Below are 57,671 nucleotides of genomic sequence, written 5' to 3' on the forward strand. Positions count from 1 at the left end.
CGATCCCATCCCGAACTCGGAAGTGAAACGCAGCTGCGCCGATGGTAGTGTGGCTCAAGCCATGCGAGAGTAGGTCATCGCCAGGGTTTATACCCAAAAACCCCGCTGCTCACGCAGCGGGGTTTTTCTTTTGTCTGAAAAAAGGTTGACGGATCAGTCGCTCAGGCACAGAACCGCATGATGAGCTCGGCAACCTCGGCTGGCCGTTCCATATGCACGTGGTGCGTGCCTGGCAGCACGGCCAACCGGCCATCGCGCAGGTGCTTGAGCCGCTCGCTGCGCTGCGGTTCGGGGTAATAGGCCTGGGCGGGGCTGGCATAGATCACCTGCACGGGACAGGCGATGGCCTGCAGCAGGTTGTCGATCTGGCCCTCGGTGAGCCGGACCGCGGTTGGCAGCATCAGCCGCTGATCGGTGCGCCAGCTGTAACCCCCCGGCACGTCGCATACCCCGCGCTCCACCAGCAGGCGCGCGTTGGCTTCGCTCAGCTGATTGGCCATCATCCTGGCGCGGATTGGTGCAGCCAGCGTAGGGAACACCCTCAGCGGTCGGCCGTTGGTCGTGCGGCTGGCGGTCACGTGGTCGCGCAGGCGCTGCGCGGTCTCCGATTCCGGGCCTCGCAACCCGCCGAGCGCCTCGATCGCCACCAGCCGCTCCACGCGATCAGAAACGGCGGCCGTCAGGCTGGCGATGCCGGCCCCCATGGAGTGGCCCAGCAGAGTGAAGCGTTCCCATCCCAGCGCGTCGGCCACATCCAGGACATGGCAGATGGCTGCCGGCGTGGTGTAGCTGGCACCTGCCGGCAGGTGGCTGCTGAAGCCATGTCCGGGCAGGTCCAGCATCACGATGTCCAGCTCCGGCAGATGCGCAAGCAGCGGCATGAAGCTGGCGGCGTTATCCAGCCAGCCATGCAGCGCCAGTATCCGACGCCCCGTCCCTGGCCGCCGCAGTCCACTGACGGTCTGGCCGCCCAGTTGCAGCGAAAACGCCTGCAACGTCACTTCAGCGCGTCCTCCGCCAACTGCGCCAAGGCGCCTGCGTGCGCAGGATCATCATTCAGACAAGGGATGTAGCGCATCTGCGCGCCGCGCTCGGCCAAGGTGTGGGTGAAGCCCAACGCGACCTCTTCCAGGGTTTCCAGGCAGTCGGTTGCAAACCCGGGGCAGACCACGTCGATCTGCTTGACGCCGCCCTCGGCCAGCGCCCACAGGCTGGGTTCGGCATAGGGCTGCAGCCACTTCTCGCGGCCGAACCGCGACTGATACCCCATCTGCCATTGGTCAGCGGACAGGCCCAGCGCCGCAGCGATGGCCGCCGCACTCGCTTCGCACTGCCGCGGGTAGGGGTCACCGGCATCGGCAACCCGCTGCGGTATCCCATGGAAGGAGAACATCAGTTTCTCCCCCCGGCCATGCTGTTCCCACCACCGACGGATCGACCCGGCAACCGCGTCGACCCACGCAGGGTGCACCGGGTAGTCGCGGATCAGCTCCACCTGCACATCGGGATTCCTGCGCCGCCAGCGCTCCACCAGGTCCTCGACCGACGCCGTGGTGGTGGTTGAATACTGCGGATACAGCGGCAGCACCGCGATGCGGCGGATGCCGGCGGCCTTGGCGTCATCGAGCTCCCTGCCCAGCGCGGGTACCCCATAGCGCATCGCATGGCGGACCCGACGGCTGGGCATCAAACGCTGCATGGCCTCGGCCAGGTTGCGTGTGTGCACCATCAGCGGTGAGCCGCCCGGCAGCCACACCTGCGCGTACTTTTCCGCGGAGCGCCCGCTGCGCAGCGGCAGGATGACGCCGTACAGCAACGGCTTCCAGAACAACGCCGGAATCGCCACCACACGCGGATCGGAAAGAAATTCAGCCAGATAGCGCCGCACTGCCGGGGCAGTTGGCGCTTCGGGCGTGCCTAGGTTCACCGCCAGCACGGCGGAATCGGGTGCGTTGAGCATGCACCATTGTCGCTGATCGCGTCCGAAGGAGGGATGAGATCGATCAATGAGATGGATCGAAAGAGTGAATGAATAGCCGGAAAACTCATTGCTGATTCATCTAAACGGCCCTACTTTCAGCTGCTTGCTATATCTTCTTGGTGAACTGATACGGAGTCCGTCATGCGTCGCCTTCGCCTTACCCTGTTGATCACTGCTGGCTTGATGTTGTCCAGCCAGGCCGCGCTGGCCGGCCCCCAGGAAGACCAGCGTGCGCGCAACGCGGTACGCGTGCTGGCCGAAATCCAGGAAATTCCCGAGCAGGGGATCCCGGACAAGCTGCTCGATGAAGGCCATGCCGTCGTCGTCATTCCCGACACCATCAAGGCCGGGCTGGTCATCGGCGGCCGCCGCGGGCATGGCCTGATGTCGGTGAAGATGCCCGATGGCAGCTGGTCCAATCCGGTATTCATGAAGCTCACCGGTGGCAGCATCGGCTTCCAGGCCGGTGTGCAGTCCTCCGACGTGGTGCTGGTGTTCCGCAACGAACGCAGCCTGGACAACCTGGTCAATGGCAAGTTCACCCTTGGCGCGGATGCCGGCGTGGCGGCAGGTCCGGTCGGACGCAATGCGGCCGCCGCGACCGATGGCCAGCTGAAGGCGGAAATCTGGTCGTGGTCGCGTGCACGCGGCCTGTTTGCCGGTGTCGCCCTGGACGGTGCCGTGCTGCAGATCGATGATGCCGCCAATCTGGATGCGTACGGCAGCGGCACCACGCCGCGGATGATCTTCGAAGGGCGTGCCGCAGGTGCCCCGTCGATGGACGTGGTGGCCTTCCGTGACCGCCTTGAAGAGGCCACCTACGCCGCCCGCAACAACCGTGGCTCCAGTGGCCAGGCGCCCGCACCGCGTGCGGCGGCTGTCGCTCCGGCCCCGCAGGTGGCTCCGCCGCCGGCCGCCGAAGCGACCACCGTGCCACTGCAGAACGTACCTGCCGCGCCGCCGTCGCAACAGGGCTTCCAGCCAGTAACCGAAGGTGAGATCCGTACCGAGTCACTGGACGGCAACTGACTTCCAGCATGCGCGCCGGCCCCCTGCCGGTGCGCTATGCTCGGGATCCTGATCCCTGAAAATATTTGCGAGCGTCTTTATGGGCAGTTTCAGCATCTGGCATTGGTTGATCGTGCTGGCCGTGGTTCTGCTGGTGTTCGGCACCAAGCGGCTCACCAGCGGCGCCAAGGACCTCGGCTCGGCCGTGAAGGAATTCAAGAAAGGCATGCGTGACGAAGACAAGCCGGGTGCACAGCTCGGTGATGAATCGCGCAACGATGCCTCGCGCAGCAGCACGGTGCAGGACGAGCGCGACCGCGACCCGCGTTGATCCGGAGGGGTAGCGGTGTTTGATATCGGCTTCAGTGAGCTGCTGGTCGTTGCGATCGTGGCACTGGTGGTACTTGGCCCGGAACGACTGCCGAAGGCGGCGCGCTTTGCCGGCCTGTGGGTGCGCCGTGCGCGCAACCAGTGGGATTCGGTGAAGCAGGAGCTGGAGCGTGAGCTGCAGGCCGAGGACATCAAGCGGCAGATGCAGGACGTGCGTCAGTCGATGCAGGACACCGAGAGCGAACTGCGTGCCAGCGGCGAAGCCGCGCGCCGGCAGATGCAGGATGTGGATGACCAGGGCCGGGTGATCGCCGATGAAGTGCGCGGCACGCCACGCGCCACCGCGTCGATGGGCGAGGTGCGCCCCACGCCTGAAACCATCGCGCTGGATCAGCCATCGTCCGCACCGGCCGTGCTGCCCGATTCCCGTCCGGCACCTGCGACGGCGGAGCCGCCGGCCGATGCGCCTGCGCCTGCCAATGCGAAGGAGAACATCCCATGAGCGAGCACGAGTTCGGTGAAAGTTCGCTGGTGGAGCATCTGGTCGAACTCCGCGCACGGCTGGTACGCGCGCTGCTGGGCCTGGGTGTCGTACTGCTGGGCCTGCTCCCCTTTTCGCGCACCCTCTACACCGTCGTCGCCGAGCCGCTGATCTCGCAGCTGCCCAATGGGCAGTCGATGATCGCGATCAACCCGGCCGGTGCCTTCTTCGCGCCCCTGAAGCTGACCTTCTTCCTCGCCCTGTTCGTGGCCATGCCGTGGTTGCTGTACCAGCTGTGGGCCTTCGTCGCGCCTGGCCTGTACGCACGCGAAAAACGACTGGCGGTGCCGATCCTCGGCTCGTCGGTACTGCTGTTCTACACCGGCTGCGCGTTCGCGTATTTCCTGGTGCTGCCGGCGGTTTTCCACTTCCTGACCACCTTCCGGCCGGACGTGATTGCGATCACGCCGGATGCGAATGCCTACCTGGATTTCGTGCTGGCGATCTTCTTCGCCTTCGGCGGCAGCTTCGAGCTGCCGGTGGCGATGGTCATCTTGACGCTGCTCGGTTGGGTCACGCCGCAGCAGTTCAAGGAAGGACGCGGCTATGCGGTGGTCGGCATCTTCGTGCTGGCGGCGGTGCTGACGCCGCCGGACGTGGTGTCACAGCTGATGCTGGCCATCCCGATGTGCCTGCTCTACGAACTGGGCATCCACGCCTCGAAGTGGCTGGTGCCCTCCAGCGCCCGCCAGACCGAGCCCTGACCCGGAAGCGCCGAGCCACGCTCGACGAGCGCAGCGGCACCCAAAGCTTCAGGCGTGGAACACGTTCGACGGTCCGCTGTCCGGCAGTGCCGGCGGTTCACCTGCCTCGCCGAACATCTGCTTCCAGGCGCTGTACACCGCGCCGGCGAACACCGGCATGATCACGCCCATCAGCAACAGCTGCGCGGCGAACAGGGCCAGCATCGCCCCGCCCACCAGCTGGGCGACCATCGCCACGATCATCACCAGGAAGTAGACGGCGAACACCGCCACGAAGGCGAGCAGGAAGAACACCGCCATCGGCAGCAGGTTGTGCACGCAGGCGCGCAGGCTCAGGCGCAGCGCCTGCAGCCCGTTGCGCTGTTCGAACATGACCTGCGGCGACAGCGTGAACAGTGCCAGCGCCACCGCGATGAACACCACCAGCACACACAGCAGCCACAGCAGGATGCGGCCAGCGGGCAGGCTGGCGGCCAGCGCTTCCATCTCCGCCGGGCTCGGCTGCGCACCGGACTGGCTCAGTTCGTTGAGCTTGGTCATCACCTCGCTGAGCTGGCCCAGGCCAGAGCTGCCGATCAGCAGCAGCAACAGGATGCCCAGCACCAGGCCGGCTACCAGCTGCGGCAGCAGCGAGACCAGAAGGTGCGGCGCGCGGCCGTCGTGCAGGCCCTGCAACAGGTGCGCCGGCTGCGCCGGGCGACCGTGGTCGACCTCGCGCACGGCCCATACCAGGCCGCCGAAGATCAGCGGGCCGGCCAGGGCCATCACCAACTGCGCGGGCAGCGCGAGCACGGGCACCATCGTCGCCAATGCCGTCACCAGCAGCGCGGCCAACGCCCAGATCATGCCAAGGATGCCCAGGCCCAGCGGCGCCTTGCGCAGCAGGGTGAACCCGGACACCAGCCATTCCGCACCAGCCGAAGCCGGTAGCTTGCGCATCTCGCTCATACCAATCCGAAGAACAGGGGAGGGGCAGGGCGCGTGCCCTGCATCCGGTGATTATCCCTGTTTTACGGCACCGTGACCTGAAGCGTGGCGGGCCTGGCGCACGAAACGGCGCAGCAGTTGCCGCGCCAGCGGGGCGGCGGTGATGGCACGCTCGATGCTGCGTGCGCAGCCGCCGTGCTGGCGGATGCACTGGGCACGCGCGCGCACGTACCCGCGCATGTGGTGGGTGGCGAATTCCGGATGGAACTGCACCCCCCAGGCGCGGTCACCCCAGCGGAAGGCATGGCAGCCATCCAGCGTGGAACGGGCCAGCACCGAGGCACCTTCCGGTGCGCGCAGCACCGTCTGCATGTGCGTGGCGTGGGCCGGGAAACGCGATGGCAAACCGCTGAACAGTGGGTCTTGATGGGCAGCGGGATCCAGCGACAACTCGATGGTGCCCGATTCGCGGCCGGCAGGGTTGTAATCCACCTGCCCGCCCAGCGCGTGCGCCAGCAGCTGGTGGCCGTAGCAGATGCCGAACACCGGGCTGCCGCCGTGCACCGCCTCGCGCAGCCAGACGGCGCTGCGTTCGCTCCAGTCGGCCCGGTCGGTGACATAGGCGGCCGAGCCGGTCACCAGCACGCCCGCATAACCGCGCACGTCCGGCAGGGGGTCGCCGTGTTCGGCATCGACCACCACGGTTTCCTGTTCTTCCAGCCCCGCCGCCACCCGGATCCAATGCGGAAAACGGCCGTAGCGCCGCAACGAGGCGAGCGGTCGGCCGGTTTCAACGATCAGGAAGGGAAGGCGGTTCATCGGCAGGCGGCACGACTGACAGGACTTCCTCGATTGTAGTCAGCCCAAGGGCCACCTTTTCAAGCCCTGCCTGGCGCAGGGTGCGCAGTCCTGCACCGCGTGCTTCACGCGAAAACGCGCCCAGATCCATGTCTGCGCGGATCCGCCCGCGCAGCCGCGAGCCCAATGGCAGCAGCTCATACAGCCCGATCCGCCCCATGAATCCGGTGCGCCGGCACTCCAGGCAGCCGACCGGCCGGTACGGCGTGGCGGCATCTGGATATGCCATCTGGCCATCAGCCAGCACCGCCCAGTCGGCTGCTTCCAGCACGTGCGGCACCTTGCAGTGCGTGCACAGGGTGCGCACCAGGCGCTGGGCCAGGATGCCGTTCAGGGTGGAGGCCAACAGGTAATGCGGCACGCCGAGGTCGAGCAGGCGGGTGATCGCCGAGGGCGCATCGTTGGTGTGCAGGGTGGACAACACCAGATGGCCGGTAAGCGAAGCCTGCACCGCCATCTGCGCGGTTTCCAGGTCGCGGATTTCACCGATCATGATGATGTCCGGATCCTGCCGCAGCAGGGTGCGCACGCCGCTGGCGAAATCCAGGTCGATGTTGGTCTGCACCTGCATCTGGTTGAATTCCGGCGCGATCATTTCGATCGGGTCTTCCACCGTGCACACATTCACATCCGGCGTGGCCAGCCGTTTCAGCGTGGAATACAGCGTGGTGGTCTTGCCCGAACCGGTTGGCCCGGTGACCAGCACGATCCCGTGTGGCTGTTCGACCAGCGTGGTCCAGCCGGCCGCTTCCTGCGCGCTGAAGCCCAGCTGGTCGATGCTCTTGAACGCCGCGTCGGGGTCGAAGATGCGCATCACGCACTTCTCGCCGAACGCGGTGGGCATGGTGGAAATACGCATTTCCACTTCGCGGCCCCCCGGCGAGCGGGTCTTGATCCGGCCGTCCTGCGGGCGCCGGCGTTCGCCCAGGTCCATCCGGCCGAGCACCTTGATCCGGCTGACCACGGCGGTCATCACCGCCGGCGGCACTTCGAACACCTTGTGCAGTACGCCATCGATGCGGAAACGCATGCGGCCCATGTCGCGCCGCGGCTCCAGGTGGATGTCCGAGGCACGCTGCTCGTAGGCGTACTGCAGCAGCCAGTCGACGATGTGCACGATGTGCTGGTCGTCGGCATTGACGTCGCCGGCGCGGCCCAGCTCCACCAGCTGCTCGAAGCTGGGCAGGGTACTGCTGGTTTCCGAACGGGCATCGCCGCGGGCGCCACGCACCGAACGGGTAACCCCGTAGAACTCCATGGTGTAGCGGTGCAGGTCCAGCGGGTTGACCAGGGCCAGTTCGATGGGGCGGCGGGTCAGGTGCTGCAGGTCGCGCCGCCACTCCTGCGCCAGCGGCTCGCTGGTAGCCACCAGCACCCGTTCGCTGTCCACCGCCAGGGGCAGGAAACGATGCCGGCGCGCATAGGCGTGGGACACCAGCGCGGTCACGCTGGCCACGTCCACCCGGGTCGGGTCGATGCGCAGGTAGCGGGTGCCGGTGCGCTTGGCCAGCCAGTCGGTGAGCCGCTCCAGCCCCAGCTCGCCGCCGCCGCTGGCGGCCAGTTTCAGGTTGGCCAGCAGCACCAGCGGATGCACTTCGCTGGCGTTCTTCGCGCCGTGGGCAGAAAACCGCACACGCTCCAGGTCGCTGTCGGCGACCAGCCCGTCGGCCACCAGCGCGGTGGCGACCTGTTCGAACAGCAGCCGGCCGGGCGGCAGGATCGCTGCTGGATGCGGGGACGACGCCATCGGGTGCTGCTCCATCGTCCTGTTTCCTTGGTTGCCACGTGGTGCGTTGAACGCCGCCGCAGCGTGGTCTGGATCACGTCCAGCGCCCGGCGGTGGTCGCTCGTTATACTAGCGCACCCCTCTGCCCGGCCAAGAAACGACCGCATGTCCGCGACCCCGACCGTTCCGATCACCTTCCAGGGCCTGATCCAGACCCTGAACCAGTTCTGGGCGCAGCAGGGCTGCGTGCTGATCCAGCCGCTCGACCTGGAAGTGGGCGCCGGCACGTTCCACCCGGCGACCTTCCTGCGCGCGATCGGCCCGGAGACCTGGAATGCCGCCTACGTGCAGCCTTCGCGGCGCCCCACCGATGGCCGCTATGGCGAGAACCCGAACCGCCTGCAGCGCTACTACCAGTACCAGGTAGCGATGAAGCCGGCGCCGGACAACATCCAGCAGCTGTACCTGGATTCGCTGAAGGCGCTGGGCATCGATCCGCTGGTGCATGACCTGCGTTTTGTCGAAGACAACTGGGAATCGCCGACCCTGGGCGCGTGGGGCCTGGGCTGGGAAGTCTGGCTCAACGGCATGGAAGTGACCCAGTTCACCTACTTCCAGCAGGCCGGTGGCCTGGAGTGCCGGCCGGTGCTGGGCGAGATCACCTACGGTCTCGAGCGCCTGTGCATGTACCTGCAGAACTGCGACAACGTCTACGACCTGGTGTGGACCTATGGCCCGGACGGCACTCCGGTGACCTATGGCGATGTCTACCACCAGAACGAAGTGGAGCAGAGCACCTACAACTTCGAACACGCCGACGTGGAGGAAATGTTCCACCGTTTCGACGCCTGCGAACGCGAAGCGAAGAAGCTGGTCGAACTGGGCCTGCCGCTGCCGGCGTACGAGCAGGTGACCAAGGCCAGCCATGCCTTCAACCTGCTCGATGCGCGCCGTGCGATCAGCGTGACCGAGCGCCAGCGTTACATCCTGCGCGTGCGCGCGCTGGCCCAGGGCGTGGCCCAGGCGTACTACGAACAGCGCGAGAAGCTGGGCTTCCCCGGCGCCAGAACGCAGGCCTGAGTCCCGCACCTTCCCGAACCACCGGGCGCCGGCCGCGTCGCGCGCTGCGCCCCCAACTGGATTGAACCGATGAGCCACCTGTCTCCCCTGCTGATCGAACTGGGCACCGAAGAGCTGCCGGTCAAGGCGCTGCCGGGCCTGTCCCAGGCGTTCTTCGACGGCATCGTCGAGGGCCTGCGCAAGCGCGGCGTCGAACTGGACCTGGGCGATGCGCGCCCGCTGTCCACGCCACGCCGCCTCGCTGTGCTGCTGCCGGGCGTGGGCACCGAACAGCCCGAGCAGCACAGCGAAGTGCTGGGCCCGTACCTGAACATCGCACTGGATGCCGACGGCCAGCCGACCAAGGCGCTGCAGGGCTTCGCGGCCAAGGCCGGGATCGACTGGAGCGCGCTGGAGAAGACCCGCGACGCCAAGGGCGAGCGCTTCGTGCACCGCGCCGTGAAGCCGGGTGCGCGCACCGCCGACCTGTTGCCGGAGGTACTGCGCGAGGCGATCGCGGCGATGCCGATCCCCAAGCCGATGCGCTGGGGTGACCATGCATGGGGCTTCGCGCGGCCGGTGCATTGGCTGGTGCTGCTGCACGGCCCGGACATCGTCGATGCCGAACTGTTCGGCCTGAAGGCCGACCGCATGACCCGCGGCCATCGCTTCCACCATGATAAGACCGTGTGGCTGACCCAACCGCAGGATTACGTCGAATCGCTGCGTTCGGCCTTCGTGCTGGTCGATCCGCAGGAACGCCGCGAACGCATCGCCGCGCAGGTGCAGGCCGCCGCTGCGGAAGCGGGCGGCAGTGCACGCATCACCGAAGACAATCTGGGGCAGGTGGTCAACCTGGTCGAATGGCCGTCGGCGGTGCTGTGCAGCTTCGAGCGCGCGTTCCTGGCGGTGCCGCAGGAAGCGCTGATCGAGACGATGGAGATCAACCAGAAATTCTTCCCGGTGCTGGATGAGGGCGGCAGGCTGACCGAGAAGTTCATCGGCATCGCCAACATCGAATCCAGGGAGGTGGCGGAAGTCGCCAAGGGCTACGAGCGGGTGATCCGTCCGCGCTTCGCCGATGCCAAGTTCTTCTTCGACGAAGATCTCAAGCAGGGGCTGGAGTCGATGGGCGATGGCCTGAAGACCGTGACCTACCAGGCCAAGCTGGGCAGTGTGGCCGACAAGGTCGCACGCGTGGTCGCGCTGGCCGATGCCATCGCCCCGCAGGTCGGTGCCGACCCCGTGCTGGCGCGGCGTGCCGCGCAACTGGCCAAGAACGACCTGCAGTCCCGCATGGTCAATGAATTCCCCGAACTGCAGGGTATCGCCGGCCGCCATTACGCGCTGACCGGGGGCGAGTCGCCGGAGGTCGCGCTGGCCATCGACGAGTCCTACCAGCCGCGTTTTGGCGGTGACGACATCGCGCTGTCGCCGCTGGGCAAGGTGCTGGCGATCGCCGAGCGCCTGGACACCCTCGCCGGTGGCTTTGCCGCAGGCCTCAAGCCGACCGGCAACAAGGATCCCTTCGCGCTGCGCCGCAACGCGCTGGGCCTGGCGCGCACGGTCATCGAAAGCGGCTTCGAACTGGATCTGGGCGCTCTGCTGGCGCAGGCCAACACGGCGCTCGCACCGCGCAACGTGCAGGCCGACGTGGCCGAACTGTACGACTTCATCATCGAACGCCTGCGCGGCTATTACGCCGACAAGGGCGTTCCGGCGTCGCAGTTCAACGCGGTGGCCGAACTGAAGCCCGCGTCGCTGTATGACTTCGACCGACGTATTGACGCAATCGGTACATTTGCAGCCTTGCCGGAAGCGCCGGCACTGGCGGCGGCGAACAAGCGCATCGGTAACATCCTGCGCAAGGCCGACATCGACATCCCGGGCCAGATCGACCCGTCGCTGCTGCGCGAAGAGGCCGAGCGCGCGCTCGCCGAAGCGGTTGCCGCGGCCATCGACGATACCGGTGCCAGCCTGCAGAAGAAGGACTACGTCAGCGTGCTGGAACGGCTGGCGCGCCTGCGGCCGCAGGTGGACGCGTTCTTCGACCAGGTGATGGTCAACGACGAGGATCCGGCCGTGCGCGCAAATCGTCTTGCGCTGCTGAAGCGGCTGTCCGACCGCTTCGACGCAGTGGCCTCGCTGGCCCAGCTGTAACCGCTGCAGAACCCGGGGCCGGCGCCTGCCGCCCCGCTGATCGACCCGCAGGCAAAAGCGCAACTCGGCTCATAGCCCTGTGCGGCATGACGCAACACCATGTGCGTCATGTCGTACATCCCTCTTCCCCAGACGCCGACGGCGCATCCGACCACCCTGTCGTGCGTGATACCCCGCGCGGAATCGGTGTTGCTGGTCGCCGACCACCACGTGGCGGACGTCGACCTCGGCGCGGCACGCGACTACGACGGCAACTCCCGCTTCACGATCGAGCCCGGTGGCGTCCGCCTGCTGGCAAGCGGTGAGCGCCAGCTGAAACTGCTGGGGCGCCATGTCCGGGTGCTGGCGGTGCCGGACAGCGTGCCGCGCCTGCTTGCGTTCCACGATCACGCCAAAGGCCTGCAGCGCAGCGTGGAAGGCGATCGCCGCACGGCGGCGCTGCTGCCTGCCACGGGCGCGCTCGAGCACCCGAGCGCACCGCAGAACTGGCTGATGAACGAACTGCTGGATGACACACCGGCCTTCCAGGCCGTGGCCGCGCGCTGGGCCCGGCGCGAGGTCTACCAGCTGGTTCGGTTCGTGCTGGAAAGTCCGGACCAGGGCGTCCAGAAGCTTGCTGATCGCTACGGCCTGTCCGTCGCCCAGTTCCGCCGCATCGGCCGGCGCGCCTTCGGCCGCTCGCTGAAGGAGCAGCTGCGCCTGCTGCGCGCAGGTCGGGTGCTGCATCGCTATGCCGATACCGGAGCCACCTTCACCCGGCTGTCGTCGGATTTCGGCTTTTCCTCGCCTTCGCACTTCTGCAGTGAAATCAAATCGCTGCTCGGCAGGTCGCCCAGCTCCATCTATCAATCAGTCCATTCATTGTGAAAATCGTGCGCTACACCGTCTGTCTGTTCGCCGTGCTGCTGGCCGGCACCGTCCCCGCGCCGTTGCTTGCCCAACAGACAGGCGGCGACGACGTGCCGCTTGAAAACACCGCGATCCGCCATCGCGGCGAACTGTCCGCCGGCGCCACCTTCGTATCCCGTGGCGACGGCGTATCGCTGCTGCTGCAGTCAGTGGCCGCACAGATGAAGCTGCCGGTCATCGTCAGCACCAGAGCGCAGAAAAAGCGTGTCCAGGGCAGCTTCTCGCTGCGTGAACCGCAGGCGGTGCTCGACCAGGTCGCCCGCGACGTCGGCCTGATCTGGTACAGCGATGGGCAGACCCTGTATGTGCATGACGCCAGTGAAACCCGCAACGCCATCGGCCGGATGCAGCACGCCTCGGTTGCGGTGCTGGAAGATTTCCTGCGCCGTACACGCCTTGCCGACCCGCGCCATGCGCTGCGTGGCGCCAGCAGCGACGGCACGTTCTATGTGTCCGGATCGCCCGTCTATGTCGACATCGTGCTCAGCGCGGCCCGCTACCTGGATGAGCTTTACCGCGGCGCCGACGCGCGTGCCGAACACGTGGAGGTCATACCGCTGCGCAACAGTTTTGCCCAGGGCCGACGCTACGGCATGCGAAGCTGGGAAACCACGCTGCCCGGCATGGCTGAGACGCTGGCGAACGTACTGGCGGATTCAGGTGTCAGTGGCATCATCGTGCGTCGGCCGGACGCCGTGGAAGCGGCCGAGGATCCCAGCGCGGAAAGCGCGGTGGCGGCGCGGCAGGGCAGGCCGCTGCAACGCAGGGAGGACGGCCCCCCCGTACGCCCCTCTGCGGACAGACAGGCGCCCACCATCGTGGTGGCCTACCCGGAAACCAACAGCCTGATCGTGCGCGGCACGCTGTCCGGCATCCAGAAAGTGAAGCAGCTGGTGGCCGAGCTCGATCTGCCGCGCAAACAGGTCGAGCTGTCGCTGTGGATCATCGACGTACAGAAGAACGAGCTGGATGCACTCGGGGTGAAGTGGAGCGGCCAGGTTGGCGTTGCCGGCCGCCTCGGGTTGGGGTTCAACGGCGCCACGTCCACACTCGATGGTGAGCGCTTTCTTGCTTCGGTCACCGCACTTTCCGAGCGCGGGCATGCAAGCGTGGTGTCACGCCCGGTACTGCTGACGCAGGAAAACGTGCTTGCGCATTTCGACAGCAACAGCACCTTCTATGCGCGATTGCAGGCCGAGCGGACCGCATCGCTGGAATCGGTGACCTACGGCACGATGATCAGCGTGCTGCCGCGCGTTTCATCCGAAAACGAAGTGGAAATGCAGCTGAAGATCGAAGACGGGACCTCCAGTGGTGCCGAGGTCGAAGGATTGCCGGTGATCAACCGCACCACCCTCGATACCGTCGCCCGCGTGCCGCACAGGCTGAGCCTGCTGGTGGGGGGATATACCCGCCACGAGCAGGCGCGCGACCGCACCGCCATACCCGGCCTGGGACGCATTCCATGGCTGGGACACGCATTCCGCCATCGCAGTGCGCGCCAGCAGGAGCTGGTGCGGATCTTCCTGATCCAGCCTCGCGTGCGTACACCTGCGGATCTGCTGCCCGGCACCGGCCTGGACACGATCGAGGACCTGCAACAGACACTGCCCGAGCACTTGGAACATGTCCGCCAGAGCGTACGGGAGGCAGTGAATGGCACACATTGATGCCAGCGCCACACGACCTCCGGCCATGCTGCCGCGGCACCGTGAGCCGTCTGTCGCCCTGGCGATGGCGGAGGAGGAGCCCGCCTCCTCCACGGCCGCAATGCGCCGCACCAGTACGCAGCAGGCCGGTACGCTACACCAGATGGTGGCCATGAGTGACGATCTCGCCGGGCTGCTGTCCATGATGGGCCGCAACCGGACGCGCCATGCGGAGGAGACGCAGGTCAACGCGCATGCGTGGCTGGACCATGTCCTGGACCCGAAGGGTCCCGATAAGCTGGCCGCGCTGCGTCTGCAGATCGGCCAGCTGGCCTCGATCGACAGCGCGACATTGCGCGGCCTGCTGGCTGCATTGTTCCCGGACCCGAGCGATGCCGTGGCGGTGCTGCGCGCGCTGCGTTCCAGCGGAGAGCTGCAAGAGGCCGCGGAGATCCTCGAGCAACTGGAACAGGAGCTGCTTGGTGGCAGGGACGGGCAAGGCCGCTTGGTACGCGCCGGGCTAAAAATCGCGCTGAAGGCGCGCGTGCACGCCCGGTTGCTCGCCGCGACCCCGGCCCAGCTGAGGCAGAGCTACCGCGATTTCCTCGGCGGCGGGGAACCCCTGGAAACCTATGAAGAGTGGATCGCGCTGTATGGCTTCGAGCGCCGCAGCCGTGTCGTGGACTTCATCGAACATGCGATGGCTGCGGATATGTACGCGCTGGATCCATTCTGCAATCGCATCGAGTTCGGGCCGCTGCTGCAGCGGGTGCGCCAGCTCACCACGCTGCGCTCGGCCGATCACCTGCTGCTGGCCTGCTGTTGGGATGCCTCGATGATGTCGCGTATCGGCGTCACCCAGCCCGCGTTGCTGTCGGCCCTGTTCGCGATGATACGCATGGGGGGCGGGCTGCAGCGGCTGTTCGATTCGGTGTTCGCCCAGCTCGCCTTCGTCCTGGCAGCCGAAGAAAAGGCCCGCTTCGCGCAGAACCTGCGACGATTCCTGAAGGCCGTTCCGCACAGCCTATGGCAGGGACCAGAGCAGCACGTGCGGGCGGTGGATGAAGTGGAAGCGCTGCTCGGTGCCGCAATGACGCAGGAACAGCTGCAGGCGGGCGCAAGCCACTGGGTGGCCGTCTGATGGCCACGATGAACGTGCCCGCCACCGGCCTGGGCCAGGTGGCACGCACCCTGCTGCGGCCCGAACTGGCCCTGGTCGTGCTGATGGCGGTGATCATCGGCATGCTCATCGTGCCGCTGCCAACGTTCCTGGTGGACCTGCTGATCGGCGTCAACCTGATGATCGCCATCGTGATCTTCCTCAGCTCGTTCTACGTCGAACGCATTCTCAACTTCTCCACCTTCCCGTCCGTGCTGCTGTTCACCACCTTGATGCGGCTCGCGCTGTCGGTCAGCACCAGCCGGTTGATCCTGGTGGATGCCGATGCAGGGCACATCGTGTCGGCATTCGGCGAGTTCGTCGTCGCCGACAACCTGGTGGTCGGCTTCGTCATCTTCGCCATCGTCACCGTCGTGCAGTTCATCGTCATCACCAAGGGCTCCGAGCGTATCGGCGAGGTGGTGGCGCGCTTCTCGCTGGATGGCATGCCAGGCAAGCAGATGGGTATCGATGCCGACCTGCGTGCCGAGTCCATCGACGCTGCCGGCGCCAAGCTGCGCCGCCGCGAAGTGGAGAAGGAGAGCCAGCTGTATGGTTCGTACGACGGTGCGATGAAGTTCGTCAAGGGTGATGCCATCGCCGGCATCGTGATCGTGTTCGTGAACCTGTTCGGTGGCATCGCGGTCGGCATGCTGCAGCATGGCATGGGATTCCAGCAGGCGCTGCAGGTGTTCACCCTGCTCACCATCGGTGATGGCCTGGTGGCCCAGATTCCCGCGCTGCTCATCTGCATCAGCGCCGGCTTCGTGGTGACGCGTGTCGGCGGTGAGGAAGGCAACCTCGGGTCGAGCATCATCAAGGAGCTTTTCAGCAGTCAGAAGGTTCTGTTCATCGCGGGCACGCTGCTGTTGCTGCTGGGTTTCCTGCCCGGCTTCCCGATGCCGATCTTCCTGCTTCTGGCCGTTGCACTGTTCGCGCTTGCCGCACGGCGGGTGCGGTCGGAGAACGCAGATGCACGGAACGCGGGCGAAGGCGCCGGACGCGCCCTCGGCCATGACGGCCAGCCCCACAAGCCCGGTGCGCAGGGACTGTTGGGCAGCGAAGGCAGGCAGGTCAACGAGACGGTTCCGCTGCTGCTGCTGCTGCCGCCGGCACACTACGCCAAGTGGCACAGCGCCGGACTGGAGAGCCAGCTACGCGAGGACCTGCATCTGCGCGTCGGCATGCAGCTGCCCTACATGCTGATGCGAGAGCACGAGGCCGGTGCGCACCGGGTGGTGGTGATGATCAATGAAATCGCCGCAGGCAGCAGCGATATCGTGCTCGACCACGTCCGTGTACTCGGCGATGAGGATGAGCTGGCGGTGCTGGACAGCGGCCTGCAGCTTCCTGGTCCGCATGGCGCGCCTGCGCGGCGCTGGATGCCGGCGGACATGCAGGACCAGCTGCGCGCCATGGGCATGGCCACCCGGAGTGACCAGCAGGAACTGCAGCAGCTGGTGCAGGACGCGCTGATGCGCAACATCGGTGAGCTGTTCGGCATCCAGGAAACCAAGCACCTGCTGGACGACACCGAAAAGCGATTCCCCGAACTGCTGAAGGAGGTGCATCGGCATATCCCGGTGCAGCGCGTGTCCGAAGTGCTGCAGCGGCTGCAGCGCGAAGGCGTGTCGATCCGCAACATGAAGCTCATCCTGGAAACCCTGGCGCAATGGGGCCAGCGGGAGAAGGACGTGGTCCTGCTGGTGGAACACGTACGCGGTGGGCTGGCGCGCTACATCTCGTCCCAGCACGCCCGCGACGATCGCATCGCGGCCGTCCTGCTGGCCCCGGACACCGAACAGCTGGTGCGTTCAGGCATCCGCCAGAGCCAGGGGGCGGCCTTCCTCAACCTTGACCCTGCCCAGTCCGAACAGCTGCTCGACCGTATCGTGCTCGTCTTCGAACCGCTGCTGGCCAGCCGGCCGGAAGCCGTGCTGCTGGTTGCGCCCGACGTGCGGCGTTTCGTGAAGCGCTTCATCGAGACCCGGCTTCCCAGTCTTTCGGTTCTTTCCTTCTCGGAAATTTCCGACGCCGTATCCCTTGATGTCGTGAGATCACTATGACCCTCAAAGAAACGCTCTGCCTGGCGCTGGATCAGCTTGGCGCCAACTCCAGCGATTACGAGTTCGATGACCACTCGACCATCGTGATGTCCTTCGATGACGTGGGCGATGTCTATCTCGATCCGCGTGCCGGCGAACAGGTGTGGCTGTGGGGAAGGATCGACGAAATTGGTGAGCAGGCACGCAGCGTGCTGGCCGAGCCGTTGCTGGCCGAGGTAACCCGACCCGTAGGTCATTGGGACGCCGGTGCCATGATAGTCCGCGAGGATGGACGTGTCGGCGGCATGCTGCACCCCGACTATGTGCAGGAGCCGGCACTGCTGGCCGAAGCGTTGCAGGATTTCCATCAGTGCCTGGCACGGATGCAGGCGATCCGATGATGTGGCCCCGTTCCCTCTGGCAGCCGGCTGCCCATCCTGCCGCGATCATCGGGTCGATGCTGCGGGCGCCATTGCCACAGGTGGCCATCGGCGATGTGTGCCGGTTGCAGGCCGCGGTGCACGACGATGCATCGGCAGGCTACGGGACGGTGGTTGCGATGGAGCACGGCACCGCCTCGATCGGCCTGCTGCGTGACAGCACCGGCCTTTCATCACAGTGCCTGGTCCTGCCGACCGGTCGCGGCCCGACGATCAGTGTTTCAGACCGGCTGCTGGGAAGCGTGCTGGATGGCCAGGGCAATGAAGTGGAGCGGCTTGCGCCAGCTTCGGATTCGCACGCGGTAGCGCGCCGGATTGACGGGCGCGGCGTGGATTACCGCCAGCGCCGCGCGATCGAAACCCCGCTGTGTACCGGCATCCGTGCGGTGGACAGCCTGCTGACCTGCGGTGAAGGGCAGCGCGTCGGCATCTTCGCCGGCGCTGGCGCGGGCAAGACCACGCTGGCCGAAATGTTGCTGGACAATGCCGATATCGATATCAGCGTGATTGCGCTGGTCGGCGAGCGGGGCCGGGAAGTGGCGACACTGGTGGAGCGCCTGCGGCATTCCGCCCACGCGGGACGCACGGTGATCGTGCAGGCGACCTCGGATACCGCGCCGGCACTACGCAGCCAGGCGGCGCTGATCGCCACCAGCATCGCCGAGCACTTCCGCGACCAGGGCCAGCGGGTACTGCTGGTGATGGATTCGGTGACGCGCTATGCCCGTGCGCTGCGGGAGCTCGCCCTGGGCGCCGGTGAGCCACCGGCACGCCGTGGGTTCCCGGCATCTGTTTTCGAAGCATTGCCGCGCCTGCTCGAACGCAGTGGACGGACCGATACAGGCAGCATCACCGCCTTCTATACGGTGTTGCTGGAAGACGAGCAGGATGCCGACCCGATCGGCGAGGAAGTGAAGTCGCTGCTGGATGGGCATCTTTACCTCAGCAGCCGGCTGGCCGGCCGGGGACACCTGCCCGCGCTGGATGTGCTGCGCAGCGGAAGCCGCCTGTTCGCCACCCTGGCAGACCCGGCCCAGCAGCAGTCGGCGGCCCACGTACGCGGCTTGCTGGGCACGCTGGAGGACCTGCAGCTGATGCGCGATCTCGGCGAGTACAGCCCTGGAGCAAGCGCGGTGTACGACAAGGCGGTTGCGAAGGAAGCTGCGTTGATGGCGTTCCTGTGCCAGGCACAGAACGAACGCAGTGAGCTGCCACATACGCTGGAGGCGCTGCATGCACTCTCCCGCTGACAGGCGTGGTCCGCAGCTGGTCAGGCTGAAACAGGCGCAGCGCCAGCTGTCGCTGCTTTCGGCGCAGTCGCAGCAGCGGGCCGCAGCCGCCCACCGCGAAGAAGCTGCAGCGTTGCGCGCATCGGCCGAACTTGCCCTGGAGCGCGCCATCCTGCAACCCGAAGCCGGCCTCAGCCGCAGCCTGCTGTTCGACCGTCTGCGCATCCTTGCGGTGGCACGCGCGCATGCGCTGGAGACCGGCCACGCCGCCAATGACCTGGAAGCCGACGCGATCCGCTGCGAAGCCGAAGAGGCCGGACAACGCCAACGCGCCGCCCTGCAGTACCGCAAACAGAAGAAGCTCGAACACTGGCATCGCAGCCGTAATCGTGAAGAACGCCGCCTGCTCGAGAGTCGCCGCCACACCCAACAGTTGGATGAAATCGCATGTCGTCGCCGCTCCCCGCGCTGAATCCCGCGCGCTCCCCTGATCTGCCCATCGCGGATGCATCGGTGATTCCGCTGGTACGCCGCGCCCAACACGGATCTGCTGCGCCACCCCGTGGACTCCCCGATGATCCGGAACGCAGGGAAGACAGCACGGATCAGATGCACGATCAGGACGATGGGTTGCCCACCACGCTGGACGGCAACCCGCTCGCCGTTGCCGATAGGCTGACCGCAGCACCGATGAGTCTGCGCCTGGCCCGTCACCCGGCAGGTGCGGCGCAGGGACAGACGTCGGTCGACACCGCCGCTGGGCGCCTCCACACAACGCAGGCAGAGGCTGGGCATACGGCCTCGCCACCGCTGCGACGCGCCGCCCGGATGGGATCACCGCCGGTGCCGGGCGTGACCACGAGGGCATCGGCTGCACAGCCCCAACCACAATTGCTGCCCATCAACCCAAGCAGGTCCGCACCTGGCAGCCGGGGCTCGCTTTCGCTGACAGCCGATGCCGCAGCCAACGCCGCGGAAACGCAGACTGCAGCCATCACCGCCGCATCAAGCAGGATGGCCGGCTTCGTGCGCGAAGGGCCAGCGCATATCCCGGAAGGGGAGGGTGATGCCGGGGGCCCGTCGGCCCGGGCGCCGTACGCCGGGCTACCAACGGAGCACAACGTCGATGCTCCACCGGCATGGCCTGCGGCGCATCCTCGGGCTCGCCGCGCGGGCGAAGCAGCCCCCCCGCCGTTGCAGCCGGCAGGCAGGCAGGTGGACGCCCGGGGTCGCACGCCGCTGCGGGCGGAGGGGCCAGCAGCGGGGCCGCGCGACACCGGCACTGCCTTGATCGGCGCCCACCTCAGCCAGGGCGCGCACGCGGTGGCTGGGTCAGCAGCGCGGCCGAGCACGGTCAGTGTGCCGTTCCGTAGTTGGGGGCCGGGCCACCAGGTGACCGCCAGTTGGATGCCGTCTGTTCTGTCGGGCCAGACGCTGCCATCGATCACCCTGCGCGGCAGCACCGAGTCCGCCCAACGGGCGGTGGGCAGCGCGCTGGATGCCGAGGGCCGGCCGGACTTCGGCTCGCTGCAGGTTCTGGCAGCCGACAGCGCAGACGATGACACGCCGGGGCGCCGCAGCTCCCGCCACGTACCGGAAGATGACGAATGAACGCGCGCCTGACCCTGCTGCGCGACATCGATCCCCAGCAGCTGCGCATGCAGTCGCTGGTGCGGGCGCTGCGCCATGCCGGCGTGGATGCGCCCAGCCGGAAGCCACCGGCAGGGCCCTGTCTGCGATTCGAACTGGGCTGCCACGATGGCGGGATGGTCTGCCGGGTGGACGCCAACGCCTGGGCAGCCGTGCACCTGCCCGGTCTCAATGGTCTGGATTGGTCTGCGATGGATCCGGTGGTGCTGGCCAGCCTTCTCGCCGTCGACCGTCCACTGCAGTTCGCCGACGACATACTTGAATACGAACGCGCCGACGCTCTGCCCATGGTGTGGACGTCGGCGGGGAATGCATCGCTGCCCGTGGTGGCCGCCGCCGAAGGTGAGGTCTGGATCGAATCGCGCTCCGCCACGCTGCCGATGGTGCGACATATCCCATCGTGGCCGGCCGACCTCGCAGTTCCCATCCGGCTGCAGATGGGGGAGGTCACCCTGACGTCGCGCCGCCTGCGCCGCCTGCGGGGTGGCGACATCGTGCTGCTTCCTGCACCCGAGCTGCGTGCGTGGCGTGGCGCCTGCCCGCTGTTTGACTTTCACCTTCATCCGGATTTCCTGACCGTGACTACTGTCCATTCGCCTTTCCGTCCCGCCCCTGAGGGCGCGGTTCCCGCCCTGCATGCCGATCATCACCGCTCACCTGACCTGACTGGCCTGGATGACCTGCCACTTGAGCTGGGCGTGTTGTTGTGCCGCCTCGACATCAGCCTGTGCGAGCTGGCCGACCTGCACGAAGGCAGCGTGGTGGCATTGCCGGACCAGGCCAGCCAGCGTGTGGAACTGGTGCACAACGGTCGCTGCCTCGCCATCGGTCAGCTGGTGCAGGTGGGTGATCGCCTCGGCGTCCAGCTGGCGCAGGTGCCGGGGCGGGCATGAGCATCATGCACATCAACAACGATGTGTCGTTGATCGGAATCCTCGCCGCTGCTGCGCTGCTGCCGTTCCTGGTCGCCGTCGGTACCTGCTACATCAAGTTCAGCGTGGTATTCACGCTGATCCGCAATGCGCTGGGCCTGCAGCAGGTTCCGTCCAACATGGTCATCAACGCGCTGTCGTTGATCCTGGCCTTCTATGTAATGCATCCGATCATCAATTCGGTGCAGGCCGCCTATCAAGAGTTGGACCAGCCCTTGACGACGGTACAGCAGACCGCGGATTTCCTGGACGGCAGCCTGGGTGAGTACCGCGCCTACCTGGCTCGCCACGCCGATCCGGAGCTGCTGCGCTTCTTCGAACGTGCGCAGGTCAGCGACGGCGCCGACGTTCCGGCCGCCGATCTGGCCGCCGAACAGCGTTCGCTGTTCGCGCTGCTGCCGGCCTACGCCCTGAGCGAGCTTAAAGATGCTTTCCTGATGGGCTTCTATCTGTATCTGCCATTCATCGTGGTCGATCTCATCGTGTCCAGCGTGCTGCTGGCACTGGGCATGATGATGATGAGCCCGGTCACCATCTCCGCGCCGATCAAACTGATCCTGTTCGTGGTGCTGGACGGCTGGAGCCTGTTGTCGCAGGGCCTGGTGCTGCAGTACATGGACGTGCCGGCATGAGCGGCCTGCATGTGCGTGCCGCCTGCGCACGGGGCGGGCGGCCATGAACGAACTGATCAACATCGGTAACAAGACCCTGATGCTGGTGCTGCTGTTGTCAGCCGGGCCGGTGATCGTGGCGACCGTGGTCGGGCTGCTCATCGGCCTGTTCCAGACTGTCACCCAGCTGCAGGAGCAGACCCTGCCATTCGGCGCGAAGATGCTGGCCGTGGTGTTGAGCCTGCTGATCCTGCTGGGTTGGATGTCACGCACCCTGATCGACTTCGGCAACCTGGTGTTCGCCCGCGCGTTGGGGGTCTGACCGGCATGATGCTGACCTCGCTGGATAGCGGGCTGGTCCACGCGCTGGGTGAACATGCCGTCCCGGCCACGCTCGGCCTGGCGCGGCTGCTGGCCTGCTTTGCCTGGTTGCCCTACCTGTCCAGCGGCGCTGTGCCCTCGCGCATGGTGCGGGTGATCATGGCGCTGGTGGTGCTGATCGGCCTGTGGCCGGTGACTGAATCGGTGCAACGTCCGGCAGACATGCTGTCGCTGGGGCTGGCCGTGCTGCGTGAAGCCATGGCCGGCACGGTGCTCGGGTTGATGCTTGCCCTGCCATACCACGTGTTCCACGCCCTGGGTTCGTTGATCGATACCCAGCGCGGCGCGGGCGTCGGCGCGATGCTCGACCCGCTCACCGGCGTGGAGGCCACCGAAATGGCCAACCTGCTGCAGATGATGAGCGCGGTGGTGTTCCTGGTGGCGGGCGGCATGGTGCCGCTGCTGGCGGCGGTGCAGGGAAGCTATGTGCTCCTGCCGATGGGCGGAAACTTCCTGCCGGACCTTCCCAGCATCCACGGCTTCGTGGATATCGTGTTGTCGGCCGCCCTCCGCATGGCCGCGCCGGTGCTGCTGCTGCTGTTCCTGGTGGAGATCCTGCTGGGGGTGATCTCCCGCTTCGCCCAGCAGCTCAACGCGTTCTCCGTGTCGTTGGCGGTGAAATCCGTGTTGGCTTTTGCTGCATTGCTGGTCTACCTCATGGTGACCATGACCGAGCAGGTACCCGTGCTGTGGCGCCATTACCCGGCGCTGCGCGGCATCCTGCCGGGAGCGGCGGGATGAGCGCCGGCGCCAGCGAGAAAACCGAGAAGCCGACGCCGCAGCGGCTGGAAAAAGAATCAAGAAAGGGCAAGTCCTTCAACAGCCGTGACCTGCTGGCGGCGGCCGTGCTGTGGGCGGGGATTCCGGCGATGGCGCTGCTGGGATCCCTGATGCCGCTGGCCCAGCTCTACGTGGACAGTGTGCGCGGCGGATTCGTGATGACTCCTGCGGCGGCCGCACTGGCTGCGTTGAAGGCGCTGCTGATGGCGCTGGCACCGGTGCTGCTGGCATGCACGCTCGCCGTGGTGCTGTGCTCTCTGTGGATGAGCAAGGGGCGAATCGCCAGCGAGGCCATCCGTTTCGATCTGACCAAGCTGAACCCGGTCACTGGCTTCAAGAACCTGTTCTCGATGCGCGTGCTGAAAGACCTGCTGCGCACTGTGTTGTATCTGGTGTCCTGTGGGCTGTTTGCCTGGCTGGCGCTGGGCATCTGGGGCACGGACCTGGCCAGCCAGGTGCACGCCACCGATGCACAGATGGCGGCTGCATGGCGGCACGTGGCGCTGATGTTCGGGCTGGGCCTGCTGCTGGCGCTTGCGCCGGTGTACCTGCTCACCGCGTGGCTGGACCACGTCCTGTTCATCCGCGGTCTGAAGATGGAAAAGCATGAGGTCAAGCGCGAGCGCAAGGACAACGAGATCAAGCCCGAGCTCAAGCAGCGCCGCAATGAAATCAACGACGAACTGTCCGCGCAGGTACAGGCGGACACGCGCGGTTCCACGGTAGTGCTGGCCAACCCGACCCACATCGCTGTCGGCATCTTCCTGATGGACGATGACACCCCCATGCCGTTCGTTTCGGTGCGTGAGCGCGGCGCGCGTGCCCGCAAGGTGATCGCGCTGGCCGAAGCCAACGGCGTGCCGGTCGTGCGCGATGTCGCCCTGGCGCGCGCCATCTATTCCAGCACCCGCCGCTACCGCTTCGTGCACGACCGCAGCATCGATCCGGTGATGCAGATCGTGCGCTGGCTGCGCGATGTTGAACGCGCCGGCAAGCCGCCCGACGACGAAGGCCAAACGCCGGACGGCCACCCGACCAAGCCACCTACCGACCCATCCCCAGGAGCATCACATGCCCATTGACCACGATCCCACCGGTTCTCCGCCCTCGCCTGCCGATGACGCAGAAATCACCCGCATGATCCTGGAGGGACTGCGCGAAGGAGCCACCGTAGCCGACCTGAAAGGAGTGAGCCGTGACACTCTGGAAGGGGTCTACGCGATCGCGCATGGTTACTACGAGAACGGCCAGCTGGATGAAGCCGAGGCGTTCTTCCGCTTCCTGTGCCTGTACGACTTCTACAACGCAGACTACGCGCTGGGCATGGGCGCGGTGCTTCACCTGAAGCGCGAACACGAAAAGGCCATTGGCATGTACGCGGTGGCGCAGGCGCTGAACCTCACCGATGACCGTCCGATGTTCCATGTCGGCCAATGCCATCTTGCGCTGGGGCGGTTGGGCAAAGCGCGCGAATGCTTCGAGGCGGTAGCAGGGCGGGCGGCGGGGAGCGAACTCGGCATGCGCGCGGAGGCTTATCTGCAGGCGGTAAAGCAGCAGCGCGACCGGGACGCGGAAAACGCCGGGGATGGCGGGGCCGGACGCTGACCGCCGCCGCCGACCATCCATCGCGCAACGCTCCGGAGGGCTTGCCACGCAAGGGCGGAAACTGAAAGTTGGCGTTGCGCGCCCTCGCGATACTGACCCTGCTGACACCCCCCGACCAGGCCGCGCCCCATGCGCTGCCGGTCGCTACCGCCCGGCAGGGCACTACCGAACGAGGAACCTGCAATGAGCGAGCTTCTGCTCACCATGCCGGCGTACCGCAGCCCCCTGGTGCTGCGTACCACCGGCAAAGAGAACGCCATCCGCGCGGCGGAAGGATTTGGTGCGCGGGTCACCTCCGCGCAGCTGGACCAGGTCCAGGCGGATATGTTTGCCGCGTACGCCTCTGCCCGGCCGCACGCAGGGGGGAGTCCGGGAGGCCAACAGGACCCGGTAGGCCTGCGCCAGCCTGACATGGACAGGATCCGCCAAGCCGCAGGCGAAGATGCACAGCGGTTGACCAACGACGCGCTGAAGACCCTGCTGATGGCCAGGCTGTGGTCCAAAGTAAGCGACAGCAGCCTCGATTCACTACGCCAGCGATGGGACGTCCTTCGGGCTCAACGGGACGCGCGTGCAGCCCAGGCCGGTGCTCTGGCGGCCAGCGTGCAGGCGGCACTGGAGGCGGCCATGGCCGCGCAGGACGCCGCCGATGCCGCCATGGCAGAGCTCGGCGCGCAGGAAGGGGCGCTTGAAGCGGCGCGCCAGGAGGTGGAGCGCCTGCAGGCAGAACTGGACACCATGCAGCCGGATGACCCGGGATATGCAGCAAAGCAGGCTGAACTGACTGCCGCACAGGCAGCGCAGCAGCAGGCACAGGGCCGCCATGAGGCAGCGGCAAAGGCGTTGTTCGAAGCCGCGCAGACACTGGACGGGCGGCTGGGCGAGCTGGATGCCGAGCGCGCCAGGGCAGAAGCCTTCAATGCCGGGCAGCCGCTGGGCGTAGACCCTTCATCGGCGAAAGCATGGGATGCCCAAAGTACGCTGGTGGCGATGATGGGGATGCTTTTCAAACTGATAAACGACGGGATCATCAGTAAACACGAGCTGGATACCGCCTACATCCAAAAGACCATCGAGGCCAGGCACGCGCAGGAGCGCGAGCAGATCCGACAGCGCGATGAACAAATCCAGCGCGCACGCGACGCGGAGAAGAAGACCGGCTGCGCGGGAAAAATACTTGGCTGGATCGGTGCGGCGGTGGGCGTGGTGGCCAGCGTCGCCGCCATCGTGGTGGGTGCGCTGCACGGCAATGTCGCGCTGATTGCCGGCGGGGTGATGGGCATGATGCTCACCATCGACAGCATCGTCGGCATGACCACCGGATTCTCTGTCGTCGGCAAGGCCATCGAGGGGTTGGGCAAGGTAATCGCCAATGCGTTGATCGCCTTCGGCGTACCCGAAGATACGGCCAAACAGGTGGGCGCGATCATGGCCACCGTCGCGGTGATCGTGGCCATCGTGGCGGTGATGATGGTGACCGGCAACATCGCCGCAGCGGGCCGCAGCGTGGCCGGTGGGGTCGGTACCGCGAAGGCCGCGGTCGACTCGACCCTCACTGCGGCGCGTGTCATCGAACAGGGCAGCCGCGTACTGCAGTTTGTCGCGCAGGCCACAGGCGCCATCGGGCAGATCGTGCAGAACGCAGGGCAGCTGGTAATGGCCGGCATGATGCTGGAGGCCGCCAAGCTGTTTGCGGCAGTGCTGGAAAGCATGGCAGGCAACGAAATACTGATGGGCATCATGCGCAGCATGGGCGAGGCAATGGCCCTCTGGTACCGCAGTTCAATGGACCTGATGGTGCAGACGAGCCAGGTCAACGACGACCGTGCCGAGACCGGCCGCCACATCATTTCCCATATCCGCAACCGCGCCTGAGTCCCTTGGCCGCACGTCCGTCTACAGGAATCACTACATGAACATCATTTCCTCGAGCATTACCCCGCAGAGCATGCAGCGCCTCACCCTGCAGGCGTTGCCGAACTCCAGCATGCCAGCTGAAGCCGACGACGCGCAGGCGCAGCGTGCCGCCGACAGGGCCAGCCAACAAGCGGGCCACGCCCTGCTCGCCAGGCGGTCGCGCCAGGCACCTGATCTTCCCGCCCCGATGGCGGCGCCGCTGGGCATGACGCAGCGGCGTGCATTGCTGCCCCAGATGGCTGGCCAGCACCCCGCCATGGTTCCTGGCGCCACTGCCGAAGCGTTCGTTGCATTGCACCGGCTGGCAGCGCAGGCGACGGCTGGCGAAGCAGGCAGCGAGGCCGACATGCGGCAGGTCATGGCCCAGGCGCAGACGCTGATCGGTCTGATCAGTCCAGATGGACAGCTGGCCTATCCCACTGCGACCCAGCTGCGTGCGCTGGCGGGCCTGGACGGAAACGTGCCCGACGCGTTGCGCTTTGTCGACGAGCTGCTGGGCGACGCGCCCGGCATGCGCGAAGTGCTGGAAGAAGCGAGCGCCACCCGCGCGGAGGAGCTGCCGATCCGGATGCAGGCCGACGACCGTATGGCCTACATCCTGATGCTGGTTGCGGTGTTGATGCGGATGAATGCCGGGCAGCGCGAGCAGGCCGCAGCGATGGTCAACCTGGCCGCCCAGTCGGTGCAGGCAATGGCCGAAAGCACGGTGAGCAGTGCCAAGGCCGCCCAAGTGGCCAAGATCGTCACGCTGTCGGTGGGGGTGGTCACGGCCGGCGCGGGCTTGACACTGGGCGCTGTTGCGATGACCAAGGGCGTGAGCAGCCTGCGAGCCAACAAGGCAGGCGCTGAAACCGCATCCATCGATGGTAACCAACTCAATCATGCCAACGCAGTGGGCATGAATACCGCTCACCCGGGCGCAGCGGCGACGCCGCCCCAGGTCGCGACGCTGAGATCGGAACCGCAGATCGTGCAGGAGCTCGCGACCACCAGCAGCACCGCACACGCCATAGACACCACCAAACTGGGGGTGTTGACCAGCGCCAGCCATGCCGTGATCCAGACCAGCAACGGCGCAGGCGCGGTGGCCGGCTCGCCGTTCGACCTGGAAGCAGCCGGGCACTCGGTGGATGCAGAAAAGGACCGCCTCAACAAGGATGTCGAACTCGATGTCAGCGGCCAGATCAAGCAGCAGGTGAGCAAGACCAGTGAGGAGGAACGCGCGATGTTCACGCTCTATGCCAACCGCGGCCAGGACAACAAGCAGGCAGCCGACCACATCATCGGCAACATGAAGCGCTGAACCCCTCTCTCCTGATCACGGCGCGCCACCCAGCGTGGCGCGCCCCTGCACGGAAAACCCCATGAACAATGAAATGCCGATCACGGCACGCACCTCCGCACTCCGGCCGCCGGTGCACAACAGCGCGGCTCCACCGGTCCCGGTACTGCTTGAGGCTGAGAAAACGCCCGTGCTGCGTTCCTGGACAAGCACATCCGCCGTCCTGGAACACCTGCGGCAACGCGAACTGACCAGCGCCTCGTACACGGCGGAGGACCAGGAGGCGCTGTATGCGCAGGCTGTGCTCAAGGATCAACTGCAGTGGGAAAAGCAGCAGCGGGAGCTGCTTGACGCCCTGCCGCGAACGGACCGCCAGTTGCTGTCGGCGCTTCTGTCCGTGCCGGAGGACGCTGATGATGCGGCAATCGACGAGTCGCACCAGGCGTTCTTCGCCCGGATCGCCGAACTGCTCGCGCGCCTGGATTCGGAGTGGATCAAGAAGTACAGCGGCTTCATGGCCGACTACGTGGCGCTGTTCGCCAAGATCGGTGAGGCCATGAATCTGTTGAGTCAGGGCCTGGGCGCGCCGGACAAGGATGGGAACGTCACCGTCGACTTCGGCAAACTCTACGATGAGCTGGAGAAGATCGCGCTTGAGCTGGAGGCCGCCGGATTCGGTCCCGAATTCGACACCCGCGAAGCGGCACAGGCATTCCTCGATGAACTGGGCCTTCCTGACATGAAACTGGTCGCCCTCCCCAACGGGAAGTTCCAGATAGGCGTCGATCCCTACCTGGTTCGTACGCTGAAGGACCTGTTCAGTGGGATGAACGGCACGAAGCTGAGTGCCGCGCAACTTCAGCAGCTGATGTCCGCCAAGGACACGCTGCTGGAGCGCTTCAACCATCTCAATCGCACTGTGCCGGAAAAATACCAGCGCCAGCTGCAGATGTGGGACCAGTTGACGAAGATCCTCAGCAGCAGCATCGATTCGATCACCGAAGCAGATCGAGCCTTCATCCAGGCCTTGATTGGCTGATAAGGAACATACATACCATGTCATTCGTCGAGCGGATCTCCGCGCCGAACCCCCCCACCCAGCCCCAGCCGAACCCGATCAAGCAAGCAGGTTTTCCACTCGAGAACCTGCGCAATGAAGAGGGCATGGGGCGCTGGTCCAGCCTCACCTCGCTTGCCAGTGAGCTGGGAAGCCTTCACCTTCAATCCGTGATTGACGACGACACCGGCTTCGCCCGCGCGCACCACCGTGCACCGCTTGATCGTATTGATCCCTCTGACATCCACCGGGGCGCTGCCAACGTCAGTGGGGCACATGTGCAGTCGGTCAGGACCACGCTTGCGCCGTTGATCAACGAGCTGGAGGCGCGGGTCTCCGCGGCCAGCGCCAAGAAGGGAACGGGACCGCTGAACGTAAGTCCGGATGTCTACACCGCAGAGCGGGTAAAGGAAGCAGGGAACAAACGTGCCGCCTGCGCCAGGACCGTGCTGGGCGAAATGGGGGTAGCGCCCGCGGCGATACAGTCCGTGGACAGCAACCGTAGAAGCGCAGGCGGCCGCGCGATCATCGATGCGTGCCGGTTGCTCGCCATGCCAGAGGCCCATGACACCCGGACCACAGGTCCAACCGAAGCGTTGAGGGCCGCGCTCGCCACGTACATCAAAAAAGCCGATGGCGATTACACCGGAGTCTACAAAGCGTTCGGTGCAGATGCGTACCCGCAACTGCAGAAGCTGGCCGCGTGCGTGGAAAGCAGCATCGCCGCCATAGGACGGGACCGGGTGGAGCAGCGGCTGTTGATCGACATGGCACCCGCCATGCTGGACGTGGCTTCGCGTAAGTATCCGGGCCTGTGTGCCAGCCAGCTGGCGCAGATGCTGCCGGAGATGATGAACCCACAGGCATTCTCCGCCCTTCTTTCCAAGCTGGAAAACTGCAGTGGCACACAGCTGCTGCACATGATTGAAGAGTCCCTGCAGTTTCTCGATCCGATCAAGCAGCCCGACCGTCAGCCGCCGGCTCAAAAACCGGTCTCCCGACCTGCGACCCCTGTCGACCCATTGGATCAGTTGGAGCGGATTGTCGGCATGTTCAAGGGAGTCTTCCCGCCGATCATCAACAACGTCAGTAATATCGGTAACAACAACGGCAACAACAATGGAAACCACGTCGAGCGCTTGAACTACGGACGCAACCGGTCACGGGACGATGTCGTACGTTTGGCGTCGATCGAGGAGCCGGTAGGGCGTGTGCCAGCGCCCACCCAGCGCAGCCAGGCCGAGCAGGCGCGGCAGGTCTTTGCCGAGGAGGCCGATACCCTGGATATCGGCAACCCTGCGCTGCAGCCGATCCCGATCGAAGACGCCGAAAAGCAATCGACGGCGCAGCCGGCGAAGGAAGAAACAGACGAGCAGATACACAGGAAAAAACTCGCCGAAGTAATCGAACAACTCAAGAAGGTTCAGGCAGATGGGAGCGCAACAGCGAACTTGAAGCGCGTGACGCAGGAGCTGAACCAGGTCCGGAAGCCGACCGACAGTACGGTTGGAGACGACCAGGGTGCTGGGGACCAGGGCAGGGCAGGAAGCAGCGCTGCGCACAGTGAACCCATCACGGCCCCCGATGCTGGCCGCAGCTACTACATGGACAGGCCCAACCCGTACATGATGGGGGCGATCCCGCCCGGTGCGAACGCGCGCTCGCGCTTCAGATTCGGCGCTGAAAACCTCCGCAACAACGTATCCAAAGACGGGAATGACGGCGCCGAAGCCCAGCAGAACGAGGTCGTCGGCGCAGACGGTGAGCGTAAGGCGGAACTGGTGAAGTTGGCCGCACCTTCACGGAGCAGTGGCGTGGTACGCAACCGCTTCGGTGAGGAATTCCATGTCGCCCTCACGAAAATCCTGGCCAAGCAGGAGCCACGGTGATCACCCAGCTGATTGCCACGGTCACTGGCACCATCGGCGCCGAAGACATCCGGCCCGGCGACCGGCTGCATGAAGATCTCGGCATGGACTCCCTGGAGATGGCCGACCTGCTGACCTGCCTTGAAGATGAGTACGGTGCGGTGATCACCGCATCGATGCTGGCGGACATCCGCACCGTGGCCGAGCTGGAATCCGTCGTCCGGCGTGCAGCATGCGCGTAGCACTGGGCCGTCCGCTGGCACTGGGTATGTTGCTCGGTGCCAGCGGGACACTGCATGCAGCCGGCTTTCATGCGGGCTTGAACGCACGGGGCGAGCTGATCGTATCCGAGCAGCCCGCCACCGGATTGATTGCCTTTGATCCCTACGCCAGGCGGATGTCCCATCCCGCGGACCGCGGCCCACGCGCGCGCACCGAGCCGCTGGACAGCCTGCTGGAGCGTGCGGCGGCAGAGAGCGGGGTGGACCGTGCCCTGCTGCACGCGGTGGTGCAACAGGAGTCCGCATTCAATCCGCGGGCCGTATCGCCCGCCGGTGCAGTCGGCCTGATGCAGCTGATGCCCGCCACGGCGCGGCGCTTCGGCGTCCGCGATCGGTTTGATCCGGCGCAGAACCTGCGCGGCGGTGCGGCCTACCTGGCCTGGCTGCTGACCCATTTCAACCATGATCTCGACCTTGCCTTGGCGGCCTACAACGCAGGGGAAGGCAGCGTGCACCGGCACGGCAACCGGGTGCCCCCGTTCGCCGAGACGCAGGCCTATGTGCAGGCTGTGAAACAGCGCTACGCGCAGTGATTGGCAGGGCCACAGGCTGATCATTTACAACTCTGCTGATATCGGTATCCGGAAACCCCGCAGAGAATGATCAGCGCCAACCACGGCACGTCATACTCTGTTGAACCGCCCCATGTCGTATGTGCTGAAAATCCTTGCCGGTACGTTGAACGGCGTCGAATACTCCGTGTCCGGCCATGAAACGGTGTTCCATGTGGGTCCGCAGGAAGACCTGGCCAATGGCCACGCCGCGCGCCTGTTGGCGGCCGCGGACAATGCCTACTTCATTCCAGCCGATTTGCCGGTAGCGGCCTTTGCCGTGAGGGTAAGCGCTGACGACGGTACGCTGCAGCTTGGCGAGCGCGCGGTAGAGCAGGCCCCCTGGGCATGGCGACCCTTGGCGCTGCAGCGGCCCGTGCAGGCGGCAGGCATCCACTTCGCCGTGCGTGGAAAGCAGGCGGCATGGTCGCCGGATATTCTTGCCTTCGTGCCTCCTGCATTGCCGGTTGAGTATCCCCCGCATCGAGCAAACCGGGCCGGATCGCGCAACCCTCATTACCGCCCGGCGCTGTTGCTGGGTATCGGTGCGATGCTTGCCGTCGCCGTCGGGGCGGCCTGGTTCTACTGGCAGCATCAACCTGAAGCGCGTGTGCGTGGCCTTGCCACCGTGCTTGCCAATGCGCCGGCGGACTATGTGATTGCCGCAGGCAATGACGGACGTCTGTATGCCTTCAGCGACAGCGCTTCGGCGCGCACCTGGGGCGAGCGCGCAAGCCGGCGGGCACAGCGCCGCAACGACGTGCACCTGTCGCGCCGTGAGGAAGCGGCGCGGCTTGAACGAGCGCTCGTCGCGGCGGGGCTGGATGTGGTCATCGTGCGGTTGCAGGATCCGGGCAAGCCGGAGGTCGTGCTGAGCGGCCAGCTGACAGACGCACGCCGCGCCCACGCCGGCACCGTACTTGCCGCGCAGGCGCCCTACCTGAAACAGGCGCGGGTGTCGGCCATCAGTGACCAGCAGCTCATTGCGCTGGCGCGGCAGGAGTTGCGGGTGCTGGGCATAAGCACCCGCACCGAACCGCGCGGGCAGCGGGTCAGCATCGTCAATGACGTATTCCTCGACGATGCAGGCCTGAACGCAATGGCCGGGGCCGCGCGTGCCTTCCACCAGCGCTGGGGCACGCGTCGCATCAGCCTGGCCCCACAGCTATGGGATGACCTGCTGCAGGGACGTTCCTATCGCTATTCCCCCGGTCAGCTGCTTTCCGCCGGCGGCGGGCGCTGGGATTACGCGCGTGATGCGACGCGCCAGCAGGCACCTTGAGTCCACCCTGAAACCACGGAGAAGAAACATGAGCGAAATGAACGCACCTGTCCAACCCACCTATGGATGGGGCGACCTGCCCGATCCGAGCGGTGACGGCAGCCAATGGGACGGCTGGATATCCAACCACTCCAAGTACTTCGATAAAGGCGTGAATGATCTGAAGGACGCGCTTGCGAAGGCATTCGAGGCATTGAGCAAGAGTCCCAGCGATCCCACCAAGCTTGCCGATTACCAGAGCGCGCTGTCCGAATACAACATGTACCGGATGCTGCAGTCCAACTCCACCAAGAGCCTGAGTGACCAGAGCAAGGCGGTCATCCGCAACCTGGCCTGAGTTTCCCGGCCCGCGTACTGCGCGGGCCGCCCTCCGCCGCAAGGAACCCCCATGATCACACTCCCGCCGATTTCCGCTGACCTGCTCGACATCACATCCGAAGGCGGCCTGCCGGTTCCGCTTTCAAGCCGCTTCAACCAGGCAGCAGCCGAAGGCTTCATATGGAGCGGACAAGAACGTACCGCGCTGCTGGCGGCGTCCAACGACCCGGCCGTGGCCGGCGACCCAGACCAGCTGGCCGCGTTCCAGACGCGCCATCAGGAGTACACCCTGGCGGTGGCCTTCAGCTCAGCCGTGGTCAGCCATCTGACCAAGGGCATCGAAACCCTGGTGAAGAGCTGAGCCATGATCCGTTCCCCCACGCGTCGCGTAGTGAGCCTGCTGCTGTGCCTGCTGCTGGCGGGATGCGCGCGTTCCGAACTGCTGCAGGCACTGGACGAACGCCAGGCCAACGAAGTGGTGGCCGCGCTGCTCCACCACAACATTCCGGCCGAGAAGCGCCTGCAGGGCAAGGCCGGTTTCATGGTGCGGGTTGCGGCGGCCGATCTGGCCGAGGCGATCGATCTGGTACAGCTGAAAGGTCTTCCTTCCGCGCCGCGAACGCAGATCGCCGCGCAGTTCCCTGCCGATGCCATGGTGAGCACACCGCTGGCCGAGCGCGCGCGCCTTCTCTCGGCGATCGAACAGCGCCTGGAAGAATCGTTGACCACCCTGGCCGGGGTGAAGCGCGCGCGCGTGCACGTGAGCTACGACGCGGGCCCGACCGAAGGCAGCCTGCAGCAGCGCCGTGCGCCTTCGATGCATGTGGCGGCAGTGCTCGCGCATTCGCGCGACATGGACCAGGCGGTGCTGCTGGCCACCGCCAAGCGGTTCCTGCGAAACGCCTTCGTCGATGTGGCCTACGACAATGTATCGGTGGTGCTGACCCCTGCCGCGGAGCCGCGCAGCCTGGCAGTGACGCCGGCCGATGAGCCGACGTCACTATGGGCCCTGCTGGTGATACCGCTTGGCCTGCTGGCCGCGCTGGCTGCCTGCGGCTGGTGGCTGCTGCAGCGGGGCGACCCGCGCGCCGTGCGCGTGCGTGAGCGTCTTCGCCGCAGGCGCAGGCCGCCTGAGGGGGCGTCCTCCCATGCATGAGCGGGTGCGCATCCTGCACGATCCTCTGGCTTACTACCGGCCGTGGTCGGCTGTGGAGCCACGGCTTGCCGGCTCACAGCGCAGTGCACTGAACCGGTGGATACGCCAGGCCCATGCGCTGCCGCCCGCGGCCGTCGACCTGGGCCGTTCGGACCCACTGGCGGACAGGTTGATCCGAGGTTGGTGGCGGGTGCCTGCCGCTGCCTGGTTCGTGGCCTGCGCCGGGCACCGGCGGCATGTGCTGGGCACGCGCTGGATGCCCACCCAGCCACCGGCCCTGCACGCTTTTCTGCGCTTGGGATTTCCCGAAGCCGGCGTAGATTGGCCACAGGCACCTACACCGGACCTGCTGCTGGCCTGGGGCGGGAAACACCTGCAGCGAGGGCTGCATGGGCAGCTGCCGGACTGGCTGCATGCGCGGATGGCGCTGTGGTTCGTGGGCCTGCCAGACCTTCCGGCATCTGCCACAGCCTCTACCGACCCCTTTGACATGACTTGTTTCCTGAGTGCCTGGAACCATGCTGCAGACCTATCCTGAAAGCCTGCTGGAACGCGCCGTTGACGACGTCATCCATGCGTCCAGCGTCCAGCAGGGCGTCAACCTTGCCCGCGTACAGGCGTTCGCCCGTGGCGCGATCACCCGCGAGCGCGAACAGGCGCGGCTGGAGGTGCGTGAGCTACACGCCGCGGCGGCATTCGAAGGCTATCGAGACGGCATGCTGCACGCCTTGGGCGCGCTGCAGGAGGTCATCGAAGGCCTGCAGCGTGAACAGGTGGCGCTGGCCACCGCCGTACGCGACCAGGTGCAAGCCACCCTGGAGGCGATGAACACTGCGCCGGATGTCGTAGTGGAACCGATCTGCAAGGCCTTCGCCCATCGCATGGCGCAGTCCGATGCCGGCACCCAGGCCGTGCTGCACATCCCGCGGGACCAGACAGCGTTGCTGCAGGCGCTGCACGATGAACCGCTGCTGCGGGCGCTTGAGGTGCGGCCGGCCAATCGTCGGCTGCCGCTGCTGGAGTTGGGCGCACTGGCATGGGAGCTGGACCTGCATGGCAGCCTGTTGGACGACGTCGAACTGGCGCTGGGCGAGGCCCTGCCTGGTGTGCAGGACCGGCTCAACACGCTCGCCAGCCGTTACAGCGCGAATCTGCAGGAGTCGCTGGACGCCGCCGCGCAGGCGCGTGGTTTCGCCCTGCTCCGCATCAAACAGAAGGAAGCACAATGAACTCCATCAATCCGCTCGCACAATCGACGGTGGCACGAGGGAATCTATCGGACGACGGGATCGGCCTGGCCGACCGCGTCCTGGCCCAGCGCGGAAAGGGTGCCACCATCGACCCCGCCGCACCTTCCGTCGAGGACAATCTGGTCCCGCTGCCCGAGCCGGTCAGCCCTATCGAGGGATTCATCGAGGACTGGGCTGCGCAGATGTTCCGGGAAACGCTGATGTTCGGCGAAGAAGAGCAAACCGGTAACCCATCGCTCAGCATCGACATCTGAGCGTCCGGCCGGCCTGTTCCTGGGAGGGGCAGCGTGGCCGCCTTCATTCCCGATGTCATCGGCCCCGGCTATGCTGTGCTGATGCAGCTACCGAAAATCGCCCTTCCCCTGTTCTGCCTTGCCGTGCTGGCCAGCCCCCAGGCCCACGCGCGCGGCACTATCGAAAAGGTGGATATCCGCGGCCTGGACAAGGGCGGCGATGCCGAGATCATCGAAAACATCCAGGTCTCGCTGACGCTTTTCGACACGATCGGCAAAGTGCAGGGCGAATCCCGGCTGGAGTATCTGCTGTCACAGGCCGAGCGCCAGACCCGGCAGGCGCTGGAGCCGTTCGGTTTCTACAACCCGACCATCACGGTCGAGGCGCCGCGTACGGGCGACACCCTGCGCGTGGTGATCGATGTGAAAAAGGGCGAGCCGGTACGGGTCCGCGAGGACCACATCGAGATCACCGGCCCGGCCATGTACGACCGTTACCTGCAGGATGACCTGGAGGCGTTCAGGCCGCGCAAGGGTGACGCTTTCGAACATACGTTGTACGAAGCCAGCAAGATCACCGTGACCCGGCGACTGGCCGAGCGCGGCTATTTCGATGCCGATTACACCCAGCACCAGGTGCAGGTCACGCGGGCGGAAAACGCGGCGGATATCGATCTGGCCTGGGACAGCGGGCGCCGTTACAACATGGGCCCGATCACCTTCAAGCAGAATTACTTCGTCGACAAGCTGTTCGATCCGCTGGTGTATTGGGAAGAGGGCAGCTATTTCCACGAGGGCAAGCTGGACAGGCTGCGTGAATCGCTGACCAAGCTGGATTACTTCAGCACCATCGACATCCAGCCCAAGCCGGAACAAGCCGACGAAAACGGCAATGTGCCCGTGGACGTCAACCTGACCCGTGCCAAGCGCAGCATCTACACCACCGGCCTGAGCTATGGCAGCGAGAGCGGCGCCGGTGTGCGTGGCGGCCTGGAGCGCCGGTGGCTCAACAGCCGTGGGCACAAGATGAACACGCAGCTGGACTATGCCCAGAAGCGTAAAAGCCTCACTACAAGCTATCGGATCCCGGCCTTCCGCTGGCTCGATGGCTGGTATACGTTCGCCGCCAGCGCCTACGACGAGCAGACCGACTACATCGATCTGCGCAACCTGAAACTGATCGCCAGCCGCAGCGGGCAGATCAACGAATTCTGGACCGCCACCGCATCGCTCAACGCGCTCCGTGAGCGATGGGGCTATGCATCGGGAACCGAGTTCACCGATGCGGTCTACCAGTATTCCACCCTGGTCTATCCGCAGATCGCGGCGGACTACGTCAACGTCGATGACCGCTTGTTCCCGCGCAGTGGCATCAGCGGCAGCGCGACGATGCGCGGTGGCGTGGAAGGCGCCGGCTCGGACACCAGCTTCGTGCAGGCCAACATGGTGCTGCGCTGGTACGTGCCGCTGGGCCAGACCAATCGCCTGATCCTGCGCGGTGAGGGCGGCACCACCTGGACCAGTGACCTGGTCGCGATGCCGCCCAGCCTGCGCTACTTCGCCGGCGGCGATCGCAGCATCCGCGGTTACGCCTGGCGTGAAGTGGGCCCGCGGACGCCTGAACCGGACAAGTTCGCCCTTGGTGCCAAGCACCTGGTGGTGGGCTCGGCCGAGTACGAGCATTACTTCAATGATGGGCCGTGGGGCGCGGCGGTGTTCGTCGATACCGGCAGCGCCTTCGACAACACCATCGACCTGCACACCGGCGTCGGTTTCGGCGTGCGCTGGAAGTCGCCGGTCGGCCCGGTACGCGTGGACATCGCCCATGGCCTGAACGATCCGGACTCACAGTTCCAGATCTACCTGAACATCGGAGCTGACCTGTGAGCACGCCGACCCCGACCCCGCCGAACGCACCCAACGCGCAGGCCCCCGTGCCACGCCGGCGCTTCTACCGGCGTCGTCGTTTCTGGGCGTGGTCCGGCGTGGGCGTGCTTGGCCTGGTGCTGGTAGGCCTGCTGGCGGTGTACTGGTTGCTGCAGACCGTCGCCGGCCGCGATGTGCTGCTGGCGCAGGTGATCGCGCGGCTGCCGGCAGGCGCCAGTTTCACCTGGGACAAGGCCGAAGGCCCGGTGGCCGGACCGCTCACCCTGCACAACGTCGATTTCCGTTACAACGACATCCACTTCCACGCCGATCGCGCACACCTGGAGCCGGACCTGCGTCCACTGCTGGGCCGCAAGCTGCTGCTGGACCGGCTGGAACTGGACAATGCCACGCTGAACCTGGCCAAGAGCGAAGCGCCCTTCGAGCTGCCGTCATGGCCGGACTCGCTGCCGCAGATCGAGATGCCCTTGGCCATCCAGGCCGACGTCATCCAGGTCAACGGGCTGCGCGTCACCACCGGCGGCGAGCCGACCATCGACATCGCGCGCATCGGCGGTGGACTGGAAATCGCCAACGGCGAGTTCAAGGCCAACCAGTTGCTGGTGGACAGCGACATGGGCAACGTCCGCATCAACGGCCATTACATTCCCTCCGATGACTACGACACCGACCTGAGCGTCACCGCCATCCTGCCGGCGCCGCGTGGCCGTACGCCTGCCAGCGTGGGCCTGGTGGCACGCGGCAACCTGGGCCATATGGAAGTGGCCGTGGCCGGTCGTGCACCCGAGCCGCTGCGCGCGATGCTGGTGTTCGACGGCCGCACCGATCCCACCTGGAAGGCCAGCGCACGCACCGATGCGCTGGACGTGCGCTTGCTGACCCCGGCGCTGAGCGCCTCCACGCTGGAGCCGCTGACGCTGGACTTCACCGCGTCCGGCAAGGGCGGCAGTGCCGACCTGCAGGGTACCGCCCAGCTTGGCGAACAGAAGGTCGAGCTTGCCCCGTCCAAGGTGCAGCTGGAAGACCAGGTGCTGAAGGTATCGCCGCTGGTGGTCAAGGCGTTCGGCGGACAGGTGCGGTTGAAGGGCAGTGCCGACTTCCGCGAGCAGGACAACCAGAAACTCGATTTTTCCATCGTCGCCAATGACCTGACGTATACCCCGGCTGCTGATCCCAACACCGCCGGCGGTGCGGCGGTGCCGGTGACCTTGCGCGAAGCCCGCATGGGGCTGGCCGGTACGCTGCAGGCGTGGGCAGCGATCGGCACGGCCGACATCGAGCGCGACGGCCAGAAGGCGGCGCTGCAGTTCGATGTGCGTGGCAACGAAAACGCAGCACGCATCGAGCAGCTGCAGGCTCGCACGCCCGGCGGCACGCTCGAGGTGGAAGGCAACGTGGCCTGGGCGCCGCAGCTGCAATGGGACGCCAAGGCGACACTCGACGCGTTCGATCCGGGCTACTTCATGCCGGGCTGGGACGGGCGCTTGTCCGGCAATCTTGCCAGCACCGGCCGCCAGCTGCCGGTGCCGGCCAATGCACCGCCGGGGACCGCCGGCGTCATCGAAGCGACGGTCGATCTGCCCTCCCTGAAGGGCAGATTGCGGCAGCGTGCGGTGGATGCGCAGGGCAAGTTCGCGATGCAGGGCGAGCAGGGCGAAGGCCAGCTGAAGTTGGCCGTCGGTGCGAGTCGTGTCACCGCCTCGGGCAAGGTCGGCGACCGGCTGGACATCGATGCGCGCTTTGAGCCGCTGCAGCTCAGTGACCTGCTGCCGGGTGCCGATGGCGGCCTGCAGGGCACGGTGCAGGTCAAGGGGCGGCGCGACGCGCCGGACATCACCGCCGACCTGGTGGGCAGCAACCTGCGCTGGGACGATTACGCGGCCGAAGCGATCAGCCTGAAGGGTCGCCTGCCATGGAGCGGCGACAGTGGCACGCTGGCGCTGCAGGGCCGCAACGTCAACGCCGGGATGCTGCTGGAAAGCCTGAAGGTGGACGCGCAGGGCAGCGTCAGCAACCTGCGGTTGACCGCACAGGGCCGCAACGACATGGGCGCGGTGGACCTGCAGGGCAGTGTCCGCCAGCAGGGCCAGCAGTGGCGCGGCAAGCTTGAATCGCTGCGGCTTGAACCGCAGAAGGGTGATCCCTGGGTGCTGCGCAGCGCGTCGGATTTCGCGATCAACGGCAGCAACTACAGCCTGACCGAAACCTGCCTGGCCCCGGCCACCGGGGGTGCGCTGTGCGTGCATGCCAACTGGCCGCGCGAAGGGCTGGTGGTGCGCGGCGACGCGCTGCCGCTGACCCTGGTGCAGCCGTGGCTGCCGCCGACCTCCGGGCGTCGCATCTTCCTGCGCGGGGAGGTGACGATGGACGCGCAGATCCGACCGCGCGGCAATGCCTGGGAAGGCAACGTGGAGGTGCGTTCGGCCGAAGGTGGCGTGCGCCTGGGCGACAACGCCCGCGGCGAACTGCTGAAGTACGACCAGTTCTCGATCACGCTGGACATGACGCCTGCACGTATCGACGGCTTCCTCGGCATGGGCTTCCAGGGCAACGGCTTCGTCAACGCCAAGGTGCAGACCGGTTGGGATGCCAGCGCTCCGTTGAATGGTGAGCTGTACCTCAACATGGCGCGGCTGTACTGGCTGGAACTGTTCTCACCGGATATCGTGCGGCCGACCGGCCTGATCGAAGGCCACGTGAGCCTGCGTGGAACCCGCAGCCAGCCGCTGCTGGGCGGCGAGGCCACGCTGAGCGACTTCAAGGGCGAATTCCCGGCTCTGGGCCTGACCTTCGAACAGGGCAAGGGCGACTTCACCGCCCAACCGGATGGCTCGGCGAAGATCACCGCGCAGGCCAATTCCGGCAAGGGCACGCTGTATGTGGACGGTGGCCTGTCATGGTTCGGCGATGCACAGCCGCTGCAGCTGCATATCCACGGTGAGAACGTCCTGTTGTCCAACACAAGCGAACTGCGCGTGGTGGCCAACCCGGACCTGGATTTCACCCTGGCCGGCACCACCATGCAGCTGAAGGGCGAGGTGCTGGTGCCGGAGGCCGACATCGACCTGGAACGCCTCGACCGCGGTACCTCCGTATCCTCGGACGTGGTGGTGCTTGATCCGGTGGATCCGGAAGAGACCGCCAGCTCGCCGCTGGACATGGACCTGACGGTCAGCCTCGGCGACAACGTCAAGATGGCCGGTTTCGGCCTGAAGGGCGCATTGACCGGCAAGATGCAGGTATGGGCCAAGCCGGGTCGCGAAATGACCGCCAACGGCGGGCTGGAAGTGAGTGGCCGCTACAAGGCCTACGGCCAGGACCTGACCATCACGCGCGGCCAGCTGACCTGGAACTACAACCCGGTGTCCGATCCACGCATCAACCTGCGCGCGGAACGTCGCATCGGCGATGTGACCGCCGGCATCGACGTCACCGGTCGTGCGATGCAGCCGCGTGCGCAGGTGTGGTCGGATCCGTCCATGTCGCAATCCGAGGCGCTCGGTTACCTGGTGCTCGGCCGCAGCCTGACCGGGGCCACCAGCGACCAGACCCAGCAGGTCAACGCCGCATCGGCGGCCCTGTCGGCCGGCAGCGGGCTGCTTGCCTCGCAGCTGGGCGCGAAACTGGGGCTGGATGACGCGGGCGTCAGCCAGTCACGCGCGCTTGGCGGATCGGTGCTGGGCGTGGGCAAGTTCATTTCGCCGAAGTTGTATGTCGGTTACGGCGTTTCACTGGTGGGCAGCGGGTCGGTGCTGACACTGAAATACCTGCTCAGTCGCGGCTTCGATATCGAGGTGGAATCGAGCACGGTGGAGAACCGGGGCTCGTTGAACTGGCGCCGCGAAAAATAGCGGCGTCGCGGAGCGTCCCGAGGACGCTGGTGTCATCGAGGTCAGCGGCCTGCGCACGCTGGCCCGGCTGCCGGCCAGGACCTGCCCAAGGTCCGGCGGTTGTCGTGTGGGGCACGCAGAGGCTAAGGTCACGGGCTGACCTGATCCGCCGGATGCCCGCATGTTCTCCCGCACAACCCTTTCCGTCTCCCTGGCCCTGGGCCTGTCCATGGCGGCAGGCGCACATGCCGACGAAGGCATGTGGATGCCCACCCAGCTGCCAGCGCTGGCCAAGCCGCTGAAAGCGGCCGGTTTCAAGGGCGATCCGCGCGATCTCGCCAATGTCACCGCGCCGCCGCTCAGCGCGGTGGTGCGCGCAGGGGGCGGCACCGCCTCGTTCGTCTCTCCCGAAGGGCTGCTGCTGACCAACCATCACGTGGCCATGGGCGTGATCCAGTACAACAGCACCCCCGAGCACAACCTGATCGACGAGGGCTTCATTGCCAAGGGCCGGGGCGATGAGCGGCCGTCCAATCCGGATTTCCGCGTACTGGTCACGGTGGGATTCGACAAGGTCACCGATCAGGTGCTGGCGCAGGCCAAGGGCAAGACCGGGCGTGCCTATTTCGATGCCGTGGACAGCGCCAGCAAGCAGATCGTGGCCGACTGCGAACGCGACGGCAGCGTGCGCTGCTCGGTGGCCGACATGTACTACGGCACCGATTTCTACCGTATTTCCCAGCTGGAACTCAGCGACGTGCGGCTGGTCTACGCACCGCCGCGGGCGATCGGCAACTATGGCGACGAGATCGACAATTTCATGTGGCCGCGCCACACCGGTGATTTCACCCTGTTGCGCGCCTACGTCGGCAAGGATGGCAAGCCTGCCGCGTACAGCCCCGACAACGTGCCCTACCAGGCGCCGGCGCACCTGCAGATGTCCTTGCAGGGCCCGAAGGCGGGCGACTTCGCGATGCTGGCCGGTTACCCGGGAATCACCTATCGGCATCGCACTGCCAACGAGTTCGCCAGCCAGATCGACAGCGTGCTGCCGCGCCGCGTCGCGCTTTTCCAGCAGATGATCGACACCATCGAGGCGGCGACCCAGGGCGATGCGCAGGCACGCACCCGCTATGCCTCGCAGCTGCAGTCGCTGAAGAACAACCGCAAGCGCGCCGCCGGTGAACTGGAGGGGCTGCTGCGCAGCGACGCGAAGGCCCGGCGTGCCAGTGACGAGCAGGCGATGCTGGCCAGTGCCGATACCCGCTATCGCGATGATATCCAGGCCCTGCTGGCCACGCTGTCACAGGGCGCCTCGCTAGGTGAGCGCGACCTGCTGCTGGACCAGATCGCCAGCCAGACCCAGCTGCTGCGCTCGGCACTGCTGCTGGAGCGCCTGCGGCTGGAATCGGCCAAGCCGGATGCCCAGCGTGAAAGCGGCTTCCAGCAGCGCGACCAGGCACTGATCGAAGGGGTGTTGAAGCAGGCCCAGCGGCGCTATGCGCCGGGCGTCGAAAAAGCCTTGCTGGGTGCGCTGCTGGGCCGCTACCAGCAGTTGCCGGATGCGCAGCGCCTGGCGGAGTTCGATGCCGCCTTCGGGCGCACGCCGCAGTCGCTGGGCAGCGCGCTCGATGGCCTGTATGCACGCACCACGCTCGGCGATGAAGCACAGCGGCTGTCGCGCTTTGCCGCAGCGCGTGAGGGCAAGGCGCTGGCGCCGGATCCCCTGCTGGCCCTGGCCGGCCCGCTGGTACAGGCGCAGCTGCGCGTGGAAGGCGAGCGCAAGACCCGCGAGGGCGAGGGCCTGCGCCTGCGGCCGGCCTACATGCAGGCATTGTTCGCCTGGCGTGCCCAGCAGGGCCGGGCGGTCTACCCCGACGCCAACCGCAGCCTGCGCATCAGCTTCGGCAAGGTGGAAGCGCTGAGCCCGCGCGATGGCGTGCACTTCGATCCGGTGACCACCGTGGCCGGCATCGTGGAGAAAAACACCAATGCGTATCCGTTCGATGCACCGCGCCCGCTGCTGGACGCCATCGCCAAGGGCGACTTTGGCAGCACCGCCGATCCGGCGCTGAAGACCCAGACGGTCAACTTCCTGACCAACCTGGATACCACCGGCGGCAACTCAGGCTCCCCCGTGCTCAATGCCAAGGGCGAACTGATCGGCCTCAACTTCGACAGCAACTGGGAGTCGGTCAGCGCCAGCTGGTGGTTCGATCCGCGCTTCAAGCGCGCCGTCCACGTGGACATGCGTTACCTGCGCTGGCTGCTGGCCAAGGTCTATCCGGCCCCTGCACTGCTGCAGGAAATGGGTGTGCCGGCGGAACAATGAGCGGGGCCGGCGGCAGAAGGGTGGCCCCCCCCCTCAGCGCGCGATGAACGTCAGCAGCAGGCGGCGCACCGGTGCATCCATGGCATCGAAGGTGGGCTGACGGTATTGCGGGACATCCAGCGGGTTGTTCGGATCCCAGCCGATGGCGTTGCTGCCTGGCTGCGGTTGGAACACAGGCGGGGCGGTCGTGGCGCTCCACGCACAGACGAACAGTCCGTGCACGCCCTGGTCCCAGCCTTCCACGATGCGCACCGATGACAGCACGATGCCCTGCCTGGCGCTGTCCCGGGCGACGGCCTTCATCGAGCGCTCGCCTGCACACAGGCTGACCGCCACCCAACCCACTACACTGTCGGCACTGCCGCCCCGGAAGACCGCCTTTGGTTTCCAGCTGGATCCTGCTGCTGGTGTCCGTCGCCTATGCTGCGCTGCTGTTCGGCGTGGCGTGGTGGGGTGACCGACGCCCGCTGTATCCGGACCGGCCCTGGCTGCGCCCGGTGGTCTACAGCCTGGCGCTGGCGGTGTACTGCTCCTCGTGGACCTTCTACGGTGCGGTCGGGACGGCGGTGCGCAGCGGGGTGGGCTATCTGTCGATCTACATCGGCCCACTGCTGATGATGCTGTTCGGCTGGCGCATCATCGAACGCCTGGCGCTGGTGGCGCGCAGCCAGAATGTGGTCTCCATCGCCGACTTCATCTCATCGCGCTTCGGTCGCTCGCGGCGGCTGGCGGCGCTGGTGGCGATCATCGCGCTGATCGGCGTGGTGCCCTACCTGGCGCTGCAGTACAAAGCCGTTGCGATGAGCCTGCAGGTACTGACCGGCGATAGCGGGCCGACCGGCTACTTCAGTGATCCGGCGTTGTACGTGGCGCTGCTGATGGCCTTGTTCGCCACCTTGTTCGGTACCCGCCAGGTGGATGCCACCGAACACCACCACGGCATGATGCTGGCCATCGCGCTGGAATCGGTGATCAAGCTGCTGGCGATGGTGGCCGTGGGCGTGTTCGCCTACCTGTGGCTGAGCGAGCGCACCGATGCGGTGGTGCAGTCGGCGCATACGCTGTTCACTTCGTTGCCCCCGGTGGGGTTCATATCGCAGACCCTGCTCAGCTTCCTGGCCATCGTGTGCCTGCCGCGGCAGTTCCACGTGGCGGTGGTGGAGTGTGGCGATGTGCGTGACGTGCACCGCGCGCGCTGGATGTTCGGCGGCTACCTGGTGGTGATCTCGGCGATGGTGATCCCCATCGCCACGGCCGGTGTCAGCCTGTTCGGCACCGGCGGCACGGTGGCCGACGATGCGATGGTACTGGCCCTGCCCCTGCACGAGGGCCGCAACGCGCTGGCGCTGGTGGCCTATGTCGGGGGGTTCTCGGCGGCGACCGGCATGGTCATCGTATCGTCGATCGCCCTGGCCACGATGATCAGCAACGACCTGGTCATGCCGGTGCTGCTGCGACGCAGCGGGGGCACCGGCGAGGCGGCGGACGTGGCATCGCGGGTGTTGTGGATCCGCCGCCTGGCGATCCTGTTCCTGGCGCTGATCGCCTACACGTACTACCGCAGCAGCGGCAACGACAACTCGCTGGCGTCCTATGGCCTGATGGCGTTCGCGGCGGTGGCGCAGTTCGCGCCCGGGCTGATCGGTGGGTTGTACTGGCGCGGGGCCAGCCGCCGCGGCGTGGAAACCGGCATCGTGCTGGGCTTCGCCACCTGGATCTACACCCTGCTGTTGCCCGCGCTGACCCAGTCCGGCCTGGTGGATGCTGCGTGGTTGAGCGAAGGGCCGTTCGGCGTGGTATGGCTGCGGCCGCAGCAGTTGTTCGGCATGAACGGGTGGGATCCGTTGACCCACGGCACGTTCTGGTCGCTGCTGGTGAACGCGGCGACGATGATGCTGGTGTCGGCACGCTGGCGGCCCAGCGTGGACGAGCGCCTGCGCGCGGCACCGTTCCTGGATCCGTATGCGCAGCGGCCCTCGGTGGCCAGTGGCTGGCCGGGCCACGTGCACGTAGGCGACCTGCTGGCGCTGGCATCGCGGGTGGTGGGCGAGCGCCATGCGCGCCGTTCGTTCTTCGAACAGGCGCAGTCGCTGGGGCGCGAACTGCAGACCCAGGTGCCGGCGGATCGGCCCTGGGTGCAGTTCACCGAACGCCTGCTTGCCGCCTCCATCGGCGCCGCGTCGGCCCGCCTGCTGCTGACCAGCCTGCTGCGCGGTTCGGGCATGGACCTGGGCGAGGTGGTGGCGGTACTGGACGAAGCCGGCCAGGAGCTGCGCTTCAATCGGGAGATCCTGTCCACCACGCTGGAAAACATCAGTGCCGGCGTCAGCGTGGTCGACCCGGACATGCGCCTGACCGCATGGAACCGGCGCTACCAGGACATGTTCGGCTATCCGGACGGCATGCTGTACGTGGGCCGCCCGGTGGCCGACCTGATCCGCTACAACGCCGAACGCGGTGAGCTGGGCGAGGGCGATATCGAACGCCAGATCAGCCGCCGCATCCGCTACATGCGTGCCGGCTCGCCGCACGTGTTCGAACGTACGCGCAGCGATGGCAAGGTGATCGAGATGCGGGGACAGGCGTTGCCCGGCGGCGGCTACGTCACCAGCTACAACGACATCACCGACTACAAACACGCGGAAAAAGCGCTGCTGGAAGCCAACGAGACACTGGAGCAGCGGGTGGCCGAGCGCTCCAATGCTGCCGAGGCGGCGCAACAGTCCAAGACCCGCTTCCTGGCGGCGATCAGCCACGACGTGCTGCAGCCACTTAATGCGGCGCGGCTGTTCGCCTCGGCGCTGCGCGAAAGCCACCACAACAACGAAGAGCAGCGCCATCTGGCCGAGCGCGTGGACGCCTCGCTGCGTGCCGCAGAGGAACTGCTCGATGGCCTGCTGGACGTTTCACGACTGGACGCCGGCGGCCTGAATCCGGTGATCGGCGAGTTCGATGCCAGTGCCCTGATGCGCGAGTTGGCGGCCCAGTACTCGCCGGTTGCCGCGGGCCGCGGATTGCGCCTGGACCTGTTCGCGCGCCAAGCCTGGGTCCGCAGTGACCGCCGGTTGTTGCGGCGGGTGATGCAGAACTTCCTGGCCAATGCGCTGCGTTACACCCGGCAGGGCCGCATCGTGCTGGCCGTGCGCCTGCGTGGCGACGAAGTGGAACTGCAGGTATGGGATACCGGCCCTGGCATTCCCGAACACCACATGCAGCAGATATTCGATGAGTTCCATCGCTACCAGCAGCCCTTCGACTGGGGTGAACAGGGGCTGGGGCTGGGCCTGTCCATCTGCCAGCGCATCTCACGTCTGCTCGACCATCGATTGAATGCGCGCAGCCGGGTCGGTAGCGGGTCGATGTTCTCCATCACCCTGCCACGGGTAGCGGCGACCCCGGGCGCCAGCGAGCAGGAACTGATGGCCGCAGCGGCGCCGGCTTCGCGTCCGGATTCACTGGCCGGCATGCGCGTGCTGTGCGTGGACAACGATGAGGAGATCCTCGATGGCATGCGTGCCTTGCTCGGGCGCTGGCAGGTGCAGGTGATCACCGCCAGCACCGTGGACCAGGCGCTGGAGAAAATCACCGCGCACCCCGATGTGATGCTTGTCGATTACCACCTGCATGATCGTCTGGACGGCCTGGACACGCTGGTCGCGCTGCGCGAGGCGGCTGGCAGCGACCTGCCCGGTGCCCTGCTCACGGCTGATGGCCGTGATGAGCTCAAGCGGATGGCACGCGACCGCGGCTATCGTGTGCTGACCAAGCCGATCAAGCCGGCTTCGCTGCGTGCGTTCCTCGCCGCTTACGCACGTTCGGACAACTGAGTCTCCCCCCGCGCGATCGCCATCCTGATGACACGGTCCACCAGCAGCGCTGGAGGGTGCTGAACGAGTTCCCGAAGATACGTGCATGGCTGCACCGCAGGAACGCCCGTTTCCGTGACCGGGCCCAGGTCGGATCGCAGGCCCGCGCAGCGGGAATTGCCTGTCGCCGAGCGCGATATCCGCCCGCTGGCGGACGGCTGCCGGCCCACCGTGGAATCGGTGGTGACCATCCGTCACCGGCGTACCCGCAACCTCCCCTTGATGGGCACCCCATGCCGGCCAGGCCGCTGGTGGGAAGGGTGAGCCGCGGGGTGCCGGTCACGCGGCGGCGCTGAGGTGCTCGTACAGGATGGTGGCGCCGATGATCATCAGGATCACGCCACCGATGATCTCCGCGCGCTTGCCAACCATGTTGCCGAGCACGCGGCCGAGCATGATGCCGGCGGTGACCATGGTCAGGGTGCACAGGCCGATGACCGCCGCCACCACGCCGATGTGTACCTCCATGAAAGCCAGTCCGACGCCCACGGCCATGGCATCGATGCTGGTGGCCAAACCGGTGACCGCCAGCTGCCAGAAGCCGTGGTGGCGTTGCGGGTCTTCGTCGGCATCATCGTGCTGCGGACGCAGGCCGTTGACGATCATGTGCAGCCCCAGGGCGATCAGCAGGCCGAAGGCGATCCAGTGGTCGAAGGCCTCCACGTACTCCAGTGCCGCGCGCCCGAGCATCCAGCCGATCACCGGGGTGATCGCTTCGATGGCGCCAAAGATGAGGCCGGCACGCAGCGCATCGCGGAACACCGGCCTGCGCATGGCGGCGCCCTTGCCGATTGCCGCGGCGAAGGCATCGGTGGACATGGCAAAGCCGATCAGGAGGATCGAAAGAGGGGACATGAAGTTCACGACAGGTCGGGCGAAGACGGACGCACGGCCCGCGTTCGCGCCCAACCTGTCGTTGCGCACGCGGACCGTTGGTCTCGCCAACCAAGATGGTTGCCCGCACCACGGCGCACTGGCCGAGCATGTTGATACGGGCGTTTCCTGCAGCAGGAAACCGGCTACTCCCCAAGGGGACGCGAAGCTTAGCACCGGGGTCCCGGTCTGTGGCGTCACCCTGCGATTGCGCAGGTGAAGCTGGTTTTCATAGCTGTGGCTATAACGCGCGGCGTGCAGTGCCGCCGGGACATGACTCGGCGCTACCGGAGACGGCTCAATCCTCTTCCGGCGGCAACACGATCTGCTCGTCGTCGATGGCCAGCTTGCCGGCCATCAGCACGGCCTGGGTGCGGTTGGTCACGCCCAGCTTTCGCAGGATGGCGGTGACGTGCGCCTTGATGGTGGCCTCGGACACATTCAGGTCGTAGGCGATCTGCTTGTTCAAGCGCCCCGCGCCCAGCATCTGCAGTACGCGGAACTGCTGCGGGGTGAGCTCGCGCAGGCGTTGGCCGACCTCGCGCTCTTCGCGGCCGGTGGGTGGCTCGTTGTGCGCCTCCGGCGGTGCCCACGTTTCGCCGTCCAGGATCATTCCCAGCGCATGGCCGATGGTGTCCGAATCAGCCGATTTGGGGATGAAGCCGAACGCGCCATGATCAAGCGCACGGCGCATCACCTTGGGTTCCTCGCGCGCGGACACCACCACCACCGGCAGGTGCGGGTGCAGCGATCGCATGTGCACCAGTGCATTGAATCCCTGGGCACCGGGCATGTTGAGATCCATCAGGACCAGGTCGGCATCGTTGTGCTGGTCGGCCAGCGCGTACAGCGCTTCCACGCTGTCGGCTTCGAACAGCTGCACGCCGGGGATGACGCGCTTCACGGCGCCTCGCAAGGCCTCGCGGAACAGCGGATGGTCGTCGGCAATCAGGAGGGTGGGCATGGGATCAGCTTACGCAAAACAGGAGGGGCAGGGGACGGACACAGCGCTCTTCGCCACGCGAAGGCTGCTGCATCCAATGGGCGGACCGGGCCCTCCTCCCGGTCCGCGGCGTGGCGCATTACTTGACCTTGCGTTCGTCCACCAGCGAGGCCACCACCGACGGATCGGCCAGGGTGGAGGTGTCGCCCAGCTGGTCCGGCGCGTTCTCGGCGATCTTGCGCAGGATGCGGCGCATGATCTTGCCCGAACGTGTCTTCGGCAGGCCGGGGGCCCACTGCAGGTGGTCCGGCGTGGCGATCGGGCCGATTTCCTTGCGCACCCATGCCACCAGTTCCTTGTGCAGTTCGTCGCTGGGCGCCTCGTCGGCGATCAGGGTGACATAGGCGTAGATGCCCTGGCCCTTCACCTCGTGCGGGAAGCCGACGACGGCAGCTTCGGCCACCTTCGGATGCGATACCAGCGCGCTTTCCACTTCGGCGGTGCCGATGCGGTGGCCGGACACGTTGATGACATCGTCGACGCGGCCGGTGATCCAGTAATAGCCGTCCTCGTCGCGACGGCAGCCATCGCCGGTGAAGTAGGCGCCCGGATAGGTGCGGAAGTAGGTATCGATGAAGCGCTGGTCGTCGCCATACACGGTGCGCATCTGGCCCGGCCACGAATCGCGGATGATCAGGTTGCCTTCCGTGGCGCCGTCCTTGATCTCGCCGTCGGCATTGACCAGGGCCGGCTGCACGCCGAAGAAGGGCAGGCTGGCCGAGCCCGGCTTCAGGTCCACTGCACCGGGAAGCGGGGAGATCAGGATGCCGCCGGTTTCGGTCTGCCACCACGTATCGACGATCGGGCAGCGGCTGTCGCCGACCACCTCGTAGTACCAGCGCCAGGCCTCCGGATTGATCGGCTCGCCGACGCTGCCGAGCAGGCGCAATGACGCGCGCGAGGTGCGCTTGACCGGATCTTCGCCTTCGCGCATCAACGCGCGGATGGCCGTCGGCGCGGTGTAAAAGAGGCTGACTTTGTGTTTGTCGATCACTTCCCAGAAGCGCGAGGTGGTGGGGAAGTTCGGCACGCCTTCGAACATCAGCGAGGTGGCGCCATTGGCGAGTGGTCCGTAGACGATGTAACTGTGGCCGGTGACCCAGCCGACATCGGCGGTGCACCAGTAGATATCGTCTTCGCGCAGGTCGAACACCGCTTCATGGGTGTAGGCCGCATACAACAGATAACCACCGGTGGTATGCAGCACACCTTTCGGCTTGCCGGTGGAACCGGAGGTGTAGAGGATGAACAGCGGATCCTCGGCGTTCATGCGCTCCGGCTCGCACTCGGCCGGCTGGCTGTCCACCACATCGTGGAACCAGCGGTCGCGCGGGGCCTGCATGTCCACCGCGCCGCCGGTATGGCGGACCACCAGTACGGTTTCCACCGTGTTGGTGCCGGGCAGCTTGAGCGCGGCATCGACATTGGCCTTCAACGGGATCTTCTTGCCACCGCGCAGGCCTTCATCGGCGGTGATGATCAGTTTGCTGGCGCAGTCGCTGACGCGATCGGCAATCGAGTTCGGCGCGAACCCGCCAAACACCACCGAGTGGATCGCACCAATGCGCGCACAGGCCAGCATGGCCACGGCCGCATCGACAATCATCGGCAGATAGATGGTGACGCGGTCGCCCTTCTGGACGCCGAGGCTGCGCAGCGCATTGCCGAGCCGGCAGGTGCGCTCGTACAGCGCGCGATAGGTGACGTGCTGGGCCGGCGCGTCCGGGCTGTCCGGTTCGAACAGCAGGGCGGTCTTGTCGCCACGCGTTTCCAGCTGGCGGTCCAGGCAGTTCACGCTGGCGTTGAGCTCGCCGTCTTCAAACCACTTGATGTGGAAGTCGGCCAGGTCGTAGCTGACGTTCTTGATGATGCTGGGTTGCTTGAACCACTGCAGCCGCTGCGCCGCTTCGCCCCAGAACGCATCGGGATCGGCGATCGAGGCCTGGTACTGCTGCTGGTAGGTGGTTTTGTCGATCCGCGCGTTCTTGGCGAACTGCGGGTCGACGGGATAGAGATCAGCCATGGCGCCCTCACTTGCACGTGGACTTTGATGTGCGGTTGCAGCATGCGGCGCAACCGTTGCCACCCAGTTTGCCCGATCCGCCCCCGCCCGCGACACCGCCGTGCTTAGACCATGGTCGCAAGCCGTCAGGCGCAGAGGCTGCGCGCGGTGAATACGGCCCCGCCCGCTGCAGCAGGTACGACTAATGGCCAATAGCCGCCGTGCGTCAACCGGTCGCACCCTCGGCTTCGACCGTGCCCCACGCGCGTCTTTCGATTTGCCACTTGGGAGAGAGGGCAACATGAATCACCGTACGTTGAAGACGCTGCGCAAGCCGTTGGCTGCCTGCATGCTGGTCGCACTGGCGGCACCGGGCATGGCCTTGGCCGAAACCGCGAGAGAGAAGGCCCTGGAAGCACGCGTGGGCGAGCTGGAGCGTCAGGTTCAGCTGCTGCTGTCTTCGCAGCAACAGCAGCAGAGCCAGATCAGCCAGACCCAGCAGGCGGTCACCGAAGTGAGGACGGTGCAGGCCGAGCAGAAGCCGGCCGTACCGGCAGGCAAGCAGCCGATCCAGGTCACCACCATCACCCCCGGCGCCGCGCCGGGCACCACGGTCAAGATCGGCGGCTTCATCAAGGCTGATTTCCTGGCCACCCAGACCGGCGATGGCCAGCTGGCCGACGACGCCACCGGCCGCGCGCTGTACTTGCCGGGCCAGACCCCGGTGGCCGGCGCGGGCGGCAGCGGTGAGCGTTCGGACGTGGACTTCAACGCCCACGCCAAGTTCTCGCGCTTCAACCTGGGCATCGACAACGTCAGCGAGAACGGCAACAAGGCCGGTGCGTTCTTCGAGATGGATTTCTTCGGCAATTCGCTCGGCAACCAGACCGCCACCAATACCTACGGCGTGACCCTGCGGCACGCTTACATGTACTGGAACAAGTGGACGGCCGGCCAGACCTGGACCAACTTCATGGACGCGGCCTCCCTTCCCGAAGCCGCCGACTTCGTCGGTCCCACCGATGGCGTGGTGTTCGTGCGCCAGGCACAGATCCGCTACACCACCGGGGGCCTGAGCGTTGCGCTGGAAAACCCGGAAACCACCACGCTGACCGGCGTGCGCAATCCGGTGACCGGTGCGTGGACCAACGCCAGCGCCAACTCTGATCGCGGCAGCCTGCCCGACCTGACCGTGCGTTATGGCTGGAAGGGCGACTGGGGCACCTTCGGCGTGGCCGGCCTGGTCCGCCAGCTGAAGGTCGACAACCAGACCACCGGCGCGGACGCGGACAAGATCGCCGGCGGCCTGACGCTGGGCGGCAAATGGGTGATGGCCGACTCGGACACGCTGCACTACCAGCTCACCGGAGGCGAAGGCATTTCGCGCTACATCGGCCTGGGCATCACCGCCGATACCGCCTATGACATCGCGCGCGATGAGCTGGCGACCACCGGCGTGCTGGCCGGTTACGTGGGCTGGCGGCATGCGTTCACCCCGAAGCTGCGCACCAACCTGATCTACGCGCGCAGTGACTACGACAACGACGGAACGCTGGGCCCGCTGGTCACCAAGAGCGTGCAGAGCATCCGTGGCAACGTGTTCTATACGCCGATGCCGAAGGTCGATATCGGTGCGGAATACATGTACGGCGTGCGCGAAATCGAAGACGGTCGCAAGGGCGACATCAACCGCGTGCAGTTCACCACCAAGTACAGCTTTTAACTGAGTGCCGACCCAGGTCGGCACCCACCGTCACCATGCTTCGGAGGGGAAGCTTCCCATGTCAACAACACCTGCACCCGCACCTGCGTCACTGACGCACGGCCACAAGAAAGTCATTTTCGCATCGAGCCTTGGCACGGTGTTCGAGTGGTACGACTTCTTCCTGTACGGCTCACTCGCCGCCATCATCGCCAAGCAGTTCTTCAGCGGGGTCAATGAAACCACGGGCATGATCTTCGCCCTGCTGGCGTTCGCGGCCGGCTTCTTCGTGCGTCCGTTCGGCGCGGCTTTCTTCGGCAGCCTCGGCGACCGCATCGGCCGCAAGTACACCTTCCTGGTCACATCCTGATCATGGGCATCTCGACCTTCCTGGTCGGCGTGCTGCCCAACTACGCCTCGATCGGCGTTGCCGCACCGGTGATCCTGATCATCCTGCGCCTGGCCCAGGGCCTGGCGATGGGCGGTGAGTACGGCGGCGCGGCCACCTACGTGGCCGAGCATGCACCGGCCAACAAGCGTGGCCTGTACACCAGCTTCATCCAGTGCACCGCCACGCTGGGTCTGTTCATGTCGCTGCTGATCATCCTGGCCTGCCGCTACTTCCTGGGCAACGAAGCCTTCGAAGCGTGGGGCTGGCGCATCCCGTTCCTGGTGTCGATCGTGCTGCTGGGCATCTCGGTGTGGATCCGCCTGCAGCTGAGCGAATCCCCGCTGTTCCAGCAGATGAAGGCCGAAGGCAAGGGCTCCAAGACCCCGTTCCGTGACAGCCTGAAGGACGGCAACCTGAAGTTGATGCTGCTGGTCCTGCTGGGTGCAGCGGCCGGCCAGGCGGTGGTGTGGTACGGCGGCCAGTTCTACGCGCTGTTCTTCCTCAGCAGCATGCTGAAGGTCGATGCCACCACTTCCTACCTGCTGATCGCCGCGGCGCTGGCGCTGGGCGTGCCGTTCTTCATCTTCTTCGGCTGGCTGTCCGATCGCATCGGTCGCAAGTGGATCATCCTGGCAGGCTGCCTGCTGGCTGCGGTCACCTACATCCCGGTGTTCAAGGGCCTGACCCACTTCGCCAACCCGGCCATCGAAGAAGCACGCACCAATTCGCCGGCACTGGTCGTGGCCGATCCGAACACCTGTTCGTTCCAGTTCGATCCGGTGGGCCTGCGCAAGTTCACCAGCTCCTGCGACGTGGCGACCGCCGCGCTGACCAAGGCTGGTGTGCCGTATGACGTGCAGCCGGCACCGGCCGGTTCGCTGGCGGTGGTGAATGTCGGCGCGTCCAAGGTGGCCTCGTATGAAGCGGCTGGCTTGACCAAGGAAGACGGCAAGGCCAAGGCCGATGCCTTCGGTACCGAGCTGAAGGCCGCGCTGGTGGACGCAGGCTATCCGGCCAAGGCGGACAACGCGCGCATCAACATCCCCGGCACGATCTTCATGCTGTGGATCCTGGTGCTGTACGTGACCATGGTCTACGGCCCGATCGCCGCCTACCTGGTGGAACTGTTCCCGACCCGCATCCGCTATACCTCGATGTCGCTGCCGTACCACATCGGCAACGGCTGGTTCGGTGGCTTCCTGCCGGCGATCTCCTTCGCGCTGGTGGCCGGCACCGGCAACCTCTACTACGGCCTGTGGTACCCGATCGCCATCGCATTGATGACGGTGGTCATCGGTGGCCTGTTCCTGCGCGATACCAGGAACGTGGACATCACCAAGTAACCGGGATCGACACGAAGTGAATCGGGGGCCGCGGCGAAATCCGCGGCCCTTTCGCGTTCAAGCCCGGTAGTGACGAGCGCTGGCCGTCAGTCTTCGGCCGTTGCTGGGTGGCAATCGGCGGTCCTCACGCCGCTGCCGCGCCGCTGCGCTCGCCGAGCATGGCGCGGCGTTAACGGGCTGGCGCTGGTGGGCGAGAAGGCCTCCCTGCCTCATGTCGGATTTCCACGTTGCGGGCGGCATCCATGATCACGCGCTCACTCTGCTGGCGCAGTGGATGCTGGAATCCTGATGCCGGCGCGTCGTCGGTACGACGGAGCAAGGATCTGATGAAGCGCGCAGCACGTGGTTCTACCTTGTGGCACCTCGCCGCAGCTGCCTTGTTGGCGGTCTGTGTTGCGATCTCGGTCCCCGTCGCACTGGCTTGGACAACTCCGTTGAAGTTGCCAGCCCGCCACAGCAGCGTGGTGGAAGATCTGGAACGCTGGTATGGCAACGTGGTCGATGACTGTGGCGGTGGAGAAATGCCAGCCTATCAATGCAGCGGCATCCTGCTGCGCGCCACGCTCAGCGCAGTGGATTTGCTGCCGTGGGAGCCCACTGATCGACAGATCGCCAAGGGCAGCGTCGCCTTTTCCTGGCTACGCCAGGACGATGGGTTCGGCCGGCCTTTCGGCAGGCAGAACGGGTTCATCCTGTACCCCAGCCAGGAGGCACCGGGCAACCGGACTGCCGACATGCAGATACTGTGCAGTTTCCCGATCAATGCCAGTACAGACCGTCGGCCAACCCTGCAGGGCTGCGGCCCTATCGAGTCGGAAACGCTGACTACCGATACCTGCCAGCGCCTCGGTATCTCCACCGCCAGGCAGTGGCTGGGCGCCTACCCGGAGGCCGGCAACTATCGGGTGTGCGGCTGGGATCTGCGTCATGCGGGCGCCGAAGCGCCGGCGCGGTGGTTCAAGCTGGCGGCGGAAGCGCATCAGGCGCTGCCGGACAAGCTTTGGGCCATCAACAACGAGGTCCTCGTAGCGACCTGGCCAGAAGGCAGTGGCGGTCAGCTCCCGTTGCATTCCTTCTTCCATGTCCAAGGTGGACGCGAGGCCTTGATCAAGGCGCAGTACGACCAGATCCGCTACTACCAGCACCATGGACTGCTGATTCCGATCGTTCGGCTCGGCTTTCCTGCCAGCAAGCAGGAACGCATGTCGTTTTCCTACGACCTCCGTGATCAGGCTGTCGGTCAACCGGCCCGGCAGGGCTCTGCGGATTTTGAAGACGCTGACGTGGGGCGGCAAACGAGGGTTACCGCCGGCGGCTTCGAATTCGAGCTCAAGGGAGATCGCGTGGGCGTCAGCGACCGCGGGCATCCTGCCAGCCATGGCCTGATCTCGGGCCGGCACCTCAGCGTGGATTCGGCAATCAGCTTCGCCCTGGAAGGCGCCGGGCGTCGTCGGGTAGCGTTCTCATGGGGGTGTAATCGCCCCTGCGGTCTGCAGAAAGTCATCGCCGATGAGCACATCCTCCTGTTTGACCAGGAGTCGGGCGACATGCGCTACGGGTCAACGGAGTTCACCCTCGATGGGCCGGAGGCGTTCGTCCTGCTAACCGACAGCGAAGATGACGAAATGGAGATGGTGCTGGACAATCTGGAGGTGCGGGAGCTGCCCGCGCGGGCCCGGCGTTCGGATGGCCGCAGGTCCGCGCTGGTTGCGGACGTGGATCGCGACCCCGCCCTCCTATGAAATGAAATGGAGGGAACACCCACCTTCAGGCGTTGTTGGCAGAGACCGTCCAAGGGAGAGTGTCGTCGGGAATGCCGACGTCACCGACAGACGCCCAAGGGCGCTCTCACAGGGAGCGAGGACGCTTCAGAATCGGTGACGGATGCCTGACCGCGCTACCTCCCGTTCAGCCTGTTCAGGCACAATCGCGGAAACCTTATCCGGTACTCCGCCATGCGCATCCTGCTGATCTCCACCCTGCTGCTCGCCACCACCGCCTGCACGTGGGTGCCGATCGAGTCGTCCGGCAAGACCGTGCGCGTGCTGGCCCCTGGCGCGGTGCCGGCCGGTTGCCAGGCCAAGGGCGAGGTGGTGGTGACCGTGAAGAGCAAGGTCGGCTTCTACAACCGCAACCCGCTGCGCGTGCAGGAAGAGCTGGAAACCCTGGCCCGCAACGAGGCGCCCAGTGCCGGCGCCAACGCCGTGCAGGCCGCCGCACCGCCCGCCGATGGCAGCCAGCGCTTTGCCGCCTTCCAGTGCCCGCCGCGCTGAAACGCACCATACGGCCAAGGCTGAATCGGTAAAGGTGCGGTCAGGCCAAGAGGGTTATAGAATGACGCCCCCTTTGCCTGAGCCTTGGCGCTAACTCGATGCTCTTCAAGAATGTCTCGATCGCCGGCCTGGCGCATGTCGACGCGCCCCACACGCTAACGACCAAGGAAATCAACGAACGCCTGCAGCCCACCCTGGACCGCCTCGGTATCCGTACCGACGTGCTGGGTGACGTTGCCGGGATCCATGCGCGCCGCCTGTGGGATGAAGGCACGCTGGCCTCGGACGCG

The 57,671-nt window shown here is 66.1% G+C and carries 50 protein-coding genes, 1 rRNA gene and 1 pseudogene (1 of these 52 running past the window's edge); 43 read left to right on the forward strand and 9 right to left on the reverse strand.

All coding sequences use genetic code 11. The annotated features are described in order from the left end of the window. Positions 1 to 86, forward strand: a 5S ribosomal RNA gene (rrf, locus tag ACI2JH_RS02220); the annotation flags it as partial. A 75-nt stretch (positions 87 to 161) separates the two neighbouring features. Here rrf and ACI2JH_RS02225 read toward each other — a convergent pair. Beyond that, positions 162 to 1,001: an alpha/beta fold hydrolase gene (locus tag ACI2JH_RS02225; protein WP_404735309.1), complete on the reverse strand. Its 840-nt coding sequence runs from the start codon at positions 999 to 1,001 to the stop codon at positions 162 to 164. Then, positions 998 to 1,960, reverse strand: a complete 963-nt coding sequence (hemH, locus tag ACI2JH_RS02230) for a ferrochelatase (RefSeq protein WP_404735310.1) — start codon at positions 1,958 to 1,960, stop codon at positions 998 to 1,000. Before hemH ends, ACI2JH_RS02225 begins: the two co-directional genes overlap by 4 nt. A gap of 162 nt (positions 1,961 to 2,122) precedes the next feature. Between hemH and ACI2JH_RS02235 the strand changes: the two genes are divergently transcribed. From ACI2JH_RS02235 to tatC, 4 genes are all read left to right on the forward strand, one after another. Next, the gene (locus ACI2JH_RS02235; RefSeq protein ID WP_404735311.1) at positions 2,123 to 3,010 is read left to right on the forward strand and encodes a lipid-binding SYLF domain-containing protein; all 888 of its coding nucleotides are present in this window, start codon (positions 2,123 to 2,125) and stop codon (positions 3,008 to 3,010) included. Between the two features lie 79 nt (positions 3,011 to 3,089). Further along, entirely contained in the window at positions 3,090 to 3,320 is a 231-nt protein-coding gene (tatA, locus tag ACI2JH_RS02240) for a Sec-independent protein translocase subunit TatA (RefSeq protein ID WP_057507047.1), read from the forward strand. A gap of 15 nt (positions 3,321 to 3,335) precedes the next feature. Then, positions 3,336 to 3,821: a Sec-independent protein translocase protein TatB gene (gene tatB / locus ACI2JH_RS02245; RefSeq protein ID WP_404735312.1), complete on the forward strand. Its 486-nt coding sequence runs from the start codon at positions 3,336 to 3,338 to the stop codon at positions 3,819 to 3,821. Beyond that, entirely contained in the window at positions 3,818 to 4,564 is a 747-nt protein-coding gene (tatC, locus tag ACI2JH_RS02250; RefSeq protein ID WP_101099487.1) for a twin-arginine translocase subunit TatC, read from the forward strand. The genes tatB and tatC overlap by 4 nt, the downstream gene beginning before the upstream one ends. A 48-nt stretch (positions 4,565 to 4,612) precedes the next feature. Here tatC and ACI2JH_RS02255 read toward each other — a convergent pair whose 3' ends face one another. From ACI2JH_RS02255 to ACI2JH_RS02265, 3 genes are read right to left on the reverse strand one after another with little or no spacing between them, the layout of a single operon-like run. After that, positions 4,613 to 5,512, reverse strand: a complete 900-nt coding sequence (locus tag ACI2JH_RS02255; RefSeq protein WP_182656394.1) for a BPSS1780 family membrane protein — start codon at positions 5,510 to 5,512, stop codon at positions 4,613 to 4,615. A gap of 51 nt (positions 5,513 to 5,563) precedes the next feature. Then, positions 5,564 to 6,310, reverse strand: a complete 747-nt coding sequence (locus tag ACI2JH_RS02260) for a glutamine amidotransferase (RefSeq protein ID WP_404735313.1) — start codon at positions 6,308 to 6,310, stop codon at positions 5,564 to 5,566. Beyond that, positions 6,282 to 8,111, reverse strand: a complete 1,830-nt coding sequence (locus tag ACI2JH_RS02265; RefSeq protein WP_404735314.1) for a GspE/PulE family protein — start codon at positions 8,109 to 8,111, stop codon at positions 6,282 to 6,284. Before ACI2JH_RS02265 ends, ACI2JH_RS02260 begins: the two co-directional genes overlap by 29 nt. Positions 8,112 to 8,240: 129 nt before the next feature. Between ACI2JH_RS02265 and glyQ the strand changes: the two genes are divergently transcribed. The 32 genes from glyQ to ACI2JH_RS02425 all read left to right on the forward strand — a co-directional run bounded on the left by glyQ (position 8,241) and on the right by ACI2JH_RS02425 (position 43,928). After that, positions 8,241 to 9,155, forward strand: a complete 915-nt coding sequence (glyQ, locus tag ACI2JH_RS02270) for a glycine--tRNA ligase subunit alpha (RefSeq protein WP_101099483.1) — start codon at positions 8,241 to 8,243, stop codon at positions 9,153 to 9,155. A gap of 69 nt (positions 9,156 to 9,224) precedes the next feature. Further along, positions 9,225 to 11,294, forward strand: coding sequence for a glycine--tRNA ligase subunit beta (glyS, locus tag ACI2JH_RS02275; protein ID WP_404735315.1), 2,070 nt, complete (start codon positions 9,225 to 9,227; stop codon positions 11,292 to 11,294). A 108-nt stretch (positions 11,295 to 11,402) separates the two neighbouring features. After that, positions 11,403 to 12,161 (forward strand): helix-turn-helix domain-containing protein, encoded by a 759-nt coding sequence (locus ACI2JH_RS02280; protein ID WP_157825136.1) that lies wholly within the window; start codon positions 11,403 to 11,405, stop codon positions 12,159 to 12,161. A 5-nt stretch (positions 12,162 to 12,166) separates the two neighbouring features. Beyond that, complete coding sequence (sctC, locus tag ACI2JH_RS02285) at positions 12,167 to 13,873, forward strand: type III secretion system outer membrane ring subunit SctC (protein WP_404735316.1); 1,707 nt, start codon at positions 12,167 to 12,169, stop codon at positions 13,871 to 13,873. A gap of 151 nt (positions 13,874 to 14,024) precedes the next feature. Next, positions 14,025 to 14,993 (forward strand): type III secretion system gatekeeper subunit SctW, encoded by a 969-nt coding sequence (gene sctW, locus ACI2JH_RS02290; RefSeq protein ID WP_404735317.1) that lies wholly within the window; start codon positions 14,025 to 14,027, stop codon positions 14,991 to 14,993. Then, entirely contained in the window at positions 14,993 to 17,077 is a 2,085-nt protein-coding gene (locus tag ACI2JH_RS02295) for an EscV/YscV/HrcV family type III secretion system export apparatus protein (RefSeq protein WP_404735318.1), read from the forward strand. Before sctW ends, ACI2JH_RS02295 begins: the two co-directional genes overlap by 1 nt. Continuing rightward, positions 17,074 to 17,457, forward strand: a complete 384-nt coding sequence (locus tag ACI2JH_RS02300) for a hypothetical protein (RefSeq protein ID WP_182656388.1) — start codon at positions 17,074 to 17,076, stop codon at positions 17,455 to 17,457. The genes ACI2JH_RS02295 and ACI2JH_RS02300 overlap by 4 nt, the downstream gene beginning before the upstream one ends. Continuing rightward, positions 17,457 to 18,746, forward strand: coding sequence for a FliI/YscN family ATPase (locus tag ACI2JH_RS02305; RefSeq protein WP_101099509.1), 1,290 nt, complete (start codon positions 17,457 to 17,459; stop codon positions 18,744 to 18,746). Before ACI2JH_RS02300 ends, ACI2JH_RS02305 begins: the two co-directional genes overlap by 1 nt. Next, positions 18,730 to 19,197, forward strand: a complete 468-nt coding sequence (locus ACI2JH_RS02310) for a hypothetical protein (RefSeq protein WP_182656387.1) — start codon at positions 18,730 to 18,732, stop codon at positions 19,195 to 19,197. Before ACI2JH_RS02305 ends, ACI2JH_RS02310 begins: the two co-directional genes overlap by 17 nt. A gap of 935 nt (positions 19,198 to 20,132) precedes the next feature. Next, positions 20,133 to 20,336 (forward strand): hypothetical protein, encoded by a 204-nt coding sequence (locus tag ACI2JH_RS02315; RefSeq protein ID WP_101099476.1) that lies wholly within the window; start codon positions 20,133 to 20,135, stop codon positions 20,334 to 20,336. After that, on the forward strand, positions 20,333 to 21,268 hold the full coding sequence (locus ACI2JH_RS02320) for a FliM/FliN family flagellar motor switch protein (protein WP_404735319.1): 936 nt from the start codon (positions 20,333 to 20,335) through the stop codon (positions 21,266 to 21,268). Before ACI2JH_RS02315 ends, ACI2JH_RS02320 begins: the two co-directional genes overlap by 4 nt. Next, entirely contained in the window at positions 21,265 to 21,939 is a 675-nt protein-coding gene (locus ACI2JH_RS02325; protein ID WP_269801217.1) for an EscR/YscR/HrcR family type III secretion system export apparatus protein, read from the forward strand. The genes ACI2JH_RS02320 and ACI2JH_RS02325 overlap by 4 nt, the downstream gene beginning before the upstream one ends. A 43-nt stretch (positions 21,940 to 21,982) precedes the next feature. Further along, positions 21,983 to 22,240, forward strand: coding sequence for a type III secretion system export apparatus subunit SctS (sctS, locus tag ACI2JH_RS02330; protein ID WP_182656385.1), 258 nt, complete (start codon positions 21,983 to 21,985; stop codon positions 22,238 to 22,240). Positions 22,241 to 22,245: 5 nt separating this feature from the next. Further along, positions 22,246 to 23,040, forward strand: a complete 795-nt coding sequence (sctT, locus tag ACI2JH_RS02335) for a type III secretion system export apparatus subunit SctT (RefSeq protein WP_101099473.1) — start codon at positions 22,246 to 22,248, stop codon at positions 23,038 to 23,040. After that, a complete protein-coding gene (locus ACI2JH_RS02340; RefSeq protein WP_404735320.1) occupies positions 23,037 to 24,161 on the forward strand; it encodes an EscU/YscU/HrcU family type III secretion system export apparatus switch protein in 1,125 nt (374 codons plus the stop codon). Before sctT ends, ACI2JH_RS02340 begins: the two co-directional genes overlap by 4 nt. After that, a complete protein-coding gene (locus tag ACI2JH_RS02345) occupies positions 24,151 to 24,684 on the forward strand; it encodes a SycD/LcrH family type III secretion system chaperone (RefSeq protein ID WP_404735321.1) in 534 nt (177 codons plus the stop codon). Before ACI2JH_RS02340 ends, ACI2JH_RS02345 begins: the two co-directional genes overlap by 11 nt. A 183-nt stretch (positions 24,685 to 24,867) precedes the next feature. Next, a complete protein-coding gene (gene sctE / locus ACI2JH_RS02350; RefSeq protein ID WP_404735322.1) occupies positions 24,868 to 26,559 on the forward strand; it encodes a type III secretion system translocon subunit SctE in 1,692 nt (563 codons plus the stop codon). A gap of 37 nt (positions 26,560 to 26,596) precedes the next feature. Continuing rightward, positions 26,597 to 27,904, forward strand: coding sequence for a hypothetical protein (locus ACI2JH_RS02355; RefSeq protein WP_404735323.1), 1,308 nt, complete (start codon positions 26,597 to 26,599; stop codon positions 27,902 to 27,904). A 34-nt stretch (positions 27,905 to 27,938) separates the two neighbouring features. Continuing rightward, positions 27,939 to 28,922, forward strand: coding sequence for an IpaD/SipD/SspD family type III secretion system needle tip protein (locus tag ACI2JH_RS02360; RefSeq protein ID WP_404735324.1), 984 nt, complete (start codon positions 27,939 to 27,941; stop codon positions 28,920 to 28,922). A 17-nt stretch (positions 28,923 to 28,939) separates the two neighbouring features. Continuing rightward, a complete protein-coding gene (locus ACI2JH_RS02365; RefSeq protein ID WP_404735325.1) occupies positions 28,940 to 30,829 on the forward strand; it encodes a hypothetical protein in 1,890 nt (629 codons plus the stop codon). Continuing rightward, positions 30,826 to 31,050, forward strand: coding sequence for an acyl carrier protein (locus ACI2JH_RS02370; protein WP_404735326.1), 225 nt, complete (start codon positions 30,826 to 30,828; stop codon positions 31,048 to 31,050). The genes ACI2JH_RS02365 and ACI2JH_RS02370 overlap by 4 nt, the downstream gene beginning before the upstream one ends. Beyond that, positions 31,041 to 31,622 carry a lytic transglycosylase domain-containing protein gene (locus ACI2JH_RS02375; protein ID WP_404735327.1) on the forward strand — a complete coding sequence of 194 codons (582 nt, stop codon included), beginning with the start codon at positions 31,041 to 31,043 and terminating at the stop codon, positions 31,620 to 31,622. The genes ACI2JH_RS02370 and ACI2JH_RS02375 overlap by 10 nt, the downstream gene beginning before the upstream one ends. Positions 31,623 to 31,734: 112 nt before the next feature. After that, on the forward strand, positions 31,735 to 32,922 hold the full coding sequence (locus ACI2JH_RS02380; RefSeq protein ID WP_404735328.1) for a PrgH/EprH family type III secretion apparatus protein: 1,188 nt from the start codon (positions 31,735 to 31,737) through the stop codon (positions 32,920 to 32,922). Between the two features lie 28 nt (positions 32,923 to 32,950). Next, entirely contained in the window at positions 32,951 to 33,259 is a 309-nt protein-coding gene (sctF, locus tag ACI2JH_RS02385) for a type III secretion system needle filament subunit SctF (RefSeq protein WP_404735329.1), read from the forward strand. 51 nt (positions 33,260 to 33,310) lie between these two features. Further along, positions 33,311 to 33,601: a type III secretion system inner rod subunit SctI gene (gene sctI / locus ACI2JH_RS02390; RefSeq protein ID WP_101099465.1), complete on the forward strand. Its 291-nt coding sequence runs from the start codon at positions 33,311 to 33,313 to the stop codon at positions 33,599 to 33,601. A 3-nt stretch (positions 33,602 to 33,604) separates the two neighbouring features. Next, positions 33,605 to 34,396, forward strand: coding sequence for a type III secretion system inner membrane ring lipoprotein SctJ (gene sctJ / locus ACI2JH_RS02395; RefSeq protein WP_404735330.1), 792 nt, complete (start codon positions 33,605 to 33,607; stop codon positions 34,394 to 34,396). After that, positions 34,389 to 34,934, forward strand: coding sequence for a hypothetical protein (locus tag ACI2JH_RS02400; protein ID WP_404735331.1), 546 nt, complete (start codon positions 34,389 to 34,391; stop codon positions 34,932 to 34,934). Before sctJ ends, ACI2JH_RS02400 begins: the two co-directional genes overlap by 8 nt. Next, on the forward strand, positions 34,915 to 35,625 hold the full coding sequence (locus ACI2JH_RS02405) for a hypothetical protein (protein ID WP_404735332.1): 711 nt from the start codon (positions 34,915 to 34,917) through the stop codon (positions 35,623 to 35,625). Before ACI2JH_RS02400 ends, ACI2JH_RS02405 begins: the two co-directional genes overlap by 20 nt. Further along, complete coding sequence (locus tag ACI2JH_RS02410) at positions 35,622 to 35,900, forward strand: hypothetical protein (RefSeq protein ID WP_101099461.1); 279 nt, start codon at positions 35,622 to 35,624, stop codon at positions 35,898 to 35,900. The genes ACI2JH_RS02405 and ACI2JH_RS02410 overlap by 4 nt, the downstream gene beginning before the upstream one ends. Positions 35,901 to 35,981: 81 nt before the next feature. Continuing rightward, the gene (locus tag ACI2JH_RS02415; protein ID WP_101099504.1) at positions 35,982 to 37,766 is read left to right on the forward strand and encodes an autotransporter assembly complex family protein; all 1,785 of its coding nucleotides are present in this window, start codon (positions 35,982 to 35,984) and stop codon (positions 37,764 to 37,766) included. Beyond that, on the forward strand, positions 37,763 to 41,617 hold the full coding sequence (locus ACI2JH_RS02420) for a translocation/assembly module TamB domain-containing protein (RefSeq protein WP_404735333.1): 3,855 nt from the start codon (positions 37,763 to 37,765) through the stop codon (positions 41,615 to 41,617). Before ACI2JH_RS02415 ends, ACI2JH_RS02420 begins: the two co-directional genes overlap by 4 nt. A gap of 160 nt (positions 41,618 to 41,777) precedes the next feature. After that, entirely contained in the window at positions 41,778 to 43,928 is a 2,151-nt protein-coding gene (locus ACI2JH_RS02425; protein WP_404735334.1) for a S46 family peptidase, read from the forward strand. Positions 43,929 to 43,961: 33 nt separating this feature from the next. Here the strand turns inward: ACI2JH_RS02425 and ACI2JH_RS02430 are convergent, their stop codons facing one another. Then, positions 43,962 to 44,231, reverse strand: coding sequence for a hypothetical protein (locus ACI2JH_RS02430; RefSeq protein WP_404735335.1), 270 nt, complete (start codon positions 44,229 to 44,231; stop codon positions 43,962 to 43,964). A gap of 77 nt (positions 44,232 to 44,308) precedes the next feature. On the opposite strand from ACI2JH_RS02430, the gene ACI2JH_RS02435 reads away from it, so the two are divergent. Further along, positions 44,309 to 47,755: a NahK/ErcS family hybrid sensor histidine kinase/response regulator gene (locus tag ACI2JH_RS02435; RefSeq protein ID WP_404735336.1), complete on the forward strand. Its 3,447-nt coding sequence runs from the start codon at positions 44,309 to 44,311 to the stop codon at positions 47,753 to 47,755. Positions 47,756 to 48,073: 318 nt separating this feature from the next. Here ACI2JH_RS02435 and mntP read toward each other — a convergent pair whose 3' ends face one another. The 3 genes from mntP to acs form a co-directional block, all read right to left on the reverse strand. Beyond that, the gene (gene mntP, locus ACI2JH_RS02440) at positions 48,074 to 48,649 is read right to left on the reverse strand and encodes a manganese efflux pump MntP (protein ID WP_404735337.1); all 576 of its coding nucleotides are present in this window, start codon (positions 48,647 to 48,649) and stop codon (positions 48,074 to 48,076) included. Between the two features lie 316 nt (positions 48,650 to 48,965). Beyond that, positions 48,966 to 49,631, reverse strand: coding sequence for a response regulator transcription factor (locus ACI2JH_RS02445; RefSeq protein WP_042612002.1), 666 nt, complete (start codon positions 49,629 to 49,631; stop codon positions 48,966 to 48,968). Between the two features lie 118 nt (positions 49,632 to 49,749). Continuing rightward, entirely contained in the window at positions 49,750 to 51,693 is a 1,944-nt protein-coding gene (acs, locus tag ACI2JH_RS02450; protein WP_101099456.1) for an acetate--CoA ligase, read from the reverse strand. Positions 51,694 to 51,973: 280 nt separating this feature from the next. Here acs and ACI2JH_RS02455 point away from each other — a divergent pair, with 280 nt between their 5' ends. The 5 genes and pseudogenes from ACI2JH_RS02455 to ACI2JH_RS02475 all read left to right on the forward strand — a co-directional run. Further along, a complete protein-coding gene (locus tag ACI2JH_RS02455; RefSeq protein ID WP_404735338.1) occupies positions 51,974 to 53,395 on the forward strand; it encodes a DcaP family trimeric outer membrane transporter in 1,422 nt (473 codons plus the stop codon). Positions 53,396 to 53,453: 58 nt separating this feature from the next. Then, positions 53,454 to 55,108: pseudogene (locus tag ACI2JH_RS02460) on the forward strand (MFS transporter). A gap of 326 nt (positions 55,109 to 55,434) precedes the next feature. After that, positions 55,435 to 56,850, forward strand: a complete 1,416-nt coding sequence (locus tag ACI2JH_RS02465) for a hypothetical protein (RefSeq protein ID WP_404735339.1) — start codon at positions 55,435 to 55,437, stop codon at positions 56,848 to 56,850. A 213-nt stretch (positions 56,851 to 57,063) separates the two neighbouring features. Next, the gene (locus tag ACI2JH_RS02470; protein ID WP_042611996.1) at positions 57,064 to 57,381 is read left to right on the forward strand and encodes a DUF4156 domain-containing protein; all 318 of its coding nucleotides are present in this window, start codon (positions 57,064 to 57,066) and stop codon (positions 57,379 to 57,381) included. Between the two features lie 98 nt (positions 57,382 to 57,479). Then, on the forward strand, positions 57,480 to 57,671 hold the 5' portion of the coding sequence (locus tag ACI2JH_RS02475; RefSeq protein ID WP_057507087.1) for a 3-oxoacyl-ACP synthase III. 825 nt of this gene lie beyond the right edge of the window; 192 of the gene's 1,017 nt are visible here — the first part of the coding sequence; it begins with the start codon at positions 57,480 to 57,482; its stop codon lies off the right edge, out of view.

It is taken from the genome of Stenotrophomonas sp. NPDC078853, assembly GCF_044901215.1.
GTDB lineage: Bacteria > Pseudomonadota > Gammaproteobacteria > Xanthomonadales > Xanthomonadaceae > Stenotrophomonas > Stenotrophomonas lacuserhaii.

Bases quoted from the DNA above. Each gene is read 5' to 3' on its own strand.
- hemH (WP_404735310.1), bottom strand. From the start codon at position 1,960: ATGCTCAACGCACCCGATTCCGCCGTGCTGGCGGTGAACCTAGGCACG.
- ACI2JH_RS02235 (WP_404735311.1), top strand. From the start codon at position 2,123: ATGCGTCGCCTTCGCCTTACCCTGTTGATCACTGCTGGCTTGATGTTG.
- tatA (WP_057507047.1), top strand. From the start codon at position 3,090: ATGGGCAGTTTCAGCATCTGGCATTGGTTGATCGTGCTGGCCGTGGTT.
- tatC (WP_101099487.1), top strand. From the start codon at position 3,818: ATGAGCGAGCACGAGTTCGGTGAAAGTTCGCTGGTGGAGCATCTGGTC.
- ACI2JH_RS02255 (WP_182656394.1), bottom strand. From the start codon at position 5,512: ATGAGCGAGATGCGCAAGCTACCGGCTTCGGCTGGTGCGGAATGGCTG.
- ACI2JH_RS02260 (WP_404735313.1), bottom strand. From the start codon at position 6,310: ATGAACCGCCTTCCCTTCCTGATCGTTGAAACCGGCCGACCGCTCGCC.
- ACI2JH_RS02265 (WP_404735314.1), bottom strand. From the start codon at position 8,111: ATGGAGCAGCACCCGATGGCGTCGTCCCCGCATCCAGCAGCGATCCTG.
- glyQ (WP_101099483.1), top strand. From the start codon at position 8,241: ATGTCCGCGACCCCGACCGTTCCGATCACCTTCCAGGGCCTGATCCAG.
- glyS (WP_404735315.1), top strand. From the start codon at position 9,225: ATGAGCCACCTGTCTCCCCTGCTGATCGAACTGGGCACCGAAGAGCTG.
- ACI2JH_RS02280 (WP_157825136.1), top strand. From the start codon at position 11,403: ATGTCGTACATCCCTCTTCCCCAGACGCCGACGGCGCATCCGACCACC.
- sctW (WP_404735317.1), top strand. From the start codon at position 14,025: ATGAGTGACGATCTCGCCGGGCTGCTGTCCATGATGGGCCGCAACCGG.
- ACI2JH_RS02295 (WP_404735318.1), top strand. From the start codon at position 14,993: ATGGCCACGATGAACGTGCCCGCCACCGGCCTGGGCCAGGTGGCACGC.
- ACI2JH_RS02300 (WP_182656388.1), top strand. From the start codon at position 17,074: ATGACCCTCAAAGAAACGCTCTGCCTGGCGCTGGATCAGCTTGGCGCC.
- ACI2JH_RS02305 (WP_101099509.1), top strand. From the start codon at position 17,457: ATGTGGCCCCGTTCCCTCTGGCAGCCGGCTGCCCATCCTGCCGCGATC.
- ACI2JH_RS02310 (WP_182656387.1), top strand. From the start codon at position 18,730: ATGCACTCTCCCGCTGACAGGCGTGGTCCGCAGCTGGTCAGGCTGAAA.
- ACI2JH_RS02315 (WP_101099476.1), top strand. From the start codon at position 20,133: ATGCCGTCTGTTCTGTCGGGCCAGACGCTGCCATCGATCACCCTGCGC.
- ACI2JH_RS02320 (WP_404735319.1), top strand. From the start codon at position 20,333: ATGAACGCGCGCCTGACCCTGCTGCGCGACATCGATCCCCAGCAGCTG.
- ACI2JH_RS02325 (WP_269801217.1), top strand. From the start codon at position 21,265: ATGAGCATCATGCACATCAACAACGATGTGTCGTTGATCGGAATCCTC.
- sctS (WP_182656385.1), top strand. From the start codon at position 21,983: ATGAACGAACTGATCAACATCGGTAACAAGACCCTGATGCTGGTGCTG.
- sctT (WP_101099473.1), top strand. From the start codon at position 22,246: ATGATGCTGACCTCGCTGGATAGCGGGCTGGTCCACGCGCTGGGTGAA.
- ACI2JH_RS02340 (WP_404735320.1), top strand. From the start codon at position 23,037: ATGAGCGCCGGCGCCAGCGAGAAAACCGAGAAGCCGACGCCGCAGCGG.
- ACI2JH_RS02345 (WP_404735321.1), top strand. From the start codon at position 24,151: ATGCCCATTGACCACGATCCCACCGGTTCTCCGCCCTCGCCTGCCGAT.
- sctE (WP_404735322.1), top strand. From the start codon at position 24,868: ATGAGCGAGCTTCTGCTCACCATGCCGGCGTACCGCAGCCCCCTGGTG.
- ACI2JH_RS02355 (WP_404735323.1), top strand. From the start codon at position 26,597: ATGAACATCATTTCCTCGAGCATTACCCCGCAGAGCATGCAGCGCCTC.
- ACI2JH_RS02365 (WP_404735325.1), top strand. From the start codon at position 28,940: ATGTCATTCGTCGAGCGGATCTCCGCGCCGAACCCCCCCACCCAGCCC.
- ACI2JH_RS02375 (WP_404735327.1), top strand. From the start codon at position 31,041: ATGCGCGTAGCACTGGGCCGTCCGCTGGCACTGGGTATGTTGCTCGGT.
- ACI2JH_RS02380 (WP_404735328.1), top strand. From the start codon at position 31,735: ATGTCGTATGTGCTGAAAATCCTTGCCGGTACGTTGAACGGCGTCGAA.
- sctF (WP_404735329.1), top strand. From the start codon at position 32,951: ATGAGCGAAATGAACGCACCTGTCCAACCCACCTATGGATGGGGCGAC.
- sctI (WP_101099465.1), top strand. From the start codon at position 33,311: ATGATCACACTCCCGCCGATTTCCGCTGACCTGCTCGACATCACATCC.
- sctJ (WP_404735330.1), top strand. From the start codon at position 33,605: ATGATCCGTTCCCCCACGCGTCGCGTAGTGAGCCTGCTGCTGTGCCTG.
- ACI2JH_RS02400 (WP_404735331.1), top strand. From the start codon at position 34,389: ATGCATGAGCGGGTGCGCATCCTGCACGATCCTCTGGCTTACTACCGG.
- ACI2JH_RS02405 (WP_404735332.1), top strand. From the start codon at position 34,915: ATGCTGCAGACCTATCCTGAAAGCCTGCTGGAACGCGCCGTTGACGAC.
- ACI2JH_RS02410 (WP_101099461.1), top strand. From the start codon at position 35,622: ATGAACTCCATCAATCCGCTCGCACAATCGACGGTGGCACGAGGGAAT.
- ACI2JH_RS02415 (WP_101099504.1), top strand. From the start codon at position 35,982: ATGCAGCTACCGAAAATCGCCCTTCCCCTGTTCTGCCTTGCCGTGCTG.
- ACI2JH_RS02425 (WP_404735334.1), top strand. From the start codon at position 41,778: ATGTTCTCCCGCACAACCCTTTCCGTCTCCCTGGCCCTGGGCCTGTCC.
- ACI2JH_RS02430 (WP_404735335.1), bottom strand. From the start codon at position 44,231: ATGAAGGCCGTCGCCCGGGACAGCGCCAGGCAGGGCATCGTGCTGTCA.
- mntP (WP_404735337.1), bottom strand. From the start codon at position 48,649: ATGTCCCCTCTTTCGATCCTCCTGATCGGCTTTGCCATGTCCACCGAT.
- ACI2JH_RS02445 (WP_042612002.1), bottom strand. From the start codon at position 49,631: ATGCCCACCCTCCTGATTGCCGACGACCATCCGCTGTTCCGCGAGGCC.
- acs (WP_101099456.1), bottom strand. From the start codon at position 51,693: ATGGCTGATCTCTATCCCGTCGACCCGCAGTTCGCCAAGAACGCGCGG.
- ACI2JH_RS02455 (WP_404735338.1), top strand. From the start codon at position 51,974: ATGAATCACCGTACGTTGAAGACGCTGCGCAAGCCGTTGGCTGCCTGC.
- ACI2JH_RS02465 (WP_404735339.1), top strand. From the start codon at position 55,435: ATGAAGCGCGCAGCACGTGGTTCTACCTTGTGGCACCTCGCCGCAGCT.
- ACI2JH_RS02470 (WP_042611996.1), top strand. From the start codon at position 57,064: ATGCGCATCCTGCTGATCTCCACCCTGCTGCTCGCCACCACCGCCTGC.